The organism is Nocardioides kribbensis, assembly GCF_015070375.1.
Classification (GTDB): Bacteria; Actinomycetota; Actinomycetes; order Propionibacteriales; family Nocardioidaceae; genus Nocardioides; species Nocardioides kribbensis.
Genome location: NZ_JADCLL010000002.1, coordinates 344,357 through 400,889 on the forward strand (window position 1 = coordinate 344,357; position 56,533 = coordinate 400,889).

The 56,533-nt window shown below is 74.7% G+C and carries 51 protein-coding genes (2 of these 51 cut by a window edge); 31 read left to right on the top strand and 20 right to left on the bottom strand.

The features are described 5' to 3' along the window. From IR170_RS07230 to zwf, 9 genes are all read left to right on the top strand, one after another. Positions 1–587: the 3' portion of an enoyl-CoA hydratase-related protein gene (locus tag IR170_RS07230; RefSeq protein WP_193661822.1), read on the top strand. 205 nt of this gene lie to the left of the window's left edge; the window shows 587 of its 792 coding nt (coding positions 206–792); its start codon lies off the left edge, out of view; it ends in the stop codon at positions 585–587. A 107-nt stretch (positions 588–694) separates the two neighbouring features. Further along, positions 695–1,294, top strand: coding sequence for a SigE family RNA polymerase sigma factor (locus IR170_RS07235; protein WP_319804951.1), 600 nt, complete (start codon positions 695–697; stop codon positions 1,292–1,294). Further along, positions 1,291–2,580, top strand: coding sequence for a hypothetical protein (locus tag IR170_RS07240; RefSeq protein ID WP_193661824.1), 1,290 nt, complete (start codon positions 1,291–1,293; stop codon positions 2,578–2,580). Before IR170_RS07235 ends, IR170_RS07240 begins: the two co-directional genes overlap by 4 nt. A 224-nt stretch (positions 2,581–2,804) precedes the next feature. Continuing rightward, positions 2,805–5,006 carry a HelD family protein gene (locus tag IR170_RS07245; RefSeq protein ID WP_193661825.1) on the top strand — a complete coding sequence of 734 codons (2,202 nt, stop codon included), beginning with the start codon at positions 2,805–2,807 and terminating at the stop codon, positions 5,004–5,006. Positions 5,007–5,083: 77 nt separating this feature from the next. Next, complete coding sequence (locus IR170_RS07250) at positions 5,084–6,991, top strand: anthranilate synthase family protein (protein ID WP_193661826.1); 1,908 nt, start codon at positions 5,084–5,086, stop codon at positions 6,989–6,991. Between the two features lie 105 nt (positions 6,992–7,096). Further along, positions 7,097–7,789, top strand: a complete 693-nt coding sequence (locus IR170_RS07255; protein WP_193661827.1) for a peroxiredoxin-like family protein — start codon at positions 7,097–7,099, stop codon at positions 7,787–7,789. A 198-nt stretch (positions 7,790–7,987) separates the two neighbouring features. Further along, positions 7,988–8,560, top strand: coding sequence for an anthranilate synthase component II (locus IR170_RS07260; RefSeq protein ID WP_319804952.1), 573 nt, complete (start codon positions 7,988–7,990; stop codon positions 8,558–8,560). After that, a complete protein-coding gene (locus IR170_RS07265; RefSeq protein WP_319804953.1) occupies positions 8,557–9,984 on the top strand; it encodes an anthranilate synthase component I family protein in 1,428 nt (475 codons plus the stop codon). The genes IR170_RS07260 and IR170_RS07265 overlap by 4 nt, the downstream gene beginning before the upstream one ends. 32 nt (positions 9,985–10,016) lie before the next feature. Continuing rightward, positions 10,017–11,474 carry a glucose-6-phosphate dehydrogenase gene (gene zwf, locus IR170_RS07270; protein WP_193661828.1) on the top strand — a complete coding sequence of 486 codons (1,458 nt, stop codon included), beginning with the start codon at positions 10,017–10,019 and terminating at the stop codon, positions 11,472–11,474. An 83-nt stretch (positions 11,475–11,557) separates the two neighbouring features. Here zwf and IR170_RS07275 read toward each other — a convergent pair whose 3' ends face one another. Together IR170_RS07275 and IR170_RS07280 are read right to left on the bottom strand one after the other, a co-directional pair. Continuing rightward, positions 11,558–12,946, bottom strand: coding sequence for a sensor histidine kinase (locus tag IR170_RS07275; protein ID WP_193661829.1), 1,389 nt, complete (start codon positions 12,944–12,946; stop codon positions 11,558–11,560). Continuing rightward, a complete protein-coding gene (locus IR170_RS07280; RefSeq protein WP_056864988.1) occupies positions 12,943–13,656 on the bottom strand; it encodes a response regulator transcription factor in 714 nt (237 codons plus the stop codon). Before IR170_RS07280 ends, IR170_RS07275 begins: the two co-directional genes overlap by 4 nt. Positions 13,657–13,782: 126 nt before the next feature. On the opposite strand from IR170_RS07280, the gene IR170_RS07285 reads away from it, so the two are divergent. Continuing rightward, on the top strand, positions 13,783–16,284 hold the full coding sequence (locus IR170_RS07285; RefSeq protein ID WP_193661830.1) for a PQQ-dependent sugar dehydrogenase: 2,502 nt from the start codon (positions 13,783–13,785) through the stop codon (positions 16,282–16,284). Positions 16,285–16,356: 72 nt separating this feature from the next. Here IR170_RS07285 and IR170_RS07290 read toward each other — a convergent pair whose 3' ends face one another. From IR170_RS07290 to IR170_RS07305, 4 genes are all read right to left on the bottom strand, one after another. After that, entirely contained in the window at positions 16,357–17,244 is an 888-nt protein-coding gene (locus tag IR170_RS07290) for a fructosamine kinase family protein (RefSeq protein ID WP_193661831.1), read from the bottom strand. Further along, on the bottom strand, positions 17,241–17,780 hold the full coding sequence (locus IR170_RS07295; protein ID WP_228942644.1) for a low molecular weight protein-tyrosine-phosphatase: 540 nt from the start codon (positions 17,778–17,780) through the stop codon (positions 17,241–17,243). The genes IR170_RS07290 and IR170_RS07295 overlap by 4 nt, the downstream gene beginning before the upstream one ends. Further along, complete coding sequence (locus IR170_RS07300; RefSeq protein WP_193661832.1) at positions 17,777–18,172, bottom strand: phage holin family protein; 396 nt, start codon at positions 18,170–18,172, stop codon at positions 17,777–17,779. The genes IR170_RS07295 and IR170_RS07300 overlap by 4 nt, the downstream gene beginning before the upstream one ends. 100 nt (positions 18,173–18,272) lie before the next feature. Beyond that, positions 18,273–19,079 (bottom strand): GntR family transcriptional regulator, encoded by an 807-nt coding sequence (locus IR170_RS07305; RefSeq protein ID WP_193661833.1) that lies wholly within the window; start codon positions 19,077–19,079, stop codon positions 18,273–18,275. Positions 19,080–19,182: 103 nt separating this feature from the next. Here IR170_RS07305 and IR170_RS07310 point away from each other — a divergent pair, with 103 nt between their 5' ends. The 4 genes from IR170_RS07310 (at position 19,183) to IR170_RS07325 (ending at position 22,356) form a co-directional block, all read left to right on the top strand. Then, a complete protein-coding gene (locus IR170_RS07310) occupies positions 19,183–20,091 on the top strand; it encodes a dimethylarginine dimethylaminohydrolase family protein (protein WP_193661834.1) in 909 nt (302 codons plus the stop codon). Positions 20,092–20,191: 100 nt separating this feature from the next. Further along, the gene (locus IR170_RS07315; RefSeq protein WP_156697951.1) at positions 20,192–20,764 is read left to right on the top strand and encodes a VanZ family protein; all 573 of its coding nucleotides are present in this window, start codon (positions 20,192–20,194) and stop codon (positions 20,762–20,764) included. Between the two features lie 9 nt (positions 20,765–20,773). Beyond that, positions 20,774–21,847, top strand: a complete 1,074-nt coding sequence (hisC, locus tag IR170_RS07320) for a histidinol-phosphate transaminase (protein WP_193661835.1) — start codon at positions 20,774–20,776, stop codon at positions 21,845–21,847. Between the two features lie 38 nt (positions 21,848–21,885). Then, positions 21,886–22,356 (top strand): acyl-CoA thioesterase, encoded by a 471-nt coding sequence (locus IR170_RS07325; RefSeq protein WP_056864981.1) that lies wholly within the window; start codon positions 21,886–21,888, stop codon positions 22,354–22,356. Between the two features lie 176 nt (positions 22,357–22,532). Here the strand turns inward: IR170_RS07325 and IR170_RS07330 are convergent, their stop codons facing one another. Continuing rightward, on the bottom strand, positions 22,533–24,344 hold the full coding sequence (locus IR170_RS07330) for a sensor histidine kinase (protein WP_193661836.1): 1,812 nt from the start codon (positions 24,342–24,344) through the stop codon (positions 22,533–22,535). Positions 24,345–24,499: 155 nt separating this feature from the next. Between IR170_RS07330 and IR170_RS07335 the strand changes: the two genes are divergently transcribed. Then, the gene (locus IR170_RS07335; protein WP_193661837.1) at positions 24,500–25,471 is read left to right on the top strand and encodes a glutathione S-transferase C-terminal domain-containing protein; all 972 of its coding nucleotides are present in this window, start codon (positions 24,500–24,502) and stop codon (positions 25,469–25,471) included. A 69-nt stretch (positions 25,472–25,540) separates the two neighbouring features. On the opposite strand, the gene IR170_RS07340 is transcribed toward IR170_RS07335, so the two are convergent. Then, positions 25,541–25,981 carry a DivIVA domain-containing protein gene (locus IR170_RS07340; protein ID WP_193661838.1) on the bottom strand — a complete coding sequence of 147 codons (441 nt, stop codon included), beginning with the start codon at positions 25,979–25,981 and terminating at the stop codon, positions 25,541–25,543. Between the two features lie 61 nt (positions 25,982–26,042). Here IR170_RS07340 and IR170_RS07345 point away from each other — a divergent pair, with 61 nt between their 5' ends. Further along, entirely contained in the window at positions 26,043–27,005 is a 963-nt protein-coding gene (locus tag IR170_RS07345) for a cation diffusion facilitator family transporter (RefSeq protein ID WP_319804954.1), read from the top strand. Between the two features lie 106 nt (positions 27,006–27,111). Here IR170_RS07345 and IR170_RS07350 read toward each other — a convergent pair whose 3' ends face one another. After that, complete coding sequence (locus IR170_RS07350) at positions 27,112–27,324, bottom strand: hypervirulence associated TUDOR domain-containing protein (RefSeq protein WP_193661840.1); 213 nt, start codon at positions 27,322–27,324, stop codon at positions 27,112–27,114. Further along, entirely contained in the window at positions 27,321–27,809 is a 489-nt protein-coding gene (locus IR170_RS07355) for an SRPBCC family protein (protein ID WP_193661841.1), read from the bottom strand. The genes IR170_RS07350 and IR170_RS07355 overlap by 4 nt, the downstream gene beginning before the upstream one ends. A 203-nt stretch (positions 27,810–28,012) precedes the next feature. On the opposite strand from IR170_RS07355, the gene pdhA reads away from it, so the two are divergent. Genes pdhA through IR170_RS07370 form a run of 3 tightly spaced genes read left to right on the top strand, consistent with a single transcriptional unit; the run spans position 28,013 to position 31,658 of the window. Next, positions 28,013–29,140, top strand: coding sequence for a pyruvate dehydrogenase (acetyl-transferring) E1 component subunit alpha (gene pdhA, locus IR170_RS07360; protein WP_056865274.1), 1,128 nt, complete (start codon positions 28,013–28,015; stop codon positions 29,138–29,140). Then, positions 29,137–30,120 carry an alpha-ketoacid dehydrogenase subunit beta gene (locus IR170_RS07365; protein WP_193661842.1) on the top strand — a complete coding sequence of 328 codons (984 nt, stop codon included), beginning with the start codon at positions 29,137–29,139 and terminating at the stop codon, positions 30,118–30,120. Before pdhA ends, IR170_RS07365 begins: the two co-directional genes overlap by 4 nt. Continuing rightward, entirely contained in the window at positions 30,120–31,658 is a 1,539-nt protein-coding gene (locus tag IR170_RS07370) for a dihydrolipoamide acetyltransferase family protein (protein ID WP_193661843.1), read from the top strand. Before IR170_RS07365 ends, IR170_RS07370 begins: the two co-directional genes overlap by 1 nt. A 102-nt stretch (positions 31,659–31,760) precedes the next feature. On the opposite strand, the gene IR170_RS07375 is transcribed toward IR170_RS07370, so the two are convergent. Together IR170_RS07375 and IR170_RS07380 are read right to left on the bottom strand one after the other, a co-directional pair. Beyond that, positions 31,761–32,744: an NAD-dependent epimerase/dehydratase family protein gene (locus IR170_RS07375; protein WP_193661844.1), complete on the bottom strand. Its 984-nt coding sequence runs from the start codon at positions 32,742–32,744 to the stop codon at positions 31,761–31,763. Positions 32,745–32,946: 202 nt separating this feature from the next. Continuing rightward, on the bottom strand, positions 32,947–33,537 hold the full coding sequence (locus tag IR170_RS07380; RefSeq protein WP_193661845.1) for an RNA polymerase sigma factor: 591 nt from the start codon (positions 33,535–33,537) through the stop codon (positions 32,947–32,949). A 69-nt stretch (positions 33,538–33,606) separates the two neighbouring features. Between IR170_RS07380 and IR170_RS19385 the strand changes: the two genes are divergently transcribed. Further along, positions 33,607–35,265: a serine/threonine-protein kinase gene (locus IR170_RS19385; protein ID WP_227488877.1), complete on the top strand. Its 1,659-nt coding sequence runs from the start codon at positions 33,607–33,609 to the stop codon at positions 35,263–35,265. A gap of 112 nt (positions 35,266–35,377) precedes the next feature. Here IR170_RS19385 and IR170_RS07390 read toward each other — a convergent pair whose 3' ends face one another. After that, positions 35,378–36,022 (bottom strand): hypothetical protein, encoded by a 645-nt coding sequence (locus IR170_RS07390; RefSeq protein ID WP_193661846.1) that lies wholly within the window; start codon positions 36,020–36,022, stop codon positions 35,378–35,380. A 339-nt stretch (positions 36,023–36,361) separates the two neighbouring features. Here IR170_RS07390 and IR170_RS07395 point away from each other — a divergent pair, with 339 nt between their 5' ends. After that, on the top strand, positions 36,362–37,894 hold the full coding sequence (locus tag IR170_RS07395) for an amidohydrolase (RefSeq protein ID WP_193661847.1): 1,533 nt from the start codon (positions 36,362–36,364) through the stop codon (positions 37,892–37,894). Positions 37,895–38,022: 128 nt separating this feature from the next. Here the strand turns inward: IR170_RS07395 and IR170_RS07400 are convergent, their stop codons facing one another. Continuing rightward, positions 38,023–39,030, bottom strand: coding sequence for an SGNH/GDSL hydrolase family protein (locus IR170_RS07400; RefSeq protein ID WP_193661848.1), 1,008 nt, complete (start codon positions 39,028–39,030; stop codon positions 38,023–38,025). Between the two features lie 82 nt (positions 39,031–39,112). On the opposite strand from IR170_RS07400, the gene IR170_RS07405 reads away from it, so the two are divergent. Continuing rightward, on the top strand, positions 39,113–40,267 hold the full coding sequence (locus tag IR170_RS07405; protein ID WP_193661849.1) for a cation diffusion facilitator family transporter: 1,155 nt from the start codon (positions 39,113–39,115) through the stop codon (positions 40,265–40,267). 215 nt (positions 40,268–40,482) lie between these two features. On the opposite strand, the gene IR170_RS07410 is transcribed toward IR170_RS07405, so the two are convergent. From IR170_RS07410 to IR170_RS07425, 4 genes are all read right to left on the bottom strand, one after another. Then, positions 40,483–41,115, bottom strand: coding sequence for a fasciclin domain-containing protein (locus IR170_RS07410; protein WP_193661850.1), 633 nt, complete (start codon positions 41,113–41,115; stop codon positions 40,483–40,485). Positions 41,116–41,223: 108 nt separating this feature from the next. After that, a complete protein-coding gene (locus IR170_RS07415) occupies positions 41,224–42,204 on the bottom strand; it encodes an anti-sigma factor domain-containing protein (RefSeq protein ID WP_193661851.1) in 981 nt (326 codons plus the stop codon). Continuing rightward, positions 42,201–42,758 carry an RNA polymerase sigma factor gene (locus IR170_RS07420; RefSeq protein ID WP_193661852.1) on the bottom strand — a complete coding sequence of 186 codons (558 nt, stop codon included), beginning with the start codon at positions 42,756–42,758 and terminating at the stop codon, positions 42,201–42,203. The genes IR170_RS07415 and IR170_RS07420 overlap by 4 nt, the downstream gene beginning before the upstream one ends. 218 nt (positions 42,759–42,976) lie before the next feature. Beyond that, complete coding sequence (locus tag IR170_RS07425; protein ID WP_193661853.1) at positions 42,977–44,158, bottom strand: PucR family transcriptional regulator; 1,182 nt, start codon at positions 44,156–44,158, stop codon at positions 42,977–42,979. A gap of 136 nt (positions 44,159–44,294) precedes the next feature. Here IR170_RS07425 and IR170_RS07430 point away from each other — a divergent pair, with 136 nt between their 5' ends. The 3 genes from IR170_RS07430 to IR170_RS07440 all read left to right on the top strand — a co-directional run bounded on the left by IR170_RS07430 (position 44,295) and on the right by IR170_RS07440 (position 47,313). After that, positions 44,295–45,500 carry a ferredoxin reductase gene (locus IR170_RS07430; RefSeq protein ID WP_193661854.1) on the top strand — a complete coding sequence of 402 codons (1,206 nt, stop codon included), beginning with the start codon at positions 44,295–44,297 and terminating at the stop codon, positions 45,498–45,500. Between the two features lie 75 nt (positions 45,501–45,575). Next, a complete protein-coding gene (locus tag IR170_RS07435; protein ID WP_193661855.1) occupies positions 45,576–46,817 on the top strand; it encodes a fatty acid desaturase family protein in 1,242 nt (413 codons plus the stop codon). A gap of 151 nt (positions 46,818–46,968) precedes the next feature. Further along, the gene (locus IR170_RS07440) at positions 46,969–47,313 is read left to right on the top strand and encodes a PH domain-containing protein (RefSeq protein ID WP_193661856.1); all 345 of its coding nucleotides are present in this window, start codon (positions 46,969–46,971) and stop codon (positions 47,311–47,313) included. Positions 47,314–47,412: 99 nt separating this feature from the next. Here IR170_RS07440 and IR170_RS07445 read toward each other — a convergent pair whose 3' ends face one another. Further along, positions 47,413–48,945: an MmgE/PrpD family protein gene (locus tag IR170_RS07445; protein ID WP_193661857.1), complete on the bottom strand. Its 1,533-nt coding sequence runs from the start codon at positions 48,943–48,945 to the stop codon at positions 47,413–47,415. Between the two features lie 124 nt (positions 48,946–49,069). Between IR170_RS07445 and IR170_RS07450 the strand changes: the two genes are divergently transcribed. From IR170_RS07450 to IR170_RS07465, 4 genes are read left to right on the top strand one after another with little or no spacing between them, the layout of a single operon-like run. After that, positions 49,070–50,332 (top strand): CaiB/BaiF CoA transferase family protein, encoded by a 1,263-nt coding sequence (locus IR170_RS07450; protein WP_425572635.1) that lies wholly within the window; start codon positions 49,070–49,072, stop codon positions 50,330–50,332. Then, complete coding sequence (locus tag IR170_RS07455; RefSeq protein ID WP_319804955.1) at positions 50,329–51,273, top strand: cyclase family protein; 945 nt, start codon at positions 50,329–50,331, stop codon at positions 51,271–51,273. The genes IR170_RS07450 and IR170_RS07455 overlap by 4 nt, the downstream gene beginning before the upstream one ends. Next, a complete protein-coding gene (locus IR170_RS07460) occupies positions 51,270–52,709 on the top strand; it encodes an MmgE/PrpD family protein (protein ID WP_193661858.1) in 1,440 nt (479 codons plus the stop codon). Before IR170_RS07455 ends, IR170_RS07460 begins: the two co-directional genes overlap by 4 nt. An 11-nt stretch (positions 52,710–52,720) precedes the next feature. Beyond that, the gene (locus IR170_RS07465; RefSeq protein ID WP_193661859.1) at positions 52,721–54,214 is read left to right on the top strand and encodes a dihydroorotase; all 1,494 of its coding nucleotides are present in this window, start codon (positions 52,721–52,723) and stop codon (positions 54,212–54,214) included. A gap of 141 nt (positions 54,215–54,355) precedes the next feature. On the opposite strand, the gene IR170_RS07470 is transcribed toward IR170_RS07465, so the two are convergent. Then, positions 54,356–54,784, bottom strand: a complete 429-nt coding sequence (locus IR170_RS07470; RefSeq protein WP_193661860.1) for a hypothetical protein — start codon at positions 54,782–54,784, stop codon at positions 54,356–54,358. Between the two features lie 781 nt (positions 54,785–55,565). Between IR170_RS07470 and IR170_RS07475 the strand changes: the two genes are divergently transcribed. Together IR170_RS07475 and IR170_RS07480 are read left to right on the top strand one after the other, a co-directional pair. Further along, complete coding sequence (locus IR170_RS07475) at positions 55,566–55,943, top strand: DUF898 family protein (RefSeq protein WP_193661861.1); 378 nt, start codon at positions 55,566–55,568, stop codon at positions 55,941–55,943. A 123-nt stretch (positions 55,944–56,066) separates the two neighbouring features. After that, positions 56,067–56,533 carry the 5' portion of a hypothetical protein gene (locus IR170_RS07480; RefSeq protein WP_193661862.1) on the top strand. 148 nt of this gene lie beyond the right edge of the window, so 467 of the gene's 615 nt are visible here — the first part of the coding sequence; the start codon lies at positions 56,067–56,069; its stop codon lies beyond the right edge, outside the window.

Here is a 56,533-nt window from a genome sequence, read left to right on the forward strand (position 1 = left end):
GGGTCTTCTGCTCCGGCGCCGACCTGTCGGAGGCGGCGTCGGGATCGATGGAGGAGGGCGCACGCACCATCGTCGAGCTGCAGCGCCGGATCCTGGCCCACCCGACCCCGGTCGTGGTGCGCGCCCAGGGCCCGGTGCGCGCCGGCGGCACCGGCATCGTGGCCGCCGCCGACGTCGCGGTCTGCGCCCGGGAGGCGACCTTCGCCCTCACCGAGGTCAAGCTCGGGCTGGCCCCCGCCGCGATCTCCCTGACCGTGCTGCCCCGGATGACCTCGCGCTCCGCAGCGCTGGCGGCGCTGGGCGGCGAGGTCTTCGACGCGGAGGCGGCCGAGGCGTCGGGCCTGGTGACCCGGGTGGTGGCGGCCGAGGAGCTCGACGCCGCCGTGGCCGAGGTCTGCGCCTCCTTCGCCAGTGGGTCGGCCCAGGGCCTGCGGGAGACCAAGCGCCTGCTCAACCGCACCCTGCTGGCCGACGTGGAGGCCCGCGGCGACGACCTCGCCGCCCTCTCGGCCTCCCTCTTCGGCTCCGAGGAGGCCAAGGCGGCGATGACCGCCTTCCTCTCCCGCGGCCGGAAGCAGCGGGGGTAGGAAGCGGTCAGCGGTCGGGGGCAACCCCGACGGCGGGTCAGGTGGTCGAGAGGGACATGACAGCACTGGCCCGGACGCGGGAGACCGCGCCGACCTCGGGAGGACCGGTGGGAGCACCGCCACGCGTCGACTTCGACGAGTTCGTCGTCGCGCGCTCCAGCAGCCTGCTGCGCACCGCGTTCCTCCTCACCCACGACCACGCCCTGGCCGAGGACCTCCTGCAGACCGCGCTCACCAAGGCCTACCTCGCCTGGTCGCGCATCGAGGACAGCCCCGAGGCCTACGTGCGCCGCATCCTGGTCACGACCTACGCCACCTGGTGGCGGCGCCGGTGGAACGGCGAGGCCCCCACCGAGGTGCTGCCCGAGCGGTCGCGCGACGGTGCCCTCCTCGACGCCCACGAAGACGTCCACGCCGACGCCGACGCGCGTCACGACCTGTGGACCGCGATGGAGCGGCTCCCGCGACGGCAGCGGGCCGTGGTGGTGCTGCGCTGGTTCGAGGACCTGTCGGAGGCGGAGACCGCACGCGTGCTCGGCTGCTCGGTCGGCACCGTCAAGAGCCAGGCCAGCAAGGCCTTCGCCAAGCTGCGCATCGACCCCGCCCTCGCCACCCACCGCGGCGCACCTCCCCGGCCTCCGGGACCCGCTGCCGGACGTCCTGCAAGCCACCCCGCCAGCCACCCCGCCGAGGGAGACCCGTCATGAGCAGCCTCGACGACCTGCGCACCACCCTGGTCGAGCACGCCGACGCGGTCGAGGACCGTGGGGCCCTCGTCCGGTCGGTCGCCGTGCGCGAGCGGGCGCGGGGCGTGCGCCGCCGTCGCCGGGGTCTCGTCGCCGCGGTGGCCGCCCTCGTGCTGGTCGGCGGCGTCGCGGTGACCACCGACGTGGTGCGAGGCCCGTCGGGCCCCGAGCCCGCCGCCGCTCCCACGGTGGCCGGCCGCGAGGTGCCCGGCAGCGTCTCGGTGCTCGGCCACGGCTACGACCTCGCCGACACCGCGCAGGCGGCGGGCGACAGTGACGCGCTGCGGATCCGGGTGCCGCGCGACGACGTCGACCGCGTCGTCTCCCTGGTGGCCAGCGGGCTGGGGGGTGGCGCGGCCACCCTCCTGCGTGACGGCGACCCCGTGGCGCGCTCCCTGGGCGACGGCGGGGTCGAGGCGCCCGTGCGGGTCTACGCCGGCTCGACGCTCGTCGTGCGACTCGGTGGCGCCGCACCCGCCGCGCGCGTGGGCCTCGCCACCTACGCCGAGACGGGCAGCCGGCCCGCCGGTGCGGGCGAGGGCGAGGCCTTCTTCCCCGCCCGCCGCGAGGGCGACGTCCTCCTCGGCGCGGTCTTCTCCGCCGGCCGGGACCCCGGGGTCCGCCTGTCCTACCGCCCGAGCGGGCGTCCGGCGGAGCTGTGGGTGTCCTGCGCCACCGACCAGCGGGGCCTGTGGCTGCAGCTCGAGGTCGACGGTCGGCCGGCCGTCGCGACCACCTGCGCCCCCGGCTCCGACGGGACCCCGCGGTTCCTCTCGGAGTCGGGTGGCGCCCCGGGGCGCGACCACGAGGCCGAGCTCTTCGTGACCCGCGGCGCCGACGGACCGAGGGTCGCCCCTGGTGACGGCACCCGGCTGGGGCTCGCGGCCTACGACGCCGAGGCGCCGGCGGCGGTCGTGCGGGGCTGGGAGGTGGCTCGGACGGTGGAGGTGGAGGGCCGGGAATGGACCTCCACCGACCCGGCGTCGCTGGGGCGCCTCGATGCCGACGGCCGGCTGGTGCTGGACCTCACCGCGGCCGAGGACGACGTCGCGGTGGGGTTCGTGCTGCCGCGCGGCCCGCGGACCCCCCGGGCGACCGGGAGTCTCTCGGGCCGGCTCGACTCGCTGGGGTCCTTCCGGAACGACACGGGGTCGTCGATGACCGGCGAGGTGCTGCTCCCGCGCGGGGAGGTCTGGACCCTCGACCCCGACGGTGGCGTCGTGCTCACGTGGTCGCCCCTGTCCTGAGCCGGCCCCCGCCCCGCCGCCTGCTCCCGGCCCGCACCCGGTCCCGGCCGTCCCGCTCCCGACCCGGCCCCGCCGGGGCTGCGGGCACGGCAGCGCCGGCCCGACGGCAGGATGTGGCGCACGTCCCGGGCCGAACGACGGTCCGCCGGTGCCGCAGGGGCCCGCCGACGGGTAAAGTCAGGTGCTTGCCACCAGGGGGTGGCACGGGCAGGTCGAGGAGTGCAGTGAGTCAGGACGTGGACGCGCAGGCCGAGCAGCAGGTCGCAGCCGAGCAGGCGTTCGTCGACAGGGTCTACCTCCAGCTGGCCGAGTCGGCGCGCAGCGCGCGCGAGCTGGCCCGTGAGGGCCACGACCGCGGTCGGCTGGGTCACGAGGGCGGGCTGGTCGAGCGCGACGCGATGGTCTTCCAGGCCGCCAAGCGCATCGCCCAGCTCGACGCCGCCCACGAGGGCGTCGTCTTCGGTCGTCTCGACATGGACCCCGACCTCGACCCCGCTCCGCGCTACGTCGGTCGCATCGGCCTGCGCGACGCCGAGCGCGACTCGCTGCTCATCGACTGGCGCGCGCCCGCGGCCGCGGTGTTCTACCAGGCCACGGCGGCCGAGCCGCACCAGGTGATCCGCCGCCGCGTGCTGCGCTGCGCGGGGCCGCGGGTGACCGGCGTCGAGGACGAGCTGCTCGACGCCCAGCGGCTCGAGGAGACCGGCGCCGACCTGCCGATCATCGGCGAGGGCGCCCTGATGGCCCAGCTCTCCCGCGCCCGCGACCGCACCATGCACTCCATCGTCGCCACCATCCAGGCCGAGCAGGACAAGGCGATCCGTGCGCCCGGCAAGGGCGTCGTCGCGATCTCCGGCGGCCCCGGCGTGGGCAAGACGGTGGTGGCGCTGCACCGCGCGGCGTACCTGCTCTACAACGACCGGCGGCGCTACGAGTCCGGCGGCGTGCTCATCGTCGGGCCGAGCGGCGTCTTCATGCGCTACATCGAGCGGGTGCTGCCCAGCCTCGGCGAGACCGCCGTGGCGCTGCGCTCGCTCGGCGAGGTCGTCGACGGCGTCAAGGCCGGCCGCCACGACGAGCCGGCCGTGGCCGACGTCAAGGGCTCCGCGCGCATGGCCGAGCTGCTGCGCCGCGTCGCGCGCCAGCAGACGCCGGGCGGCCCCGACTCCTTCCGCACCTTCTACCGCGACGACGTGCTGGTGCTCGACCGAGGTCTGCTGGGGCGCATCCGCCGCCAGCTGATGTCGCAGGGGCGGCGCAACCGCCAGCTGCCGCGCGTGGCCAACGCGCTGCTCGACGCGCTGTGGCGCCAGGTGCGCGGCGAGCGCGGGCGCGAGCGTGGCCGCGAGGCCTTCAACGACGACCTGCTCTCCGACCGCTCCTTCCTCGACTTCGCCGCGGCCTGGTGGCCCCCGCTCGACGCCCGCGAGGTGCTCGGGTGGCTGCGCGACCCCGACCTGCTGGCGCGGGTCGGCGAGGGCGTGGTCAGCGCCGAGGACCAGCAGCTGCTGCTGAAGTCGTGGGGTGGCGAGGAGGCCCTCAGCGTGCAGGACGTCCCGCTGCTCGACGAGCTGCGCTACGCCCTCGGCGACGTGCCGGCGCGCACCGACGACGAGCGCGACCTCGACGACACCGGCCTGCTCGAGGGCGGGCGCGACATGCAGGAGCTCTTCACCGCCGCCGACCGTGAGTTCGCCCCCTCGGGGCGCTCGTGGTCGGCGCCGACCCACCGCATCGAGGACGACCCCTTCGCCCACGTGCTGGTCGACGAGGCCCAGGACCTCACGCCCATGCAGTGGCGCATGGTGGGCCGCCGGGGACGCACGGCCTCGTGGACGATCGTGGGCGACCCCGCCCAGTCGTCGTGGCCGGTGCCCGAGGAGTCGGCCGCCGCGCGCGCCGAGGCGCTCGAGGGCAAGGCGGTCCACGAGTTCCACCTCTCCACCAACTACCGCAACTCCTCGGAGATCTACGCCTTCGCCGCGGCGTACGCCGAGCGGGTCGGCCTCGACGCCGACCTGCCCACCGCCGTGCGCTCCACCGGCGAGGAGCCGCAGGTCCTGCCCGGTGAGCCCGACCTGGAGGAGGCCACCCGCGCGGCGGTCGCGGAGATCGCCGGCCGCGTCGGCGGCACGGTGGGCATCGTGGTGCCGGCCGCCCGGCGCAGCGAGGTCAACGGCTGGCTGGCCTCGTGGCCCGAGCGCGCCGAGGACGCCCCCGGCGCCCGCGCCGCGGTCGGGTCGAGCGCCTCGCCCTCGGGGGAGGACCGCGTGGTGGTGCTCACCGGCCTCGACACCAAGGGGCTGGAGTTCGACGGCATCGTGGTCGTGCGCCCGCAGGAGATCGAGGACGAGTCGGCCACGGGGCGCGCGACGCTCTACGTCGTCCTGACCCGCGCCACGCAGCTGCTCACCACCGTCGGCTGACCCGGGCCGGGTGGCCCGGCATCCACCGCCGGGCCACCCGGCCGGGGGCGGGCGGCGGCCCCACTAGGCTCCTCGCCATGAGCACCCCCTCCGCCGCCCGGGCCGCGATCGACGCGCTCCAGGAGCACGAGGCGTGGGCGATCATCCGGCGCTCCACACGGGCGGGCGACCGCGACACGGTCGGCCTGGTGGGCGGTCGGCGCAGCGTGGTCGAGTCGCTGCTCGACGTACCCCTGGAGGAGGGCGTGCCGACCGAGGGCCACATCGCCGACCGGCTGCTGGCCGTGCCCTTCCGCCAGGTCGCCGAGCGCGGCTTCGAGGCCCACGACGACGCCACCCCGCTGGTGGTCGTCGACGTGGAGACCGAGCAGGAGTTCTCGGTGGCCGAGGTGGTCGAGGCCATCGACGACACCGGCGTGGAGTTCACCGACCGTGGCGGCTTCGAGACCGACGACGAGACCTACGGCCGCCTGGTCGAGACCATCATCGACGAGGAGATCGGCCAGGGCGAGGGCGCCAACCTCGTCATCGGGCGCCACTACCGCGCGCAGGTCGCCGACTGGAGCGCCGCGACCGCGCTCACGGTGTTCAAGCGGCTGCTCGAGCGCGAGCGCGGCGCCTACTGGACCTACGTCTTCTTCACCGGCGACCGCTACCTCATCGGCGCCAGCCCCGAGCGCCACGTGAGCATCCACGGCGGCGACGTGCGGATGAACCCCATCAGCGGCACCTTCCGCATCCCGGCCGGCGGTGACACCAAGCAGCAGCTCCTCGACTTCCTCGCCGACGAGAAGGAGGTCTACGAGCTCTTCATGGTCGTCGACGAGGAGCTGAAGATGATGTGCGACCTGTGCACCGAGGGCGGGCAGGTGCTGGGGCCCTTCCTCAAGCCGATGAGCCGCCTGGTGCACACCGAGTACCTCCTCGCCGGGCGCACCACCAAGGACCCGCGCGAGGTCCTGCGCGACACGATGTACGCCGCCACCGTCACCGGGTCGCCGGTGGAGAACGCGTGCCGGCTGATCAAGAAGTACGAGACCGAGGGCCGGGGCTACTACGGCGCCGCCCTGGCGGTGCTGGGCCGCGACGCGGTCGGCGGGCCGGTCGTCGACAGCCCCATCGTCATCCGCAGCGCCGACGTCGGCCTCGACGGCTCGCTCAAGGTCACCGCCGGGGCGACGCTGGTGCGCGACTCCGACCCGGCGTACGAGGTGGCCGAGACCCACGCCAAGGCCGGCGGCATCCTCAGCGCCTTCGGGCTGGTGCCCGCGGCGCCGGTGCCGACGACCAACGTCGCGGAGCTGGTCAACGACGAGGACGTGCTGCTCGCGCTCAACGCCCGCAACCAGCGGCTCTCGCGCTTCTGGCTCACCGACCAGGGCGGCTCGCCGCCCGACCCGCGGCTGCGCGGCCTGAGCGCGGTCGTGCTCGACGGCGAGGACGACTTCGTCAACATGCTGCGCCACGTGCTGCGCGTGCTCGGCATGACCAGCGAGGTCGTGCGCCACGAGGACTACCGCCCCGGCGTGCTCGACGGCTACGACCTCGTGATCGTCGGGCCCGGGCCCGGCGACCCCCGCGACGACACCGACCCCAAGATGGCCAACCTGCGCGCCGCGGTCGCCGAGCTGCTGGCCGCCGAGCGGCCCTTCCTGTCGGTGTGCCTGGGCCACCAGGCGCTCTGCCACACCCTCGGGCTCGACCTGGCCTTCAAGGACATCGTCTTCCAGGGCACGCAGTCGCCGGTCTCGATCGCGGGCCGCACCGAGCGGGTCGGCTTCTACAACACCTTCGTGGGCCGGGTCGGCGAGGCCGGGCTGCCCGCGGGGGTCAGCGTCGAGACCGACGAGGCCAGCGGCGACGTGCACCTGCTGCGCGGGCCGCACTACCGGGGCATCCAGTTCCACGCCGAGTCGATCCTCACCGAGCACGGCTACGACCTGCTGCACGAGCTGGTCGTCGAGCTGCTGCTGGACGATGCTTAGGCAACTAAGTTGAGTTGGTTGGTACAGTTTAGGGTCCAGCCCCGAACCGCTCGCGCCCGCCCGCGAGCACGTCCGCGGGGCCTCGTCCCAGAACGGAGCGCCGACATGACCTCGACCACCACCGACCAGGCAGCCACGGGGCCGGAGGACGGCTCCGGCGACCTCGCCGGCCGCCTGGCCGCGACCGTCGCCCACGTGCGCGGCATCGCCCCGCCCGACCTCTTCGACGTCTTCGCCGCCGAGCAGCGACGGCTGGCCGACGCCCCCGAGCCGCCGGCCCAGATCCGCGTCGGCGACCGGCTGCCGCAGTCGCACCTCACCGACCACGCCGGCCGCCCGGTGGCCGTGCCCGGCGACGGCCCGGTCGTGCTGGTCTTCTACCGCGGCGCCTGGTGCCCCTACTGCGACGTCGCGCTGCGCGCCTACCAGCGCGAGCTGCTCCCCGAGCTGACCGAGCGCGGGGTGCGGCTCGTCGCGATCAGCCCGCAGGGCCCCGACGGTTCGCTGAGCGCCGCCGAGGCGGCCGCGCTGACCTTCCCGGTGCTCAGCGACGTCGGCAACGGCTACGCGCGCATGCTCGGTCTCACCTTCGACCTCGATCCCGAGGTGCAGGAGGCCCAGCTGGCCTTCGGCAACGACTTCACGACCATCAACGCCGACGGCGACTGGACCCTGCCCCGACCGACCGTGGTCGTCGCCGACGCCCACGGCGTCGTGCGCTTCGTCGACGTGCGGCCCGACTACACCGAGCGCACCGAGCCCGCGGAGGTGCTCGCCGCGGTGCGCGCCCTGGGCTGAGGCGCGCCGTCCCTCCCGGCCCGTCTCCGTCCGGGCGGGCCGGGGAGGGGCGGGCCGATCGGGCCGGGTCGGGGAGGGGTGGATCGGGTCGGGCCCGGCCGGGCCGGGGAGGGTCTGCGAGGGCCGCCGAGAGCGGCGAGGGGCGCCGGCGGGCCGCCGCCCGGGCCGGCTGCGACTCGATGACCTAGGTTGGCGGCCGTGGCCGAGGTGGACGTCGTCGTGGTCGACCACCACGACTCCTACACGTGGAACCTCGTGCACCTCGTCGCCGCCGTCACCGGCGCGCTGCCGCGGGTGGTGCAGCACGACGAGGTCTCCGCCGCCGACGTGCTCGCCCACAGCCACGTCGTCCTCTCGCCGGGCCCCGGCCACCCCGCGGTCGCCTCGGACTTCGCGGTGGGTCGCGAGGTGCTGCTGGCGGCCAGCCGCCCGGTGCTCGGGGTGTGCCTGGGCATGCAGGGGCTGGTCGCGGCGTACGGCGGGCGCGTCGAGCGGGTCGCGCCCGGCCACGGCGTGCTCGCCCGGGTGGCCCACGACGGCAGCGGCGTGCTCGCCGGGCTGCCCTCGCCCTTCGCCGCGGTGCGCTACCACTCGCTGGCCGCCGTGGAGCTGCCCGCCTGCCTGCGCGCCACCGCCGTCGACGAGGAGTCGGGCCTGGTGATGGCCGTCGAGCACCGCGACCTGCCGCTCGCGGGCGTGCAGTTCCACCCCGAGTCGGTGCTCTCCGAGCACGGTGAGGCGATCGTCGCGACGTTCCTGGGGCTGGCGTGAGCAGCCCGAGCGGCCCGAGCGGCTCGAGCGGGGCGCGCGCGGGCGACCCGGCGGCCTACTTCGCCGACGTCGCGGCCACCCACCCGCGCTGCTTCTGGCTCGACGGCGGCGGCGCGCGCGCGTGGTCGGGGCGCCGGTCGCTGGTGGGCTGGCTGGAGCCGGGCGACGTGTCGCTGTCCTACTCCGCGGCCCGCCGCGAGGTGGTGCGCCACGTCGACGGCCGCGCCGAGGTGGTCGGCGACGACGTCTTCGTCGTGCTCGAGGCCGAGCTCGCCGCCGCCCGCGCCGCCGGCCGCGCCGACCAGTGGTTCGGCTACCTGGGCTACGCCAGCCGCCCCGACCTCCCCGCGCGCCCGTCGACCGACGTGCCCGACGCGGTGCTGATGCGCCCGAGCCACCTGCGCCTCTTCGACCACCCCGACCCCGCCGCCGTACCGACCGCCGCCACCCCAGCCGCCGTACCGACCGCCTCCGCGCCGGCCCCATCCGCCCCACCCGTCACACCTGTCGGCCCGGACCCGCACCTGTCGGCCGACGCGTGGGCCGACAGGTGCGGGTTTCGCCAGCCGGCCGGTGAAACCCGCGGCGGCCCCACCCCGGCCTACCGCGCGGCCTTCGACCGCGTGCAGGAGCACCTGCACGCGGGCGACACCTACGAGGTCAACCTCACCCACCGCCTCGAGGCGGCCAGCGACCTCGACCCGGCGGCGGCCTACCTGCGGCTGCGGGCGCTCAACCCGGCGCCGTACGCCGGCTTCTGCCAGCACGACGTCGACGGGGCGCGGGGCTGGCTGCTGAGCAGCAGCCCGGAGCGCTACGCGGTGGTGCGCGCCGACGGGGTGATCGAGACCAAGCCGATCAAGGGCACGACGCCGCGCTCGCCCGACCCGGCCGAGGACGAGCGGCTGCGCGCGCAGCTGGCCACCGAGCCGCGCTTCCGCGCCGAGAACCTCATGGTCACCGACCTGCTGCGCAACGACCTGTCGATGGTCTGCGAGCCCGGCACGGTGGAGGTGCCGCAGCTGATGGCGGTGGAGTCCTACGCCTCGGTGCACCAGCTCGTCACCACGGTGCGGGGGCGGCTGCGCCAGGGCGTCGGCACCGTGGAGGCGCTGCGGGCGCTCTTCCCGGCGGGCTCGATGACCGGGGCGCCCAAGCTGCGCACGATGCAGGTGGTCGAGGAGGTCGAGGCCACCGCGCGCGGCGCCTACGCCGGGGCCTTCGGCTGGGTCGCGGCCGACGGCCGGGCCGACCTCGGCGTGGTCATCCGCTCCCTGACGACCACCGGCGACGGCCGCTACCGCCTCGGCACCGGGGGCGGGGTGACGGTGCACTCCGACGTCGACTCGGAGTGGGCGGAGACGCAGGTCAAGGCCGAGCGCTTGCTCAGGGTGCTGGGGCAGGAGTTCGATGGGGTGTCATGACCGCGAAACACCCGCTCGATAGCCTCGACCGCATGGAGAAGCCGCACGTCGTCGTGCTGTTCGGGGCGACCGGTGACCTCGCCCGCCGCAAGCTGCTGCCCGGTCTGCTGCGCCTCTTCGAGGCCGGCCTGCTGCGCGACGCGAAGATCGTCGGCACGTCGCTGGAGGACATCGGCACCGAGCAGTTCGCGAAGATCGCCCGCGACGGCTGCGAGGAGTTCGGGAAGGGCGACATCGACGACGCCCGCTGGGCCCCCTTCGGCGCCATGCTCAGCTACGTGCCGCAGTCGGCGGGGCCGCACGCGCTGGCCCAGGAGGTCGAGCGCGTCGAGGCCGAGCTGCCCGGCGAGACCGCCGACAAGCGGCGCCTGCACTACCTCTCGGTGCCGCCGAAGGCCGCCCTCGACGTCATCCACCAGCTCCAGGACGCCGGCCTGGTCGAGCGCTCGCGGATCATCATGGAGAAGCCCTTCGGCACCGACCTGGAGTCGGCGCAGCGGCTCAACCACGAGGTGCACCAGGTCTTCGACGAGAGCCAGGTCTTCCGCATCGACCACTTCCTGGGCAAGGAGGCCGCGCAGAACATCCTGGCCTTCCGCTTCGCCAACGGCCTCTTCGAGCCGATCTGGAACCGCAACTTCATCGACCACGTGCAGATCGACGTGCCCGAGACCCTCGGCCTGGAGGGGCGTACGAAGTTCTACGAGACCACCGGCGCCTACCGCGACATGGTCGTCACCCACCTCATGCAGGTGCTGGCCTTCATGGCCATGGAGCCGCCGACCTCGCTGGCGCCCGGCCCGATCAGCGACGAGAAGCTCAAGGTCTTCCGCTCGATGCGCCCCATCGAGCCGCAGAACGTCGTGCGCGGCCAGTACGCCGGCTACCGCGGCAAGGACGTCGTCGCCGACGACTCCGACACCGAGACCTTCGTGGCGCTCAAGGTCGAGATCGACAACTGGCGCTGGGCCGGCGTGCCGTTCTTCCTGCGCACCGGCAAGAAGCTGGCCGAGGGGGCGCGGATCATCTCCATCGCCTTCAAGGAGCCCCCGCTGACGATGTTCCCGAAGGGCTCCAACGTCGGCACCCAGGGCCCCGACCACCTCACCTTCGACCTGGCCGACCAGTCGCGGATGTCGCTGTCGTTCTACGGCAAGCGCCCCGGCCCGGGCATGACGCTGGACAAGATGTCGATGCAGTTCGCCACCCACGACACCAGCGCCGCGGGCTCGGTGCTCGAGGCCTACGAGCGGCTGATCCACGACGCGATGCGCGGTGACCACACCCTCTTCACCACCGCCGCCGGCATCGAGGAGCTGTGGGCCAAGTCGATGCCGCTGCTCGACCACCCGGCGCCCGTGCGCAGCTACCAGCCGGGCTCGTGGGGCCCCAACGCCATCCACCAGCTCATCGCGCCCCACGCCTGGCGCCTGCCCTTCGAGCGCTCCTGGCGCGACACCTCCCACACCACGACGACGACCAACCCCTAGGGGCTCGGGCGCGCCCGGTCGGGCGTGCGCGGCCGGGGTCGCCGGGCCCGCTGCCCGCCGCGCGGGCCGCCCGGCGCCGAGGGTCAGGGCCGCCCGGGCAGCTGCAGCACGAGGCGGGCCCCGCCGTAGGGCGAGCGCTCGGCGCGCACCGAGCCGGAGTGGCGCTCGGCGGTCTGGTGCACGATCGACAGCCCGAGGCCCGAGCCGGGCATGGCGCGGGACTCCTCGGAGCGCCAGAAGCGCTCGAAGACCTTGGCCAGGTCGGCCTCGGGGATGCCGGGGCCCTCGTCGTCGACGACGAGCACGCCCTCGGCCAGGCTGACGTGGATGGTGCCTGCGGGCGGGCTCCACTTGGCGGCGTTGTCGAGCAGGTTGGTCATCGCCCGCTCGATCGCGCCCGACTCGCCCTCGACGGTCCAGGGGCTGGCGGCGACCTCGAACTCGATGCCGGGCGCGCGGCGGCGCACGCGGGCGAGGGCCTGCTCGAGGACCTCGGTGAGCTCGACGGGCTCCACGACGTGGGCCATCGGGTCGTCGCGGGCCAGCTCGACCAGGTCGCCGATGAGCGTGGTGAGCTCCTCGATCTGCGCGGCGACGTCGTCGAGCAGCTCGGCGCGGGCCTCGGGGGGCAGGAAGCCGCCGTCGGGGTCGGCGTCGGACTGGCCGAGCAGCTCGATGTTGGTGCGCAGCGAGGTCAGCGGGGTGCGCAGCTCGTGGCCGGCGTCGGCGACGAGGCGGCGCTGGCGGTCGCGGGAGGCCTCGAGGGCGACCAGCATCTGGTTGAACGACGTGGCCAGCCGGGCGATCTCGTCGTCGCCCTCGACGCGGATCGGGTCGAGCCGCTCGGTGCGCGCGATCTCCTCCACCGCGCCGGTGAGGCGCCGCACCGGGCGCAGGCCGCTGCGGGCCACCGCCATGCCCGCGACGGCGGCGGCGATGACGCCGGCCAGGCCGAAGAGCAGCGTGACCACGCCGAGCTTGCGCAGCACCTGCTCCTGCGGCTCCAGCGACTGCGCGAGCACGAGCGCCTGCCCGTCGGTCTGGGCGGGCACGGTGACGACGCGGTAGCGGATGTCGCCGGCTGTGATGGTGCGGATGGCGTAGTCGCTCGTGCCGTCGGCCACCGCGAACTCCGGCGCCCCCACGTTGAAGGGCGGCCCCTCGTCGACCGAGGTGGCCTCGCCGGAGTAGACGGAGATGAAGGCGATGCGAACGTCGGCGGCGCCCAGCGCCCAGGCCGGGAAGCGGCCCTCCACGGTGAGCCGCTGCAGCGCCGGGGAGTCGGCGGCGCCCTCGGCGCGCGAGAGCAGCGAGTCGTCGAGGGTGTCCTGGAGCTGGATGCGTGCGGTGGCGTAGGCGCCGAGGGCCACGAAGGCCACGGCCAGGCCCACCGCCATCGTGGTGAGCAGGGTGACCCGGGAGGCCAGCGAGCGGCGGTAGCGCCAGCGCGCGGGCGCCGGCGCCTCGGTCATGACTCCTTGAGGACGTAGCCGACGCCGCGCACGGTGTGCAGCAGGCGGGCCTCGCCCTCGGCCTCGGTCTTGCGGCGCAGGTAGCCGACGTAGACCTCGAGCGAGTTGGCGGTGGTCGGGAAGTCGTAGCCCCAGACCTCCTCGAGGATGAACGAGCGCTCCAGCACCCGGCGCGGGCGGCGCAGGAACATCTCCAGCAGGGTGAACTCGGTGCGGGTCAGCTCGATCTGGCGCCCGGCGCGCACGACCTCGCGGGTGGCGACGTTCATCGACAGGTCGGCGAAGGAGAGCACCTCGTCGTCGGCGTCGCCCTCGGGCGGCACGGCGCGGCGCAGCAGCGCCCGCAGCCGCGCCAGCAGCTCCTGGAGGGCGAAGGGCTTGGTGAGGTAGTCGTCGGCGCCCGCGTCGAGGCCCTCCACCCGGTCGCCGACGGCGTCGCGGGCGGTGAGCACGAGGATCGGCACGTCGTTGCCGGCCTGGCGCAGCGCCCGCGTCGTCTCGATGCCGTCGAGGCGGGGCATCATCACGTCCATCACCACGACGTCGGGCGAGGTCGCGCCGATGACCGCGAGCGCCTCGGCGCCGTCGGTGGCCACCGCCACGTCGTAGCCGTTGAACTGCAGCGACCGGCGCAGCGACTCGCGCACCGCGCGGTCGTCGTCGACGACCAGGGCGCGGGGCTTGGGGGCTGACGGGGCGGCGGCGTTCACGGCCCCATGCTGCCAGCAGCGCCTGAGCCCCCGCTGAGAGCGCGCCGCCCGTCGGCCGCGCGGCCCGCACGGAGCGGTCGGCGCGAGGGCGTCGCCAGGACGGCCGGGGTCCTTTACCCTGCCGCTGTGCCCGGCGTCATCGGCCGGGCCTTCCGGGGGGAATCTCAGATGTCGCACCGCTCCTGCACCGCGCGCCCGCGCACCCGCCTGCTCGCCGCGGCCCTGCTGCTGGTGACCGCGCTGCTTCCGGCCGTGGCCGGCGTCCCGGGCGCCGTCGCCCACGAGGGTCACGCGACGGCCGCTCCCGCCGCGGGCGCCCCGGGCGCTGCGGTGTCGGCCCCCGCGGCGGGGTCGCCCTTCGCGCCGGCGGCGGGCGCGGCGCAGCGGCGTACGACGGAGCAGCCTGCGGCACGTCGGGCGCCGCAGCTGCCCGACCGCTTCCGCGACACGGTGGTCATGTCGCGGCTCAACGAGCCCACGGCGATCGACTTCGCCGACGACGGCCGGGTCTTCGTGGCCGAGAAGCCCGGTGTGGTGAAGGTCTTCGACTCCCTCGACGACCCCACCGGGGAGGTCTTCGCCGACCTCAACGCCACCGTCATGAACTACTGGGACCGCGGCCTGCTCGGGATGACGCTGGCGCCCGACTTCCCCGAGGACCCCTCGGTCTACGTGCTCTACGCCTACGACCACCTGCCCGGAGATCCCGCGCCGGCGCCGCGGTGGGGCCGGCCGGGGGCCTACTACGACGAGTGCGCGGACCCCGTCGGCGTCGGCTGCACCGTCGGGGCCCGGGTCTCGCGGCTGACCGCCGAGGGCGACCGGATGGTCGGCGAGGAGGAGGTGCTCGTCGAGGACGGCTGCCTGCAGTACCCCAGCCACGCCACCGGCTCGGTGGCCTTCGGCCCTGACGGCTACCTCTACGCCAGCATCGGCGAGGGCGCCAGCTTCACCTTCGACGACTACGGCCAGGGCGGCGGCAACCCGTGCCGCGACCCGTTCGACCCCGACCACCCCCGCGAGGCCCAGGGCGGCTCGCTGCGCAGCCAGGACATCCGCACCTACGGCGACCCCCTCGGCCTCGACGGCACCGTGGTGCGCCTCGACCCGACCACCGGCCTGGGCGCCCCCGACAACGCCCTGGTCGACTCCGGCGACGCCAACGCCGCGCGCATGGTCGCCCACGGGCTGCGCAACCCCTTCCGCTTCACCTTCCGCCCCGGCACCGACGAGGTCTGGGTCGGCGACGTGGGCGGCTCGCGCTTCGAGGAGATCAACCGGATCGCCGACCCGACCGCGGGCGTGCGCAACTTCGGCTGGCCCTGCTACGAGGGCGCTGAGCGCAACCCCGCCTTCGACGTGCTCGACGTGCGGATGTGCGAGGACCTGTACGCCGACGCCGGCACCCCGCTCGCGGCGGCCGAGCCGTTCTTCCGCTACGCGACCCGCGGGCAGCACGTCGCCGAGGGCGAGGCCTGCCCCACGGGCTCGGCGTCGGTCTCGGGGCTCGACTTCGTGGCCCAGGACAGCGACTACCCCGCCTGGCTGCGCGGGGCGCTGGTCTTCTCCGACTACTCCCGCCGCTGCATCTGGGCGATGCCCGCGGGCGCGGACGGCCTGCCCGACCCCGACCGGGTCGTGCCGCTGGTGGAGGGCGCGGCCAGCCCGATCGGACTGGTGACCGGGCCCGGGGGCGACCTGTTCTACCTCGACCTCGGCATCGACGACCTCGGCTACCCCACCGCCTCGGGCGGCGCGGTGCACCGCGTCAGCCACCACCCCGGCAACCAGCCGCCCGTCGCCGACCTGCGCGCCGACCGCACCTGGGGGCCGCTCCCGCTGACCACGGTGCTCGACGCGACCGGCTCCACCGACGCCGACGGCGACGCCCTGACCTACGCGTGGGACCTCGACGCCGACGGCGACTACGACGACGCCACCGGGCCGCGGGTCGAGCAGACCTGGACCGAGGCGCGCAACGCCCCCGTCGCGGTGCGGGTCGCCGACGCCGGTGCCGCGGACCGCGCGGCCCTCACCCTCTTCCCCGGCGACACCCCGCCCGAGGTGACGCTCGCGGAGCCGACCGCCGACCTGCGCTGGTCGGTGGGCCAGCAGATCACGGTCTCGGCGAGCGCCACCGACGCCGAGGACGGCGAGGTCGACCCCGGGGCCTGGCAGATCGGGCTGAGCATCAAGCACTGTCCCTCGATCTGCCACACCCACCCCGTGGAGGTCGTCAGGTACACCTCGACCACGACCTTCACCGCCCCGGACCACGAGTACCCCTCCTCGCTGGCGGTCACCGTCGCCGCCACCGACTCCCGCGGGCTCACCACCACCCGGGAGCTCACGCTGGAGCCCGACCCGCAGCGGGTCCGCTTCGGCTCCAACGTGCGCGGCGCCTCGCTGTCGGTCGCGGGCGAGCGCGTCCGCGCCGGGCGGGTGCGCACCTTCATCACCGGCTCCACGGTCACGCTCGCCGCGCCGCGGGTGCAGCGCGTCGACGGACGGCGCTGGGTCTTCCGGCGCTGGTCCGACGGCTCCGCGCGGGTGCACGCCCTCGTCGTGCCCGACCGCGGCGACCGTACGCCGACGCTGCGCGCGCTCTACCGCCGCGCCCGCGGCTGACCTCGGCGCAGCGGCGGCCCGACGGCGGTCCGCCGGTGGTCCGCCGGCGGCGCGACGGTGGTGAGGAGCCCCTCAGGCGTAGCGGCCGGCGACCTCGGCGGCGCGGGCGCCGTAGCCCCCGCCGAAGAGGCAGGCGTGCACGAGCAGCGGGAAGAGCTGGTGCAGCCCCACCCGGTCCTGCCAGCCGTCGGCGAGCGGCGCGACCTCGTCGTAGGCGTCGAGCGCGCGCGGCAGGTGGGGCAGCCCGAAGAGCGCCAGCATGGCCAGGTCGGCCTCGCGGTGGCCGCCGTGGGCGGCGGGGTCGACGAGGTAGGAGCGGCCGTCGGCGCCCCACAGCACGTTGCCGTTCCACAGGTCGCCGTGCAGGCGGGCGGGCGGCTCCTCGGGCACGAGGCCGGTCAGGCGGGGCACGACGGCCTCGACGCGGGCGGCCTGCGCGGCGGTGACGGCGCCGCGGTCGCGGGCGAGCTTGAGGTAGGGCAGCACCCGGCGCACGGCGTAGAACTCCGCCCACGACGGCGCCGGCCGGTTGGGCAGCGGCAGTCGGCCGATGAAGCCGTCGCGCTCGCCGCCGTGGGTCGGTGCTCCGGCCGCGTGGGTGCGGGCGAGCGCGCGACCGAAGTCGGCGGCGCCGTCGGCGGTGGCCTTGCCGGGCTCGATCCAGCGCAGGATGACGCAGTCGTGGTCGGCGGCCAGCAGGTCGGGCACGGCGACGCCGCCCTGGGTGCCCTGGGTGCCCTGGGCGCCGGCGGCCTCGGCCAGCCAGCGCAGCCCGGCGGCCTCGGCCTCGAAGAAGCCGTCGGGGGCGTGGGGGAGGGTCTTCATCAGCGCGACCGAGCCGTCGGAGAGCCGCAGCCGGGTCGCGGTGGAGATGTCGCCGCCGGCGACCGGGGAGGTCGCGGCGACCGCCGCGCCGAGGAGCTCCTCGGCACGTCGGGCCAGCAGGGGCTGGCGGGTCATCGCGGCCCCGGGGCGAGCGCGGGGTCGCGCTGCAGGGCCGCCACCAGGGCGACCGACGTGCGCTCCACCATGGCGAGCACCTCCTCGAAGCCGGCGTCCCCACCGTAGTACGGGTCGGGCACCTCCCGGTCGGGGCCGTCGTCGCCGACCGGCACGGGGTCGAAGTCGCGGTAGAGCCGGACCCGCTCGGAGCGGCCGCCGATGTCGGCGAGGTTCTGGGAGTCCATGGCCAGGACGAGGTCGTGGCGCTCCAGCCAGCCCGCGTCGAACTGCCGGGCGCGGTGCGGGCTGGGGTCGTAACCCTCGGCGAGCAGGCTCGAGGCGGCGCGCAGGTCCATGGGCTGGCCGACGTGCCAGCCCCCGGTGCCGCTGCTGGCCACGGTGACGCGGGCGGCGAGCCCGGCGTCGTCGACGCGCTGGGCGAGCACGACGTCGGCCATGGGCGAGCGGCAGATGTTGCCCAGGCAGACCAGGGCGACGGAGTACGCGCCCGGGGTGCGGGCGGGCGGCAGGGCCGGAGGCAGGGCGGGGCTCACCGGCGCTCCTCCGCGCCCAGGACGCCGTCGACGATCCAGGTGGTGACCGTGATGACGATCGCGCCGAGCACGGCGGGCCAGAAGCCGGTGACCCGGAAGCCGATGTCGAGCTGCTCGGCCACCCAGCCGGTGAGCAGGAGCATCGCGGCGTTGATGACCAGCAGGAAGAGCCCGAGCGTGAGGATGATGAAGGGGATCGAGAGCACCTGCAGCACCGGCTTCACGAACGACGACACCACGCCCAGGATCAGCGCCACCAGCAGCAGCGGGAGGATCTTCTCCTCCACCTCGGCCATGCCCGAGCGCGGCCCGGTGAAGCGGATGCCGTCGACGAGCCACGCGGCGGCGGCGAGCGAGACGGCGTGGGTGACCAGCCAGAGGAGGAAGCGCACGCCGGCCAGTCTGACAGGCCGCCGGGGCCGTGGGGCGTGGCCGTGGCCGGGGTCTCTCGCGGGCTCGCCTGCGGGGCCGCCCGCCGTGGCCGGTGCCCGGCTAGAGGTCGAGGGCCTCGACGATGGCGACCTCGGCGTCGGCCAGGTGGCGCACCAGGAAGGCGTGGGCCTCCTCGACCCGGTCGCGCTCCAGCAGCATGAGCAGGGCGGCGTGGGAGTCGGCCTGGTCGTGGGCGTTGCGCTTGATGCGGTCGACCTGGGCCAGCGCCAGCTTGAGCTCGATGACGAGGTTCTCGGCCATCGCCACCAGCCGCGGCGACCCGGTGAGCCCCACGAGAGCGACGTGGAAGGCCAGGTGGCGCTCGTTGAGCTCCTGGTAGGACCCGCCCTCGCGCACCGCGGTGGTGTAGCGGACCAGGGTGGTGCGCACCGCGTCGCGCAGGGCGTCGCCGGCCTCGCCCCAGCGGCGTACGCCGGCGCCCTCCAGCACCAGCCGGGCCCGGCACACGTCGCGCACGGAGGTGACGTCGGGCCGCGCGACGCTGACACCGCGGTGGGGCTCGCGGGTGGCCAGCCCCTCGGCCACGAGCACGGTGAGCGCCTCGCGGACCGTGGGGCGCGAGACCCCGAGCGACTCGGCGAGCGCGACCTCGCGCAGCGCCGTGCCCGACTCCAGCTCGCCGTCGAAGACCGCGCGGCGCAGCTCCTCGGCGACCCGGTCGACGGTGGAGGAGTGCTCCAGGCGCAGCGTCGCGAAGCGCTGGGCGGGAGCCGGGGCCGGTGGCAGGTCGGCCCCTCGCTCGGCCCCGTGGTCCGCGGAGCGGTGGTCCGGGTGCCCCGGGTGGGGGGTCGACGGTCCGCCGGGCGCACCGTCGGCGGCGCGCAGCGGTCGGGGGCCCTCGGACATGGGCCCCATCGTGCCGCAGGTGGCGTGTCGGTGGCGCCTCCGGTCCGGCGTGCCGCACACTCATCCTGTCAGGTTGTCTGACAATCTCAGTGACGGAGGTCGCATGGACACCACCCCGCCCGGTCCCCGCCCGCTCGCCTGGGGTCGCCACTACGTCGCCGTCGAGCCGACCCACTTCCGCGTCGACTACGCCATCAACCCCTTCATGGACCCCGCCGACCAGCCCGACCCGCAGCTGGCCCTGCGGCAGTGGCACGCGCTCGTGCGCACCCTGGAGCGCCTCGGCGCCCGGGTCGACGTGGTGCCCCAGCGCGCCGACGCCCCCGACATGGTCTTCGCGATGAACCTGGGCCTCGTCGTCGAGCGCCCCGACGGGCGGCGCCACGTCGTGCTCTCCCACATGCGCCACCCCGAGCGCCGCATGGAGACCGCGTCCGCGCAACGGTGGTTCGAGGACCGGGGCGCCACGACCTCCTCCGTCGGGCGCGACGGCGTGGGCGCCCACCTCGAGGCCGGCGACGCCTTCGCCTTCGGTGGCGAGCTGGTCGTGGGGCACGGCCCCCGCACCGACGAGCTGGCCCTCAAGCACCTGGCCACCGACCTCGGCGTGACGGTGCGGGGGCTGCGCACGACCCACCCGGGGATGTACCACCTCGACCTGGCCTTCTGCCCCCTCGACGCCCGTCGCGCGATCGTCTGCCCGGCCGCCCTCGACGCCGAGTCGGCCGCGCTCCTGCTCGACCTGGTGCCCGAGCCGCTGGTGGTGAGCGAGGAGGAGGCGCTGACGACCTTCTGCGCCAACTCCGTGGTCGTGGGGCGCACCGTGGTGATGCCGGCCTGCCCCGAGCGGGTGCGGGCACGGCTGGAGGCGTCGGGCTTCGACGTGGTCGTGGTCGACGTCTCGCAGTTCCACAAGGCCGGCGGCTCGGTGCGCTGCCTCACCAACCCCGTCGACGTGCGCCTGGGGCGCGACCTCGCGCCGGCGCCGGCCGGGGGCGCCGAGCAGCGCTGAGCCCTCCCGGGGCGCACCATGGAGCGGCCCGGGAGCGGCCCCGGGGGAGCGCCGGGGTGCGCACCGGTGTGACCCGGCCCGCGTCGGTAGCCTCGGGCGGGTGTTCCCGGTCGGAGGAGTCGACGTCATGCTCGCGGGCGCCGCGGTCACCGGCGTGCTCTGCGTGCTGCTGGCGCTCGCCCTGCGCCGCCGCGGCGCGCTGCACGCCTGGTCGGTCGCCGGGCTGGTCTGGTCGCTGGCGGTCATCGCCTGCGTCACCCTCATCCCCGCCAACGGCGCGCCCGGGGTGGTGCCGGTGGAGAGCCGGCTGGCCACCTGCTCCTTCGACATCGGCGGCCCGGCCCCCGACGGCTTCTGGATCTTCGAGAGCGGCCAGCGCCTGCTCAACACCGTGCTCTTCGTGCCCTCGGGCGCCTTGCTGGTGCTGGTGGCGGCGCGCTGGCGCGCGGGCTGGCTGCTGGTGCCGCTGGGGCTGGCGCTCCTGGCCGGCTACAGCGCGGCCATCGAGAAGGTCCAGCTCGAGCTGGCGCGCCTCGACCGGGCCTGCGACGTCACCGACATCCTCGACAACGTCACCGGCGCGGCGCTCGGTGTCGGGGCCGGGCTGCTGCTCGCCGTCGTGCTGCGGCCCTGGCGCGCCCGTGGGTCGCAGCGCGGGCCCGTGCCTCACTAGCCTGCACCCATGAGCACCCCCCGGCCACGGGCCACCGTCACCCAGATCCCGGCGTACGTGCCCGGCAAGCCGCCGGTGCCCCGCGACGACCTGGTGACCTACAAGCTCTCCTCCAACGAGAACCCCTTCCCGCCGCTGCCCGGGGTGATCGAGGCGGCCCACGCCGCGGTCGACCTGGCCAACCGCTACCCCGACATGGGCAACAGCGCCCTCTACGCCGGGCTGTCGGAGAAGCTCGGCGTGCCGGTCGGCGACCTGGCCGCCGGCACGGGCTCGGTGGCGCTGATCTACCAGCTTCTCCAGGCCTTCTGCGACCCCGGCGACGAGGTGGTGCACGCCTGGCGCTCCTTCGAGGCCTACCCGATCGCGATCACCTCCGCCGCCGCGACCTCGGTGCCCGTGCCGCTGACCGCCGACGCCGAGCACGACCTCGACGCGATGGCCGCCGCCGTCACCGACCGCACCAAGGTCGTCATCGTCTGCACCCCCAACAACCCCACCGGCCCCTCGGTGACCCAGACCGCGCTCGACGCCTTCCTCGCCCAGGTGCCGTCGCACGTCGTGGTCGTCGTCGACGAGGCCTACCTGGAGTTCGTGCGGATGCCCGACGCCGTCGACGGTCTCGCGACCTACCGCGCCCACCCCAACGTCGTGCTCTTCCGCACCTTCTCCAAGGCCTACGGCCTCGCCGGCTTCCGGGTCGGCTACGCCGTGGCGCAGGCCGAGGTCGCCGCGGCGCTGCGGGCGGTCTCCCTGCCCTTCGGCGTCTCCTCGGTCGCCCAGGCCGCCGCCCTGGCCTCCCTCGACGCCGAGGAGGCGCTGCTCGAGCGGGTCGCCGACCTCGTGGCCGAGCGTGACCGCGTGGGCGCCGCGCTGCGGGCGGCGGGCTGGTCGATCCCCGACTCCCAGGGCAACTTCGTGTGGTTCCCCCTCGGCGAGCGCACCGCCGACTTCGCGGCCGCCTGCGACGCCGCCGGCATCGTCGTGCGCCCCTTCGCCGGCGCGGGCGCCCGGGTCTCGATCGGCGAGGTCGAGGGCAACGACCGGCTGCTGGAGGTGGCCGCGGCCTTCCGGCGCGGGTGAGCCCCGAGGGCCCGGCGCGCGGATGGGAGGATCGCGTCATGGGCGAGGTGTTCGACGGCGAGATCCAGGCGCGCTACCGCGACGTCAACACGGGCGGGCACGTCGACAACGTCGAGGCGATCCGGGTGCTCGACGAGGCGCGCACGCAGTTCTTCCGCTTCGCCCCGCTGGGCCTGCCCGCGGGCGTCGGTCTGCTGGCCCGGGTGCCGGGCGGGGTCTCGGAGCTGATGGGCTCCCAGCGCGTCGACTACCACGCGGAGATGCGCTTCGCGCCGTACCAGCCGTTCCTGGTGCGCATCTGGCTGGCCCACGTGGGCCGCTCGTCGTTCACGATCTCCTCCGAGGTGCGGGTCGAGCGCGACCACCCGCCGGCCGTGGTCGCCGAGAGCTCGCTGGTCTTCTGGGACCACGCCGCCCAGGCCTCGTGGCCGATCTCGCCCGAGGTGCGCGCCGACCTCGACCGCTTCCGCGGCGACCGGGTCGCCCTGCGCGAGCGCCCCGGCCCCTGACCGACCTGCGCCCGCCCCGGGCCAGCGGCGGCCGGCTGCGCGTCTTACTGACCGTTGAGACCTCTACCTGACAGTCGTGACGGTCAGGTAGAGGTCTCAATGGTCAGTAAGACGCAGGCGGCGGGGGCGGCGGGGGCGGCGAGCGCCGGCGGCGGGCAGGGCGGCCCCGCGGTCGCTCAGTCGCAGCCCGGGAGGACGACGGTGACGGTGGTGCCGCGGCCGAGGGCGGAGTCGACCTCGACGCGCCCGCCGTGGCGCTGGGCGATGCCGGCGACGATGCTCAGCCCGAGGCCGGTGCCCGGGCGGCGCAGGGCGGCGGGGTCGGAGGAGCGCACGAAGGGCTCGAAGAGGCCGGCCTGGTCCTCGGGGGAGATGCCGATGCCGTCGTCGGCCACGACGAGCGCGACCTCGCTGCCGCGGCGCTCGGCGGAGACGACCACGCGCCCGCCGGCGTCGGTGTACTTCAGCGCGTTGGTCAGCACGTTGTCGAGCAGCCGCTCCACCTCCACGGGGTCGCCGGTCGTCGCGGCCTGCGGGTCGCCGGGGCCGACCTCCAGGGCGACCCCGGCGACGCCGGCGGTGGCCTGGTAGAGCCCGACCACGTCGCGCACGAGCGCCCCGAGGTCGACCCGGGTGCGCAGGCTGGCGCGCTGACGGTCGTCGGCCTGGGCCAGCCGGAGCAGGTCGTCGACGACGCCGCGCATCTTGGCCACGCCGCGCCCGATCGAGGCCTCGAAGGTCGCCGCCGGCTCGGGATGGCCGAGCATGCCGAGCAGCTCGAGGTTGCCCGAGACCACGGTGAGGGGCCCGCGCAGCTCGTGGGTGAGGGTGGCGATGAGCTGCGCGCGCCGCTCGTCGACCTCCTGCAGCTCGCGCAGCAGCGCCCGCTCGCGCTGGCGCACCTGGGCGACCGCGAGGGCCGTGCCGAGGTCGCCGCCGACCACGAGGGCGGCCTGCTGGTCCACCGGTGACCACGACCCCGCGCCCGGCGCGCGGGAGAGCACGCAGATCCCGGCGTACGTCGTGCCGCGCAGCACGGGCACGGCGAGGGCGCTGCCCATCGAGGTGGCCTGCAGCAGTCGCTGGCCGTGCGCGTCGAGGCCGGGGTGCGCGGCGAGGGCGCGGGTGGGCTCGCCCGCGCGCAGCACCAGGGCGCGCGGGGGGCCGACGAGCTCGGGGCCCAGTGCTCGCGCGATCACCCGCAGCGAGCGGGGGGCGCGCAGCGGCTCCCCGTCGCGGGAGTGGATCGGCACGGCCACGGCCGGGTCGAGCAGCTGCACGCAGGCCGCGTCGGCGGCGAAGCCCTCCACGAGCAGCGGAAGGGCGGCCTCGAGCAGCTCCTCAGGGGTCTGGTGCTCGGGGGCGAGCGTGGAGCGCACCAGGTGGTGGGTGGCCTGGGCGCGTGCGGCGCGCTGGCCGACCTCCTCGCGGTCGCGGGCGCTGAGCAGCGCCTGCTCGACGTGGGCGGCGTAGCGCTCCAGCAGGTCGCGGCGCACCCCGTCGGGGCGGCGGCCGTCGAGGGGACCGTCGAGGGAGAGCACGCCCACGACCTGGCCCGCGGCGTCGGTGAGCAGCGCGAGGAGCACGTCCCACGGGTCCCACCTCTCCTGCGGATCGGTGTCGTCGCCCGCCACGGGGGTCTCGATGCGCACCCAGGTGCCGTCGAGGTGCCCGTCGTGGTGCTCGGCGCGCAGGAAGCGGAAGCGGCCCCAGGACTCGGCCGCGGCGACGACGGGCTCGAGGATCGCCACGGAGTCGGTGGCCAGCACGGCCTCGCGGTGCTGCTCGGGCCCGGCGTAGGCCACGGTGACCAGGTCGTCGTCGACGACCACCGAGAGGGTCGCCACGTCGAAGCCGACCATCAGCGCCACCGACTCCACCAGCAGCTGCAGCGCCGCGCGCGAGGACGCGTCGGACCAGTCGTCCAGGTCCGGGTGGTGGGTGCGCGCGGGGACGCACGACGGGCCCTCCGCGGGCTGAGTCGCCATGATCCCCCCGATCGACAGCGCAGGGGCACACTCAACACCTCCGGGCCGGTGGTTGTCACTGGTCTCGACCAGCGGGCGGTCGCCTCCCCCGGCCGGGCCGCGATGTGTGCGGGTGGGTGAGCCGGGGCGCGCGGCGGGCGCCTAGCGTCGCGGGCATGAGCGACGACCAGACCCCGACGTACGTCGAGAAGGGCAAGGAGTTCCAGCGCGACACGACCTACGTGTCCGACCGGATCACCCGCGACGCCCGCACCCCCGAGCACGGCCCCACCGACGGGCGGATGTGGCCGGTGGAGGCCGGCCGCTACCGCCTGGTCGCCGCCAAGGCCTGCCCCTGGGCCAACCGCGCCATCATCGTGCGGGGCCTGCTGGGCCTCGAGGACGTCGTCTCCCTCGGGATGCCCGGCCCCACCCACGACGCCCGCAGCTGGACCTTCGACCTCGACCCCGGCGGCAAGGACCCCGTGCTGGGCATCGAGCGGCTCCAGGAGGCCTACCTCGCGCGCTTCCCCGACTACGAGCGCGGGATCACCGTGCCCGCGATGGTGGAGGAGTCCAGCGGCGAGCTGGTCACCAACGACTTCCCGTGGATCACCCACGACCTCTTCCACGAGTGGCGCGACTTCCACCGCGCCGACGCCCCCGACCTGTGGCCCGCCGAGGTCCGCGAGGAGATGGAGGAGGTCATGCAGCGCGTCTTCACCGAGGTCAACAACGGCGTCTACCGCTGCGGCTTCGCCGGCTCCCAGGAGGCCTACGACGAGGCCTACCAGCGGCTGTGGACCGCCCTGGACTGGCTCGAGGAGCGGCTCACCGACCGCCGCTACCTCATGGGGTCGGCCATCACCGAGGCCGACGTGCGGCTCTTCACCACCCTGGCCCGCTTCGACGCGGTCTACCACGGCCACTTCAAGTGCAACCGCAACAAGCTCACCGAGATGCCGGCGCTGTGGGGCTACGCCCGCGACCTCTTCCAGACCCCGGGCTTCGGCGAGACCATCGACTTCGACCAGATCAAGGCGCACTACTACGTCGTCCACACCGACATCAACCCGTCGGGGATCGTGCCCGCCGGGCCCGACCCGGCCGTCTGGCACACCCCCCACGGACGCGAGTCCCTGCGCTGATCCTCGGGCTCGTCCCCGGGCTGGTGCCCGGTCGGTGCCGGTCGGTGCCGGTCGGGCGGGTCGGCGCGCCTAGCGGTGGAACAGCCGGGCCAGCAGGCCCTTCTGCTCCTGCACGATCGAGACGGTGCCGGCCGGCGCGCCGTGGCCCGGGCCCCCTGCGGGGCGCGGGTCGTCGGCATCGCGCCGGACGCGCGGGGTGCCGCCGCTGCGCACCACGACCTCGTCGAGGAGCGCGTCGACGTCCGCGGTCTCGTAGCCCTCGCGCAGCCTGACCGTGGCGAAGCGGGCGGCGGTGGCCGGGGCGACCGGGTCGCCGCCCGAGCGCAGGGTCTGCACCAGGTCGGCGAGGAAGTCGTCGACCTGGCCCATGTCGTAGCCGCTGCGCAGCCGCACGGGGGTGAAGCGGGAGGTCTCGACCAGCCGCGCCAGCTCGGCGGGCTCGGCGGGACTCCCAGGACTGGCGGGCTCGGGCGGGGGAGTGCCGGGAGGGGGGTCGGCGGGGGTGGCCATGGCCGCTCCTACCCCGGGCGCCGTCGCGCCACGCCTGCCCGGGCCACCTAGGCTGGCGCGCGTGGGAGTCGGACACGGGCACGGACACGGGCACGCGGGCCGGCAGGCGGGCGGCCACCCGGGCGGCCACGCCGCGGGTCGCGCGGCCGACCGGCGGCGGCTGCGGGTGGTGCTGGCGGTCACCGCGAGCGTCATGGTGCTCGAGGTCGTGGGCGCCGTGGTCACCGGCTCCCTGGCGCTGCTCGCCGACGCGGGCCACATGGCCACCGACGCCGGCGCCGTCGTGCTCGCGCTCGGGGCGTCGTACGTCGCCGGGCTCCGCCCGGGCCCCCGCTCCACCTTCGGCCTGCACCGCGCGGAGATCCTCGCCGCGCTGCTCAACGCGCTGGTGCTGCTGGTGGTCTGCGGCTACCTCGCCTGGGCCGGCCTGAGCCGGCTCGCCGACCCCCAGGAGGTGGAGGCGGGGCCGATGATCGCCTTCGCCACGGTCGGCCTGCTCGCCAACGCCGTGTCGATGCTGGTGCTCAGCCGCTCGGAGTCGGGCTCGCTCAACCTGCGCGGCGCCGCCAACGAGGTCTTCGCCGACCTGCTCGGCTCGGTGCTGGCCATCGCCGCCGGCGTCGTCGTGCTCGCCACGGGCTGGCTGCAGGCCGACCCGCTGGCCTCGCTGCTGATCGCGGTGATGATCCTGCCGCGCGCCCTCGTGCTGGCCCGCGACGCCGTCGCGGTGCTGCTGGAGGTGGCCCCCGCCGGCCTCGACCTGGGCGAGGTCAGCCGCCACATCGAGGACGTGCCCGGCGTCGTCGACGTGCACGACCTCCACGCCTGGACCATCACCAGCGGCCTGCCGAGCCTCTCGGCCCACGTGACGGTCACCGACGCGGCGCTGGCCGAGCGCGGCGTCGGGGCCGTGCTCGACGACCTGTGCCACTGCGTCGCGGAGCACTTCGACGTGCGCCACGCGACCTTCCAGGTCGAGCCGGTCTCCCACGGCGCCCACGAGGACCTCGGCGAGCTCCACTGACGCCTCCACCGCGGCCTCCACCGCGGCCTCCACCGAGGCGCCCGCCCGCGGCCCGGCGACCGCGCCGCCGCGCCCCGTCCCGAGACGACCGGGCCCGCGCCGCGACTCAGGCCCGGTCGACCTCGGAGCGCAGCTTCAGCACGACGGTGCCGTCCTCCTGCTCGATGACGTAGGCCGGGTCGTCGTCGCTGCCGTGGCGGGTGATCGTCGAGCCCTCGGTGGTGCGCTCGACGGTGTCGTGATGGACCTCGGTGACGGTGCCGCTCGCGGTGCCGTTGCCCCACGACCAGCTGACCTCGGTGCCCTTGCGGATGCTCATGTCGTCTCCTTCCGGGCCGCCTGCTCGGCGGCCGCGCTCAGCTTGACCAGGGTCTTCTCGATGCCGCGCTGGATCTTCGCGGCCACGCCGGCGCGGTGGTAGGCGGCCTGCACGAGGCCGGGGTAGCGGCTGATGTCCCACGTCTCGGTGACCCGCGTGCGGGCCGTGCCGCCGGTGGCGTCGGCGGGCAGCTCCTCCAGCTCGTAGCGCCACCGGTGCAGCCCGACGTGGCGCCAGGCGATCAGCCGGTCGGGCTCGAGCTCGACGACCTTGTTGCGGATCTTGTACGGCGCGCCGATGCGCATGTCCATGCCGAAGGTCGAGCCCAGCTCCAGCCGCGGGGGCCCGCTGGTCGAGCCCCTCACGGTGCCGGAGCCGTCGATCAGCGGGTGCTGCCGGGGGTCGGCCAGGATGTCGAAGACGACGGCGGGCGGGGCGTCGACGACGGCCGAGGCGGTCACGACGGGGCGGGCGGAGGAGGCCATGCGCCGAGGCTACGGCGGGTGATTGGCGGCCATCTCACCCGCGCAGGTACGTTGTCCCCGACCACGATGTGTCCGGGGTCACAGGTGCACCACCCCGCGCCTGGCGGCCCGCTCGGACACGCCGTACGGCCTCGGAGACCCCGTCGGGCCGGTGAGAGCGAAGGAGTGCGCACGTGTCCCCTGACTCGACGTTCGGCCCCGACCTGGTGGAGGTCTTCGGACCCTCCCAGAGCGACGGCGGCCCCGAGCTGGTCCAGCTGCTGACCCCGGAGGGCGAGCGCGTCCACCACCCGGAGTTCGACATGGACTTCAGCGCCGAGCAGCTGCGCGGGTTCTACCGCGACATGGTGCTCACCCGGCGCATCGACACCGAGGCCACGGCGCTGCAGCGCCACGGCGAGCTCGGCATCTGGGCCCAGCTGCTGGGCCAGGAGGCCGCGCAGATCGGCGCCGGCCGCGCGCTGCGCACCCAGGACCACGTCTTCCCGACCTACCGCGAGCACGGCGTCGCGTGGTGCAAGGGCGTGGACCCCCTCAAGCTGCTCGGGCTCTTCCGCGGCGTCGACCACGGCGCGTGGGACCCCGAGGAGAACCACTTCGGGCTCTACACCATCGTCATCGGCGCGCAGACCCTCCACGCCACCGGCTACGCCATGGGCATGCAGCGCGACGGCGTCGTCGGCACCGGCGACCCCGAGCGCGACGCCGCGGTGATCGCCCACTTCGGCGACGGCGCCTCCTCGCAGGGCGACGTCAACGAGGCCTTCATCTTCGCCGCCTCCTACAACGCCCCCGTGGTGTTCTTCTGCCAGAACAACCAGTGGGCCATCTCGGAGCCGATCGAGCGCCAGACCCGCATCCCGCTCTACCAGCGCGCCCTGGGCTTCGGCTTCCCCGGCGTGCGCGTCGACGGCAACGACGTGCTGGCCACCTACGCCGTCACCCAGGCCGCCCTGCAGCGCGCCCGCGACGGGCAGGGCCCGACCTTCGTGGAGGCCTACACCTACCGGATGGGCGCCCACACCACCACCGACGACCCGACCCGCTACCGCCTCTCCGACGACGTGGAGAGCTGGAAGCTCAAGGACCCGATCGCCCGCGTCGAGGTCTACCTGCGCCGCAACGGCCTGGTCGACGACGCCTTCATCGCCGGGGTCAAGGACGAGGCCGACGACCTGGGCGCGCGCCTGCGCGAGGGCTGCAAGGCGATGCCCGACCCGCAGCCGCTCGACATGTTCGACCACGTCTACGCAGAGATGACCGACGAGCTCGCCGCCCAGCGCGACGGCTTCGCGGCCTACCTCGAGTCCTTCGAAGGAGCCGACCGATGAGCACCCAGAAGGTCACGCTGGCCAAGTCGCTCAACATGGGGCTGCGCCGCGCGATGGAGGACGACCCCAAGGTCCTGCTCATGGGCGAGGACGTCGGCAAGCTCGGCGGCGTCTTCCGCATCACCGACGGCCTGCAGAAGGACTTCGGCGAGGACCGCGTCATCGACTCCCCGCTCGCGGAGTCGGGCATCGTCGGCACCGCGGTCGGCATGGCGCTGCGCGGCTACCGCCCGGTGGTGGAGATCCAGTTCGACGGGTTCGTCTACCCCGCCTACGACCAGATCGTGTGCCAGGTGGCCAAGATGAGCTACCGCTCCAAGGGCCGCTCCAGGATGCCGATGGTCATCCGGATCCCCTACGGCGGCGGCATCGGCGCCGTGGAGCACCACAGCGAGTCGCCCGAGGCGCAGTTCGCCCACACCCCCGGGCTCAAGGTCGTCACCTGCTCCAACCCCGTCGACGGCTATTGGATGATCCAGCAGGCCATCGCCTGCGACGACCCGGTGATCTTCCTGGAGCCCAAGCGGCAGTACCACGCCGACAAGGCCGACCTCGACACCACCGCCACCCCCGCGCCGCTGTTCACCTCGCGGGTGGTGCGGCGCGGCACCGACGTGACGCTGCTGGCCTACGGGCCGATGGTCAAGACGGCGATGAAGGCCGCCGAGGCCGCCGCCACCGAGGGCCGCTCGCTCGAGGTGATCGACCTGCGCACGCTCTCGCCCCTCGACATGGCCCCGGTGCTGGAGTCGGTGCGGCGTACGGGCCGGGCCGTCGTGGCCCACGAGGCCCACGTCAACCTCGGCCTGGGCGCGGAGCTGTCGGCCCGCATCACCGAGCAGTGCTTCTACTCCCTGGAGGCCCCGGTGCTGCGGGTGGGCGGCTTCGACACCCCCTACCCCGCCTCCCGGATCGAGGAGGACTTCCTCCCCGACCTCGACCGGGTCCTCGACGCCGTCGACCGCAGCATGGAGTTCTGATGACGACCACCCAGGCCCCCACCCAGGAGTTCCTCCTCCCCGACGTCGGCGAGGGCCTCACCGAGGCCGAGATCGTCGAGTGGAAGGTCGCCGTCGGCGACGTCATCGCGATCAACGACATCATCGTGGAGATCGAGACGGCCAAGTCGCTGGTCGAGCTGCCCTCGCCCTACGCCGGCACCGTGCTCGCGCTGATGGTCGACGCCGGCGTCACCGTCGACGTCGGCACCCCGATCATCCGCGTGGGCGACCCCGCGTCGACCGGCCCGTCGACCGGCGAGCCCGCGCCGGGGCCGGCCGCCGCCGCGCCCCAGCCGGAGATGGCCATCGACCTGTCCAACCCCGCCGCCTCCGGGGGTGGGGAGGGAGAGAGCCTCGTCGGGCGCAACAAGGCCGAGCGCGGCCCTGTGCGCCGCGCCCGCAAGGGGTCGGCCTCGCCCTCGACCGAGGCCGGCGCCAACACCCAGATGCAGCTCCAGGGCGCCTTCGCGCCGGGCGGTGCGGAGTCAGACGAGGTCGTGGCCTCCGACGAGCCGGTCGTGCCCGCCACCCCGGCCCCGCCGGTGCCCGAGCCGGTCGACGCGCTCGTGCCGGCCCGGGCCACCGACCCCGCCGCCGTACGCGCCCTGGCCAAGCCGCCGGTGCGCAAGCTGGCCAAGGACCTCGGGGTCGACCTCGCCGCCTGCCGTGCCTCCGGGCCCGGCGGCACCGTCACCCGCGACGACGTCCACGCCGCCGCCGGCCGGGGGGCCGCTCCCGAGCCGGTGCCGGCCACGTCGCCGGCCTCGACGTCCGCCTCGACGCCCCGGCCGGCCGCGGCCGGCGGCGCCCGCGAGACCCGCGAGCCGGTCAAGGGCGTGCGCAAGATGATGGCCGGCGCGATGGTCGGCTCGGCGTTCTCTGCGCCCCACGTCACCGAGTGGGTCACCGTCGACGTCACCCGCACCATGGAGCTGGTCGAGCGGCTCAAGGACCACCGCGACCTGCGCGGGCTCAAGGTCTCGCCGCTGCTGGTGCTCGCCCGCGCCTGCGTGCTCGCGATGCGCCGCACGCCGGTCATCAACTCCACGTGGGACGAGGCCGCCCAGGAGGTCGTGCTCAAGCACTACGTCAACCTCGGCATCGCCGCCGCCACCCCCCGCGGCCTGGTGGTGCCCAACGTGAAGGACGCCCACGACCTGGCGCTGCCCGAGCTCGCCGCGGCGCTGGGCGAGCTCACCGCCACCGCGCGCGAGGGCCGCACCCAGCCGGCGGAGATGGCGGGCGGCACGTTCACGATCACCAACGTCGGCGTCTTCGGCGTCGACGCCGGCACCCCGATCATCAACCCCGGCGAGTCGGCGATCCTCTGCTTCGGCGCGGTCACCAAGAAGCCGTGGGTAGTCACCCGCGACGGGGTCGACGAGATCGTCGTGCGGCAGGTGACGACGCTGGCGCTGTCCTTCGACCACCGCCACGTCGACGGCCAGGCCGGCTCGCAGTTCCTCGCCGACGTCGCCTCCATCCTCGAGGACCCCGCCTCGGCGCTGCTGTTCTGAGGTCGCCCGCTCCCGGGTGGGACGTCATGCGTGGGGTGGAGGCGCATCCACGTCGCGCATGACGTCCGCCTGCGGGCCGCGGGCGATCCGCGGGGCGGAGCCTCACCCCGCGGCGAGCACCACGGCCTCGGCCTCGCGCGTCAGGCCGGTGGTGGGGGCGCCGGGGGTCGCGCGCAGCCAGGCCAGCGTGTCGCGCGCCGAGTCGGCCACCGGCCGCACGACGAGCCCCGCGGCCAGGCTGGGGGTGGCGTCGTGGGCCAGCATCCCGTCGTAGGCCGGGCGCGGCAGCCACAGCGGCAGCGAGTCGGGGCCCGACCACGGCTGCACGCCGGCCGCCTCGAGCCGGTCGGAGGCGACCCACCGCAGCCGCGGGGTGACGCCGACGCCGGCGGCCACCTCGGCCAGCAGCTCGCCGGCGGTGGTGGTGGGGCCGACCGCGTCGTAGGCGCCGGTGAGGCGGCGCTCGGCCGCGGTGACGACCCACGTGGCGAGGTCGCGGGCGTCGAGCACCTGCACGACGTCGCGGGGCGAGCCGCCGGCCAGCACGGGCTCGCCGTCGCCGGCCTCCGCGAGCCGCGCCGGCCAGTAGGTGAAGCGGCCCGAGGGGTCGCCGGGCCCGATCAGCAGCCCGGGTCGCAGCACGAGGCTGCGCGCGGCGCCGGCGAGCACGATCTCCTCGCAGGCGACCTTCATGGCGCCGTAGGCGTCGGGGTCGGTGGTGGGGTCGACGTCGGCGTGCTGGGCCGGGCGCAGCGCCCCGCGGGAGGGGGTCTGGCCGGGGGTGGCGTCGTCGGAGTAGACGTTGACGGTGGAGACGAAGACGTGGTGGGCCTCGGGCCAGGTGGTCACCGAGCGGCGTACCCAGGAGGGCGTGCGGGCCACGTCGACCACGACGTCCCACCGCTGCGAGGCCAGCGCCGGCGGCACGACGCGCGTCGAGCGGTCCCACGCGACGTGCTCGGCGCCCTCCGGCACGGTGCCGCTGCGACCGCGCGAGGCGCAGGTGACCTCGTGGCCCCGCTCGAGCGCCTCCTGGGCGACCGCGCGCGAGAGGAAGACCGAGCCGCCGAGCACGAGGATGCGCATGGGGTGAGCCTGTCAGGCGCGGCCAACGAGCACGAGGGCTGCGCTGCCCCGGTCGACCACCGGGTCGCCCGCGCCGGGCGCAGCCGCGCACCATCCGCCCCGTCCGTCACACCGGTCGGCCCGGACCCGCACGTGTCGGCCGACGCGCGGGCCGACAGGTGCGGGTTTCGCCAGCCGGCTGGTGAAACCCGCAGCCGCGCCCTCAGGCCTCGCCGCTGAGCATCGGCCGCGCCAGCTTGCGGCCGTGGTGGATCTGGGCCTTGACGGTGCCGAGCGGCAGGGAGAGCAGGCGGGCGATCTCGTCGTAGGGCAGGCCGTAGACGTCGCGGAGCAGGAGCGGCTCGACGTACTGCGGGTGCTCGCGCTCGAGGGTCTCCATCGCCTCGAGCAGGTCGAGGCGGGTGCCGGCGATGACGCTGGTGGTGCGCGGGTCGGGACGGTCGGCGAGCGGACCGCCGGCCTGCGGGTCGGCGGCGACAGCCTGGTTCTTCATCCGGCGGTAGGTGCTGCGGGCGCTGTTGACGGCCACCACGTGCATCCACGTGGTGAAGCGGCCGCGCCCGCCCCAGGAGCCGATCTTGGCGGCGATGTTGATCAGCGCCTCCTGGCAGGCGTCCTCGGCGTCGGAGGAAAAGGGCAGGACCCCGCGGCAGACGTTGAGCGCGCGGGGGCGCACCGCCGCGAGCAGGTCCTCCAGGGCGTCGCGGTCGCCGTCCTGGGCGCGCCGGGCGAGGTCGTCGATGTCGTCGGGGGTCAGCGCCCCCGGGGTGTCGGTGCTGTGCGTGCCGGGCATGTCCGACCTCCTTCCCCTCGTGGTGGCGCCCCAACCGGACCAGACCGCTCCTATCATGCTCGCGTGTCCATGCCCTCGCGTCTCGGTCGTTACGCCGTGCGTCGACGCGTCGGCTCGGGCGGCTTCGCGACGGTGTGGCTGGCCTACGACGAGCAGCTCGACTCCCCGGTGGCGGTCAAGGTGCTGGCCGACAACTGGACCGAGGACCTCCAGGTGCGCCGCCGCTTCCTCGAGGAGGGCCGCTACCTGCGCCGCGTCGACTCCCCGCACGTCGTGCGCGTCTACGACGCCGGCGAGCTCGACGACGGCCGCCCCTACCTCGTCATGTCGTACGCCGACCAGGGCACCCTCGCCGACCGCCTCGAGGTGGAGGGCCTCACCGCCCGCCAGGCGCTGGAGGTCGTCCGCCAGGTCGGTCTCGGGCTCCAGGCGCTGCACGACCTCGACATCCTCCACCGCGACGTGAAGCCCGCCAACGTCCTCTTCCGCACCACCCGCGGCGGCCACGCCGGGCCGGGCGTGGCGACCTCACCGGCCCCACCCGTCACACCGGTCGGCCCGGACCCGCACCTGTCGGCCGACGAGTGGGCCGACAGGTGCGGGTTTCACCAGCCGGCCGGTGAAACCCGCGACCCCGCCGACGCCACCGCCGCGACCGGCGACGTGCAGGCGCTGCTGGGCGACCTGGGGCTGGGCAAGGCCCTCGACGTGTCGAGCCGGCTGACGATGGTGGCCGGCACACCGTCCTACGTCGCACCCGAGCAGGCCCGCGCGGAGGCGCCCGACGCCCGCGCCGACCAGTACTCCCTGGGCGCGCTGGCCTACCTGCTGCTCACCGGCCGCCCCGCCCACGCCCACACCAGCCTGCAGGCGGCGGCCCACCCCGACGACCCGGCGCCGCTGTCCACCGACGAGCGGCCCTTCCCGCCCGAGGTCGACGCCGTGGTGCGCCGCGCGCTCGCGGTCGACCGCGACGAGCGCTGGCCCGACGTCACGGCCTTCGTGGCCGCGCTGTCGGCGGCGCTCGACCCGCTGGTGGGCCGGCAGGGGTCGACGGGCTCGATCTCGCGGCCGTGGCTGCCCCTCGACCCCGAGCTGACCCAGCCCGGCGCGCGGCCCTCGGTGCACCAGCCGTCGGGTGAGCTGCCCGAGCCCTCCCCGCCCGCCCGGACCGCCCGGCCCACGCGCCGCCGCCGGGTCGCGGGTGCGCTCGTCGGCGCCGTCGCGGGCGTGCTGGCCCTCGGCGCCGGCGCCCTCGCGGGCTACGCCTGGGTCGACGGCCGGGCCCCCGAGCGGCTCACCGTCAGCGACGCCACCGGTCGTCTGGCCGTCGAGGTGCCGGCCGGCTGGGACGCCGCCGAGGCCGACGAGCCGTGGGCCGGCCCGGCGGGCGACGCGTCGTACGACGCCCTCTCCGTCGGCACCGACGCCTCCTGGACCGACCCCGACAGCGACGGGGAGGGGGTCTTCCTCGGCCTGATGGCCGGCGACGCCCTGCCGACCCTCATGCCCGGCCACGCGGAGTGCGAGAGCCCGCAGGAGCCGGTCACCAGCACCGTCGACGGCCGCCCCACCCGCACCGTCGTGCACACCGGCTGCCCCGGCGGGGTCACCGTGGAGCGCGTCGTGCGCGTCGCGGTCAACCGGCTGCTGTGGGTGCAGGTGCGCAGCGACACCACCGCCGAGGCCTACCGCGTGCTCGACAGCGTCCGCACCTACGGGCTCTGACCCGCGGCCCCGCCGCGCCCGGGTCGGGCCGGCCCGCGCCCGCGCCCGAGCCCGCGCGTGAGGGCGGGGGGGCTGTGGCGGTGGCGCGCGGGGACGACGGCGAGGGCGGGTCTCAGGCGCGCGCGCCGGCGGTGACCTTCTCCAGCAGCGCGCTGAGCCCGTCGCGGTCCGACTCGCGACCGATGACAGCGATGGAGGCGTAGGCCGTGGGGTCGGCGGGGCCGGTGCCGATGAAGCGCTCGTAGCTGACGCGCTTGTAGCCGCCCTCGACGTAGGTGGAGACGAAGGTGTCGCGCGAGCGGTACTCCACGTCGAGGTCCTCCACCGCGGTCGCGCTCTCCAGGGCCGCGATCCGTGAGGTGAGGGCGCTCTCGATGCTCTGGTAGTCGTTGCCGATCAGGCGCACCCGCAGGAAGTAGGTGTACTTCACGTCGTCGGGCGGCCCGGGGAACCAGCGCCACTCGCCGGCCGCGGAGTCGCTGCGCACCCAGCCGTCGGGGATCGGCACCGACAGCGTGAAGGGGGCGGTGCCGACGACGACGCGCGTGGTGGGCAGGCCCCGCACCAGCGCGGGGTAGTCGGGGTCGGGGGAGATCTCGACCGGTGGGTCGGTGGGCACGGCCGGGGAGGCGGCGGCCACCGGCACGGGCGGGCCGAAGGCTGCGGGGGCGTCGCTGCGGGACCCGGCGACCAGGCCGCCGGCGAGCGCGCCGACGACGGCCAGCGCCATCGCGACGAGCGCACCCCGGAGACCCATGGCGACACCGTAACCGCCCCGCGGCCCCCGGCGCCGTGAGGGTCTTTACCCGGCGGGTGCGGGTGGCCGGTCCCCTCCGGCCCCGGTCCGGGCCACCCCGGGACCGCCCCGGGACCGCCCCGGGACGCGCCGTACGGCGGGCCTGCGGCTCCGACCGGCGGTGACCACCGCCACAGGCCCGCAGCACCTCGGCGGTCGCAGCGCAGCCCCTGCACCGAGCGGGGGCCGCGCCCGCGCGGTGCACCGCCGAGCCGCCCCGGCCCACCGCGACGGAGCCGTCCGTCCACGCCTCGTCGCCGGTTCGGCGATGGGCGCATGACCTCCCTACGGTTGGCGCCCATGAGCAGCCTCCTCGTGCGCAACGCCCGGATCGTGCCCGTCCGCGCGGCCGACCGCGGCACCGACCGGGCCCCCGACGCCCCCGTCGACGTGCTCGTCGAGCACGGCCGGGTCACGGCGGTCGGGCCGCGGCTGAGCGCGCCGACCACGGCGTACGACGAGCACCGCGAGGTCGACGCCGCGGGGCGCTGGGTGGCGCCGGGCCTGTGGGACCAGCACGTCCACCTGGCCCAGTGGACCCTCACCTCGGCGCGGCTCGACCTCACCGAGGCGCGCTCGCCGGAGCAGGCGACGGCGCTGGTGGCCGAGCGGGTGCGAGAGTACCCCGAGCTGCCCGTCATCGGCTGGGGCCACCGCTCGGCCGGCTGGGACCGCGAGGTCACCGTCTCCGAGCTCGACGCCGTCACCGGCGACACCCCGGTGGTGCTGATCTCCGGCGACGCCCACCACGCCTGGCTCAACACCACCGCGCTGCTGCACCTCGCGCTGCCGGTGCGCGACTCGGTGGTGCGCGAGGCGGAGTGGTTCCGCGCCTACGCGCGCCTGTCCTCGCTCATCGGCGACGACGGCACCTCGCCCGAGGCCTACCGCCGCACCCTCGACCACGCCGCCGCGCTGGGCATCGTCGGACTGGTCGACTACGAGTTCTCCGGCGGCGCCGCGGAGTGGGCCGAGCGCTGGTCGCACGGCTGCGACCTGCTGCGGCTGCGCATGTCGACCTACGCCGAGGGCCTCGACGACGTCATCGCCATGGGCCTGCGCACCGGCGACCCGCTGCCCGGCTGCGACGACCGCGCCACGATGGGGCCGCTCAAGATCATCAGCGACGGCTCCCTCAACACCCGCACCGCGTGGTGCTGCGAGCCCTACGGCGACGCCCACCGGCTGGAGTACCCCGCCGGGCAGCCCAACCTGTCGGGCGAGGAGCTGCGCGAGCTGCTGGCCCGCGCCCACGCCCACGGCCTCGAGGTCGCCACCCACGCCATCGGCGACGCCGCCTGCGCCGAGGCGCTCGAGGCCTACGCCGTGACCGGCGCCCGCGGCTCGATCGAGCACGCGCAGATGGTCAACCGCGCCGACGTGCGCCGCATGGCCGAGCTCGGCATCCGCGCCAGCGTGCAGCCGGCCCACCTGCTCGACGACCGCGACCTGACCGAGAAGATCTGGGGCGAGCGCTCCGCGCGCTGCTTCGCCTACCGCTGGATGCTCGACGACGGCGTCGAGCTGGCCCTCGGCTCCGACGCCCCGGTCTCGCCGCTGGACCCGTGGCTGGCCATGGCCGCCGCGGTGCACCGCAGCGCCGACGAGCGGGAGGCGTGGCACGGCGAGCAGGCGCTGACCCCGCAGGAGGTGCTCGCGGCCTCCGTCGACGGCCAGCCCACCGTCGGCGCCGGCTCCCGCGGCGACCTGGTGCTGCTCGACCGCGACCCGCTGGCCCCCAGCGACTCGCCCGCCGCGGCCGCGGCCCTGCTGCGCACCATGCCCGTCGCCGCGACGTACGTCGCCGGCCGCGAGGTCCACTCGACCCTCTGACCCGGCCGACCCCGGGTCCGGACCGGCCGGCGGCGACACGTGTTACTGACCGTTGCGACCTCTACCCGACCGACACGACAGTCAGGTAGAGGTCGCAACGGTCAGTAAGTGGCGATCGGGGCCGCGGCTCAGTCCTGACCCAGCACGGCCAGCACCTCGGCGGCGACGGCCTCCTGCTCGGCGGCGAGCGGGTGGTAGGCGAGTGCCTGGTCCTCGAGCGTGGTGCGCCCGTTGATCCACGGGTCCTCGGCGCACAGGTCGTGGCCCTCGGTGGCGGCGAAGGCGTCGACGAAGTCGACCCCGGCGTCCTTCGCGGCGCCCTCGACGGCGGCGTCGAGGCGCTCGTTGAGGTCGCGGGCGTAGGGGTAGTCGCCGACCGCGAGGTCGATGCGGTCGGGGCAGGTGCCCTCGGCGGGCAGGATCTGGGGGTAGCCGACGGCCAGCACCCGGGCGTCGGGCGAGCGGTCGAGGACGCCGGTGAGCGCGGCGGCGAGCTGGCCGCGGATCTGGCGGAAGACGTTGTCCTTGACCAGGTCGGCGTCCTCGCAGGGCGAGCCCTCGGGGTCCTCGGCGGCGAGCTGGCCGCAGCGGCCGATGAGGGTGGCGAAGAGGTTGAAGTCGTTGCCGCCCATGCCGAGGGTCACCAGGTCGGTGTCCTCGGTGAGCGCGTCGAACTGCGCCGGGCGCGCCTGGCCGTCGAAGGTCTCCTGCACGCCGACCAGCGACGTGGTGGTGGCGCCGGAGCAGCTAACGTCGGTGAGCGCGGTGCCGTCGATGGCGGCGGCGACGAGGCTGGGGTAGTTGCCCGTGGAGCGCAGGCAGCCGTCCTGCGGGTCGGTCTCGGGCACGAGCGGCGCCGCGGTGTAGGAGTCGCCGAGGGCGACGTAGCGCGGGAAGTCGCCGCTGCCCTCGCCCGCGTCGGCGGTGGACCCGGGGCTGGTCGAGGAGCTGGTCGAGGGGGCGCTGGAGGACTCGGACGAGGGCGCCGCGGTGTCGTCGGGCTCGTCGCCGCCCGAGGAGCTGCAGCCGGTGACGAGCAGCGCACCGGCGGCCAGCGCGGCCGCGAGACGCAGCGTCGCGGGGCGGGCGGGGGCCGCGGCGCGGCGGGACGGGCGGGCCGAGGGGCGAGCGGTCATGGCGTCGACGGTACGGGCCCGCCGGGTCGCCCCACCCCACCCGGGGGTGTCGCGCTCAGGACGGCAGGAGTACGACGGAGTCATGAGCGACACCCGCGGCGGCCCCGAGCCGGTCGCCCACCGAGCCCGTCCCGCCGACCCGGCCGACCCGGCCGACCCGGCCGACACCGCCGACCCGGCCGACCCGGCCGGTCCTGCCCGGGCCCGCGGCCCGGCCCGCAGCGGCATCGGCCCCGAGGGGTCCGGCGCGGACGGGGAGCACGACGGGTCCGACGAGGGGTCCGGCGAGGGGTCGGGCGAGGGGGAGGGCAGCGGCGGCGAGTCGCTGCTCACCGTCGTGGTCGCGCTCGTGGCCAACGCGCTGCTGGCGCTGGCCAAGTCGGTGGCGGCGGTGGTGACCGGCTCGGCGGCGATGGTGGCGGAGGCGGCGCACTCGTGGGCCGACACCGGCAACGAGGTCTTCCTGCTGGTGGCCGAGCGCTCGGGAGGCCGGCCCCGCGACGCCGAGCACCCGCGCGGCTACGGGCGCGCGACGTACGTCTGGTCGCTGGTGGCGGCCTTCGGGCTGTTCTCGGCGGGCGCGGTGGTGTCGGTCTGGCACGGCGTGACCCAGCTGGGCAGCACGGAGGAGGAGGCGTCGTTCGTCGTCAACTACGTCGTGCTCGGGGTGGCGCTGGTGCTGGAGGGCACGTCGTTCGTGCAGGCCTCGCGCCAGGTGGGCGGCGACGCCCGGCGCTGGGGCGTGCACCCGCTGCGCTACGTCGCCGAGACCTCCAACCCGACGCTGCGCGCGGTCTTCTTCGAGGACGCCTCGGCGCTGGTCGGCATCGTGCTGGCCGCCGCGGGCATCGGCCTGCACCAGCTCACCGGCGACCCGGTGTGGGACGCGCTGGCCTCGATCGCCATCGGCGTGCTGCTCGCGGTGGTCGCGGTCTTCCTGATGCGGCGCAACATGGCCTACCTCCTCGGCGAGGGCCTCGGCCCCCAGCTGCAGGCCCGGGTGCTGCGCAGCCTGCTGGCCCACCCCCAGATCGAGCGGATCACCTACCTCCACGTCGAGTACGTCGGCCCGCAGCGGCTCTTCGTGGTCGCCGCCGTCGACCTGGTCGGCGACGACGCGGAGTCGGCGCTCGCGGTGCGCCTGCGCGGCCTGGAGGCCGACGTCGAGCAGGACCCGATGATCGAGGACGCCGTGCTCACCCTCGCCCTGCCCGCCGAGGCCTCCCTGGCGCCCTGAGCCCCGGCGGCCTCAGCCCCGCAACCCCGCGGTCCGCGGCCCGCGGCCCGCGTCCTACTGACCGTTGCTACCTCTACCCGACAGTCATGACGGTCAGGCAGAGGGCTCAACGATCAGTAGGACGCCGCCGGCGTACGACGACCGTCCGCCCCGGCGCAGCGGCACCGGGGCGGACGGTCGTGGGTGCGGGCGGGCGCCCGCGGCTCAGCGGCGGATCAGAGGTCGATCGGGCGCAGGACGCGGTCGATGGCGTGGGCGACCTGCTTGTTGCCGCGGTTGACGTCGAGGGCGATGACGCGGGGGTCGCGGGCGTTGGTGTCCTGGTCCTCCAGGCGCACCTCGCCGCCCTTGACCCGCACGGTCCAGGTGGCGCCGAGCGCGGTGGTGGTGGGCTCGCCCTTGGAGGCGACGACCTTCTCCGAGACCAGCGTCTTGCCGGCGACCACGTGGTAGAGCAGGACGGCCTCGAGGGTGTCCACGTCGACCGCGGCGGCGACCTGGCGGAAGGTCTGGCGCTCGTTGCCGGGGCGCTCGCCGGTCAGCTTGAGCACGAGGTTGCGGAAGGCGGCGTCGGTGGGCAGGAAGGCGGTGGCGCGCTCCTCGCCCTGGGTGAGCAGGCCGACGGGGCTCTCCGGCTTGGCCTTGAGCACGGCGAGCACGGCGCGCTCGAGGACGTCGAAGTCCTGCGACTTGTGGTCGAAGCGGTTGCCGTCGGCGGCCAGCACCTCGGCGAGGCTGGTGTCGCCCTGCGGCTTGGCCGACGGGGCGGCGGAGGCCGGGGCCAGGGCGCCGGCGGCGAGGGTCGCGGCAGCGGCGGTGGCGGCGAGGGCGGAGGTGATCTTCTTCATGGGGTTTCTCTCCTGTGTGGGTGTTTCTCTGGTGGGTCGGTCCGAGTGGTGGTCTGGGGTGGTGGCCGGGTGGGCCGGTTGGGGCCCGCTGGAGCCGGTCGGCGGTGCTCAGGCCCGGGTCGGGCCGGCGTAGGCGCCGCGCAGCGCGGAGGTGACGGAGTGGGCGGGGTCGCCGTCGTCGGGCTCGAGGCTGACGTCGACGGCGGCGTAGGCCGAGACCAGCCCGGCGGGCAGCTCGACGACCGCGGAGCCGTCGGGGCCGAGGGTGCCGAGCGGGAGCATCTTGTTGGTCGCGGGGTCGAGCAGCCACGCCTCGTAGAACTCCCCGCGCCGGGGCTCGGGCAGTCCGGAGGCGGTGATGGTGACGCGGGTGCCTCCGGGCACGTCGACCAGCTCCACCGCCCCGGCGGAGTCGCGGAAGCGGCGCTCGAGCGGGGCCAGGTCGGCTCCGACCGGTCGCGGCTCCGGACCGGTGCTCGGCCCGGTCGGCCCGCCGTCAGGACTGCCGGTGGGGCTGGCTGAGGGGGTCTGCGGTGCGCCGCCCGCGGCGGGGAGGGAGCCGGTGGCGTCGGGTCCGGAGCCGGCGAGGGCCCAGCCCCCGGCGGCCCCCACGCCGGCCGCGACGACGGCGACCGCCGCGGCCAGCGCGAGCAGGGGCCGACGACCGCGGGGTCGCGACGACACCACGAGCGGGGGTGGCTCGGGCATCGAGGCGGTGCCACCCGCGGTCGCCGGCGTCCGGGGGGCCGGCCTGCCGCCCCGTGGTGGGCGGCCGGCGGGGCCGGCCGCGCCGGGGGTGCCCCCGGCAGCTCGTCCACCGACCGCGCCGGCGCCACCGGCACCGCCGGCGGTGCCCGGCCGGGCGGTGAGGGTGCGGGCGGCCCGGGTCAGCAGGGCGTGGCCGACGGCCTGCTCGGCCAGCTCGGCGCGGCACTGCGGGCAGCCGGCCAGGTGGTCGCCGACGGCGAGCACGTGGGCGTTGTCGAGCTCCGCGCGCAGCAGCGCCTGGAGGTCGGGGTGGTCCTGCCCGTCCGGAGGCGGGCCGGGGGTGCCGGGTCGTCCGGGGAGGTCGGGGCGGCGGGGGGTCATTGGTCGGCTCCGTCCGGGTCGTCGGTGCGCACGAGGTCGGCGAGGCGGCGCGAGGCGCGGGCGGCCCGGGCCTTGACGGTGCCCAGGGGCAGGTCGAGGTGGTCGGCGATCTCGCGCTGGGTGAGGCCCTCGAAGTAGGCGAGCTCGAGCACCTCGCGGTCGCGCTCGCCCAGTCGCGCCAGCGCGGCGTGCACGTCGGCGGCCTCGGCGTACCGCTCCGCGGTCTCGCGGCCGTCCTCGCCCACGAGGTCGCGGGCGTCCTCGACGGGCACGACGTCGTGGCGGCGGGTGCGCAGGGTGTCGACGGCGCGGCGGTGGGCGATCGTGAAGAGCCACGAGCTGAGCCGCATGGTGGGCTCGTAGCGGTCGGCCTGGCGCCACACGTCCATGAGCGTGCGCTGCAGGACGTCCTCGGCGTCGTCGCCGACGAAGCGGCGCAGGTAGGCCAGCAGGCTGGGGCCGTAGGCGGAGTAGACCTCCTCGAGGGCGGTCTCCTCGCGGCGTGCGAGACGCGCGCCGACCGGCTCCTCCTCGAGCGCTCCGATGACCTCCATGCCTGTGCTTCGCCCGCCGGGGCCCCCACGGTTGCACCTGGCCCGGGATACCCCCTAAAAGGATGAGGAGGGTCTCACCCCCGCGGTCGGGCCGGCCGCGGAGACGGCCCCTGCTCCTCGTGTTACCGACCGTTGCGACCTCTACCTGACAGTCATGACGGTCAGGTAGAGGTCGCAACGGTCAGTAGGACGCGCCCCGCCCGCTCCCCGCCCGCGCCTCAGCCCAGCGCGACGGTGAGGGCGAGCACGAAGTCGGGGTCCTCCAGACGCTCGCCGTAGACCTCGCGCAGCTGGCCCATGCGGTAGCGCACGGTCTGCGGGTGCACGAAGAGCGCCTCGGCGACGTCCTCGCGCCGGCCCTGGTGCAGCAGCCAGGAGCGCAGCGTCTCGACCAGCTTCTCGGCGGTGGCCGGGCGCAGGTCGCCCAGCGGCGCGAGCACCTGGGCGCGCAGGTCCGCGCGGGCCGCGGCGTCGGCGCTGAGCACGAGGGCGGTGAGGTGGGCCTCGGTGTCGAGCGCCAGGCCCAGGTCGCGGGCGCGCACGGCGCGGTCGTAGGAGGCGCGCACCTCCAGCCACGGCCGCGCCGGGCCCGCCAGCGCGCCGCGGTCGCCGAGCACGCGCAGAAGCGCCGCGCGGCGGTGGTCGTGGGCGTCGGGCACGAGCACGAGCGACTCGCGGTCGGCGCCGGGCCGCGCGGGCGGCTCGGGCACGACCAGGGTGCTGGCGGACACCGCCGAGAGCACGGGCCGCAGCTGGGAGTCGGGCACCAGGACGGCGGTCAGCGTGGTGGGCGGCTCCCACTCGGCGCGCTGGGCGGCGTCGAGCACGGTCTCGACGGGGGTGTCGTCGTCGAGCAGGTGCTGGGCCAGCCGCTCCAGCAGCCGCTGCCGGGCGCGCCCGGCGGTGGTGACCTCGTCGGCGTGGCCGGCCACGCTGGCCGCGGAGAGCTCGTCGATGTAGGCGAAGACCAGCTCGGCGAAGGAGGCCACCGTCTCGGCCGGCATGCCGCTGCGCACGGCGGTGGCCGACATCTCGCGCCACGAGACGCGGGCCCCGATCCGGTAGGCCGCGAGCAGCGCGTCGGTCGAGCGGCCGCTGCGGGCCTCGCCGCGGCCCAGCTGGTAGGCGCCCTCGACCGACGGCGCGGCGGGGGTGCGGGGGTCGACGCCGCGCCGGCCGCTGGCCAGCGACAGGAAGCCGCCGAGGGCCAGCTGCACCGCGGTGCGGATGTTCTCGCCCATGGGGCCGCTGAGCGCGCCCTCGTAGCCGGGCACGTCGGCGATGATGGCGTCGACGACGCGGTCGGCCACGACCGCCAGCTCCGAGCGCATCTCGCTCACGGCACGCGCCGGCAGCTGGAGCCCGTGGCCCGCCGTACGACGGGTGATGCGGCGCACCATCCGACCCTCCCGTCCGACCGCAACCCCGACATGGACGCGGTCGCCGTCACAAGTTGTCACTTGCGAACAAAACAGCCCGATGACTTCACATCACCGGCACAGGACTTTAACGGCCTGGCGTAGGACAGTGGAACCCATGAGCGCCACTGTGTCCACCACCGCCGAGACGACGACCGAGGCCACCGCCCCGGCCGCCGCCGCGACGACGGCGAGCGCCGCCACCACCGCGCCGACCGGCCCGCGCCCGACCACCGGGCGTCCCTCGCTGCGCCAGCGCCTGCGCCGCGTCGCCGAGGCCGCGGTCACGCCGCTGGAGCTCGACGACGTCCTCGACGTCTTCCACCCGCTGCGCAAGGGCGCCGACCTGCGCGCCAAGGTCGTCGCGGTGCAGCCCGAGACCGCGCAGTCGGCCACCATCGTGCTCAAGCCCGGCCGCGACTGGGCCGGCCACGTGCCGGGGCAGTACCTCCGCGTGGGCGTCGACGTCGACGGCGTGCGCCTGTGGCGCACCTACTCGCTGACCCACGGCCCCCGCGTCGACGGCTGCATCTCGATCACCGTCAAGGCGATCCCCGACGGCGTGGTCTCCAACCACCTCGTGCACCACCTCACGCCCGGCCAGATGATCCACCTCGGCCAGGCCGACGGCGACTTCGTGCTGCCCGACCCGCTGCCGACCAAGCTGCTCATGGTCACCGCGGGCTCCGGCATCACCCCGGTCATCGGCATGCTGCGCAACATGTTCTCCCGCGCCACCCCGGTGCGCGCCGACATCGTGCTGCTGCACTCGGCGCTCTCGCGCTCGGAGGTCATCTTCGGCGACGAGCTGCGCCAGTACGCCGCGGAGGGCCGGCTGCGCCTCGTGGAGCTGCACACCGACCGCGACGGCATGCTCGACGTCGCCGACCCCGCCACGGGGCTGGCCGCGCTGGTGCCCGACCTGGCCGAGCGCACGACGTACGCCTGCGGCCCGGTCGGCCTGCTCGACGCCCTCGAGGCCCACCACGGCGAGGCCGGTCTGCCGCTGCACATCGAGCGCTTCCGCACCGCGGTCGTGGCCACCGGCGAGGGCGGCACGCTGAGCTTCACCGGCCCCACCGGCGGCGGCACGGTCGTCGAGGCCGACGGCGCCACCACCATCCTCGACGCCGCCGAGTCGGCGGGCGTGCTGATGCCCAGCGGCTGCCGCATGGGCGTCTGCTTCGGCTGCGTCCTGCCGCTGCGCGAGGGCGCCGTGCGCGACCTGCGCAACGGCGAGCTGACCGTGGCCCAGCCCGGCGACGGCGTCAACATCCAGACCTGCATCAGCGCGGCCGCCGGGCCGTGCGAGATCACCCACTGAGTCGCTCGCCGACTCACCGCGACACCCCCTGACCTGCACCTGATCCACCCGCTCGTCCCACCGAAGGAGCGCACCATGACCGTCATCACCAAGCAGCCCGTCAACCCGACCGCCCACCTCACCCCCGAGGACATCGAGGCCATCGGCGTGGAGCTCGACGCGATCCGTCAGAGCGTGCTCGACGACCGCGGCGCCAGCGACGCGGCCTACATCCGCAAGGTCGTCGACGTGCAGCGCAAGCTCGAGCTGGGCTCGCGCGCGGTGCTGCTGGCCTCGGTCTTCCCGCCGGCCTGGGTCGCCGGCACCGTGGGTCTGTCGATCGCCAAGATCCTGGAGAACATGGAGATCGGCCACAACGTCATGCACGGCCAGTGGGACTGGATGCGCGACCCGAAGATCCACTCCACCACCTGGGAGTGGGACAACGCCTCGACCGCCGAGGGCTGGAAGCACTCGCACAACGAGATCCACCACACCTACACCAACATCGTGGGCAAGGACAACGACCTCGGCTACGGCATCATGCGCGTCGACGAGGACCAGCGCTGGATCCCGATGTACCTCGCGCAGCCGCTGTGGAACTTCATCAACGCCTGCTTCTTCGAGTACGGCATCGCCGCCTACGACCTCGAGCTCGGCAAGAACCTGTCGATCCCGAAGGACAAGCGCAGCGAGACCTTCAAGAAGAACGCCGCCAACACCCTGCGCAAGATCCGCAAGCAGGCCACCAAGGACTACGTGGTCAACCCGGCCCTGGCCCTGCCGACCGGCTCCTTCCTGCCGACCCTGGCCGCCAACTTCACCGCCAACCTCGTGCGCAACGTCTGGTCGCACTCGGTGATCATGTGCGGCCACTTCCCCGAGGGTGTCGAGACCTTCGAGAAGAAGTCGATCCCCGAGAACGAGACCCGCGGCGAGTGGTACCTGCGCCAGATGCTCGGCTCGGCCAACATCTCCGGCTCCAAGGCGATGCACCTGATGACCGGCAACCTGTCGCACCAGATCGAGCACCACCTCTTCCCCGACCTCCCCTCGAACCGCTACGCCGAGGTCGCGCCGAAGGTGAAGGCGCTCTTCGACAAGTACGAGCTGAACTACCACGAGGCCTCGCTGCCGGCCCAGGTCTACTCGGCCTGGCACAAGGTCGTGCGTCTCTCGCTGCCCAACGGCTTCCTCGAGACCACCACGGTCAAGAACGCCCCCGAGCAGCTCAAGACCCTGTGGGCCATGACCACCAAGGGCCCCAAGGTCCGCCGCGCCGCCCAGGCCCGCCTCACCCAGCAGGCCCGCCGCAAGCAGATGACGCAGGCCGCCTGAGCGACGCTCGCCCCGGTGGTCGGGAGCGAGCGCCGGCGAGCGTCCCGACACCACCGCACCAGCCGAGGACCCATCTCACCCCGTCGGGTGAGATGGGTCTTTAGCTTTCCTGGGCACGGTGGGGGCCTCCTTCGACCCCAGGGAGCCACCGATGTCACGCGCGAGCCGCCAGATCACCGAGAACGCCCAGGAGCACCTCGAGCCCGGCGAGCACGTGCAGGGGGCCTTCGCCGGGCAGACCATGGTCCGACTCGAGGCCGCCGACCGCTACCGCACCATCGTGGCGACCGACCGACGGTTGCTGATCTTCGACTCCGGCACGCTATCGCAGACCTCGTGCACCACGCTCATGGCCGAGCTGCCGCGCGAGACCGCCGTCGGGCCCCCGAACGGGCTGCTGTGGCACCGCCTCGACCTGATCGGTGAGGTGCTCCACGTCCACCGGCGCTACTTCTCCGAGGTCGTGGCCATCGACGCCGCGGCGTCGACCACCTGAGGCGCGCGGCCCCGCGTCTTACCGATCGTTGCGACCACTACCTGACCGTCGTGACGCCCGTCCAGAGGTCGCAACGGTCAGTAGGACGCTGCGGCGCGCTCACCCCAGCGGGAGGGCCGCCCAGGCGGTGACGACGTCGTCGGCGTCGACGAGCCGGTCGACGGCGGCGCGCAGGGGAGCGCCGACGCCGGGGCCGAGCAGACCGTCGAGCTTGGCCATCAGGGCAGCGTCGTCGAGCGGGAAGTGGCGGGCGTCGCCGATGGGGTCGGGCTGGGCCAGGGCGAGGGTGCGGCCGTCGCGCAGCGCGACCTCGACCTCGCAGACCCGGCGGGCGGGCAGCCACCGGTCGAGGTCGGCGGAGACCTCGACGTGCACGCGGTCGCTGAAGGCCTCGGCCGCGGCGAAGGCGGGGGTGCCGGGCTCCATCGTCGCGGGCGTCACGGCCCCGCTGACCGCCGCGGTGGCCACGGCGAAGGGCAGCGAGAACATCGCGGCCAGCCGGTTGGCCGGGTGGCGCTGGAGCAGAGGAGCGGCCAGCGAGTGGATCACGACGCGTACGCCGAGCACGTCGTCCGCGTCCCAGCCGCGCGGCGCGCCCGCGCCGCCCGCGGGGCCCGCGCCTGCGGCCGAGCCGGCCGGTGGAGCCCCGCCGGCGGCGGCCCCCGGCGCCGAGCCCCCGCCCGCGGCGGCACGCAGCGCGAGCACGAGGTCGATCGCGGCGTGGGTGTAGGAGCAGGCGGCGTGCTGCTTGAGGTAGCCCTCGGCGGCCAGCCACCGCGGGGCCGCCCCGTCCCCCGACCCGTCGCCCATCCGGTCGTCTGACCGACCGTCCGCTCGGCCGTCCGCCCCGCGGTCGAGCCCGTCGAGCAGCAGGTCGGGCTCGAGTCCGCCGAGCAGGGCGAAGGCGGCCGCGGCGCCGCCGCGGTTGGCGACCAGCCCGGCCCGGGCGAGGTGGGCGGCCGACAGGCCGGCGAGGGCGGCCTGCCCGGCCCACAGGTTGCGGGTGACGTCGCCGGCCAGCACGGCCGACCACGGGGCGACGCCCATCAGCCCGGTGGCGGCGTCGACGGCGGCGGCGACCTGCGCGGTCGTGGCGCCGAGGATGCGGGCGGCGGCGTAGGCCGCGCCGGTGGCGCCCCAGTGGCCGTGGGTGTGCCAGGCGGGGTCACGGCGCACGGCGTGGCCGAAGCGCGCGGCGACCTCGTAGCCCCCGGCGACCGCGGCGAGGAAGTCGCGCCCGCCCACGGGTCGACCGGCCTGCTGCGCGGCGGCGAGCGCGGCGGGCACGACGTGGACGGCCGGGTGGCCGGCGGCGTGCTTGTTGCCCTCGTCGAGCTCCTGGGAGCAGGCGGCGGCCGCGGTGAGCAGCGCCGCGGTCTCCGGGGTGGTGCGCGCGTCGCTGCCCAGCAGCGGGTGCGGGCCCGGCGCCAGCGGCCATGCCGCGAGCAGGGCGCGCAGCTCCGGGGTGCGCAGCCCCGCGGCCGCCACGCCCACCAGGTCGGTGAGCACCACGGGCAGTCGCGCCGCGACCGGGGCGGGCAGGTCGTCGTACGCGACGGTGACCGCGGCGACGAGATCGGCGATGGCGTCGCGGGTGCGTTCCGCCAGTAGGAACGGCTCCGGATCGATCATGCGCCCACCGTAGCCCGCGCTTCGGCTGGCAGGGCGGTAGAAAGCAGCCCCTTCACGGATCGGACCGTTCCGGTTAGAGTGACGTCTCGATCCCGAACGTTTCTTCCAGCGAAACGGATGCTGCGTGTCTGACTCCCACCCCCGCCCCGACGGCGCACCCGCCGTCGACACCGCGGTCGACACTGCCGTCGACGCCACCGACGGACCGCTCGCCGGCCTGCGCGTGCTCGACGTGTCGACGATCCTGGCCGGGCCGCTGTGCTGCCAGATCCTCGGCGACTACGGCGCCGAGGTGATCAAGGTCGAGCACCCCCGCGGCGGCGACAACATGCGCGGCCACGGGCGCAGCAAGGACGGCGTGCCGCTGTGGTGGAAGGAGATCAGCCGCAACAAGCGCACCGTCGCGGTCGACCTCAAGGCCCCCGGCGGCGCCGAGGTGCTGCGCCGGCTGGCCGCGAGCGCCGACGTGCTGGTCGAGAACTTCCGCCCCGGCACCCTCGAGCGCTGGGGCCTGGGCCCCGAGGTGCTCCACGCCGACAACCCCGGCCTGGTCCTCGCGCGGCTCACCGGCTTCGGGCAGAGCGGGCCCTACAGCAGCCGCGCCGGCTTCGGCACCCTGGCCGAGGCGATGAGCGGCTTCGCGGCCGCCACCGGCGAGGCCGACGGCCCGCCCACGCTGCCCGCCTTCGGCCTGGCCGACTCCATCTGCGGCATCGCCGCCTCCTCGGCGGTGCTCATGGCGCTGCGCCACCGCGACCGCACCGGCGAGGGCCAGGTCGTCGACCTCAGCATCCTCGAGCCGATCATGGCCGCGGTCGGCCCGGGCCCGACGGTCTACCAGCAGACCGGCGAGATCGCCCAGCGCCACGGCAACCGCTCCACCAACAACGCCCCCCGCAACACCTACCGCACCTCCGACGACCGCTGGGTCGCGATCTCCACCAGCGCCCAGCGCATCGCCGAGCGGGTCATGGAGCTGGTGGGCCACCCCGAGGTCATCGCCGAGCCGTGGTTCGCCACCGGCGGCGGGCGCGCGGAGCACGTCGACCTGCTCGACGAGCACGTCGGCTCCTGGATCGCCGCGCGCGACCGCGAGACCGTGCTGGCCGCCTTCACCGAGGCCGGCGCCGCGATCGCGCCGGTCTACGACTCCCGCGACCTCACCGAGGACCCCCACGTGCGCGAGACCGGGATGCTGCTCGAGGTCGACGACCCCGACCTCGGCCCCCTGCTCCAGCACAACGTCATGTGGCGCATGAGCGCCACCCCCGGGCGCATCCGCTTCACCGGCCGCGCCCTGGGCCACGACACCGACGCCGTGCTCGGCGAGCTCGGCTACGACGCCGAGGCCATCACCCGACTCAAGGAAGAGGAGGCCGTCCGGTGAGCGACACCCCGACGACCACCCCGCACGCCCCCGCCGACCCCACCGCTGCCAGCACCCCGGCCACGCCGGTCGCCACGCCGGTCGCAGCGCCGGTCGCCGGCGCCGACGACCTGCTCCGCGCCGTGCAGGCCGGGGTCGAGACGATCGACCTGGGCCGCCAGCTGCGCGTGGGCATGCCGCAGTCGCCCAACCACCCGCAGTTCTGGCACACCCTGCCGCGCCGCCACGGCGACATGGTGCGCTCCGACGGCAGCAGCGCCGCCAACGACATGATCACCACCGGCACCCACGTCGGCACCCACATCGACGCGCTGGCCCACGTCTCCTTCGACGGCAAGCTCCACGGCGGCGCCGACGCGGCCGCGGCCTGCATCGGCGGCAAGTACGAGGAGCACGGCGTGCACACCATCGCGCCGATGCTGCGCCGCGGCGTGCTCCTCGACGTCGCGGGCCACCTCGGCCTCACCCACTGCGAGGGCGGCTACGAGATCACCGTCGCCGACCTCGAGGCCACCGCCGAGCGCGCCAGCGTCACCGTCGGCGCGGGCGACGTCGTGCTGATCCGCAGCGGCTGGGGCGCGCGCTTCGCCGAGGGCGCGGCGTACGTCGGGGGCGCCTCGGGCGTGCCGGGGGTCGGGGAGGCCGGCGCCGTGTGGCTGGCCGAGCGCGGAGTGCACGCCGCGGGCGCCGACACCATCGCCTTCGAGCGGCTCGCGCCGGGCGGCGGCCACGCGCTGCTGCCGGCCCACCGGGTGCTGCTGGTCGAGGCGGGCATCTACATCGTCGAGGCGCTCGACCTCGAGGCCCTGGCCGCGGCCGGGTGGGCGGAGTTCACGTTCGTCCTCGTGCCGATGAACATCTTCGGCGCCACCGGCTCCCCGGTGCGCCCCCTCGCGCTGCGCTCGACCCAGCCCCAGAGCCAGAGCGGAGCCGCCTCGTGAGCGACGCGACCCTGGCCCAGCAGCTCGGCGCCTTCGCCGAGGCCACGACCTTCGACGCCCTGCCCGAGGCCGTGGTCGACAGCGTGCGCAAGCGCGTGCTCGACACCGTCGGCATCGCGGTGGCCGCGGCCCCGCTGGAGACCAGCCGCGCGGCCCGCGCCTGGGCGCGCAGCCAGGGCGGCCACGCCGCGGCCTCGGCCGTGGGCGTGCCCGAGGGGCTGCCGGCCGGGCTGGCGGCGTTCGTCAACGGCGTGCTCGCCCACTCCCTCGACTACGACGACACCCACCTGCCCTCGGTGCTGCACCCCAGCGCCACCGTCGTGCCGGTCGCGCTGGCCGCCGCCGAGCGCGCGGGTGCGAGCGGGCAGGAGCTGGTGCGCGCGATCGCGCTGGGCCTGGAGACCTGCGTGCGCCTGGGCATGGCCGGCTACGACGAGGCGGCGAAGAACTCGACCTTCTTCGAGCACGGCCAGCACGCCACCTCCATCTGCGGCGCGATGGGCGGCGCGGTCGCCGCGACCGTCCTGGCCGGAGGCAAGGCCGACGCGGTGGTCGACAGCCTCGGGGTCGCGGCCTCCATGGCCTCGGGCATCATCGAGGCCAACCGCACCGGCGGCACGGTCAAGCGGCTGCACTGCGGCTGGGCCGCCCACGCCGCGGTCTCGGCCGCCGAGCTGGTCTCCTTCGGCCTCACCGGCCCGCCGACGGTGCTGGAGGGCCGCTTCGGCTTCTACCAGGCCTGGCTGCACGGGCGCTTCGACGCCGCCGCGGTCGTCGACGGCCTGGGGGAGACGTGGGCGGTGCCCGACATCTTCTTCAAGCCCTACCCCGCCAACCACTTCACCCACGCCGCGGTCGACGCCGCCGGGCGGCTGCGCGTCCGCGGCGTACGCCCTGACGACGTGGAGCGGCTGGTGCTCGGGGTGCCGGCGCCCAACCTGCGCACGATCGGGGAGCCGATCGAGGTCAAGCGCACCCCGGAGACGGGCTACATGGCGCAGTTCTCCGGACCGTACGCCGTGGCCGTCGGCCTGCTCGGCGGCGCCGGGCTCGGCGCCGGCGTGGAGGACTACACCGACGAGCTGGCCCGCGACCCGCAGCGGCGCGCCCTGATGGCCAAGGTCGACGTGGCGCCCGACCAGCGCTGCACCGACATCTTCCCCACGCAGTTCCCCGCCGTGCTGACCGCCCACCTGGTCGACGGCCGCAAGCTGGTGGAGGAGGTCCTGACCACCCGCGGGGGGCCGCAGCGACCGCTGTCCTTCGAGGAGCTGGCCGCGAAGTTCCGCGCCAACGCCGGCCGCACGCTGGCCGACGACCAGGTCGACGCACTCGCCGAGGCGTGCGCCGCGCTGGAGACCTGCACCGACATCGGCGCGGTGCTCGCGCCGCTGACCTCGGTGGACCCCATGACCACGACCGACAGCACGAAGTGAAGGGTGACCTCATGAGCGACTACGACCTGGTGATCACGAACGCGCGCGTGGTGCGCCCCGGCCACGCCGAGCCCGAGCGGCTCGACGTCGCGGTGAAGGACGGCGTCTTCGCCGCCGTCGAGGCCGGCCTCGACACGACCGGCGCCGAGGTGCTCGACGCGGGCGGCAAGCTGCTCTTCCCCGGCGTCGTCGACGTCCACCAGCACTGGGGCATCTACAACGAGCTGGGCGAGGACGCCGAGAGCGAGAGCCGCGCGTCCGCGCAGGGCGGCGTGACCTCCGGCATCACCTACATCCGCACGGGCGCTTACTACATGAACCGCTCGGGCCCCTACCGCGAGGTCTTCCCCGATGTCCTGGCCGCCACCGACGGCCGGGCCTACGTCGACTACGCCTTCCACGTGGCGCCGATCCTCGAGGAGCACATCGAGGAGATCCCGATGATGATCGAGGACTTCGGGGTGCCGTCGTTCAAGATCTTCATGTTCTACGGCAGCCACGGCCTGCACGGCCGCTCGGCCGACCAGGGCTCGTTCCTCATGCTGCCCGAGGACCAGTCCTACGACCTGGCCCACTTCGAGTTCGTGATGCGCGGCATCCAGCAGGCCCGCAACGACGAGCGCTTCGCCCAGGACCGCGACGCCATCTCGCTCTCGCTGCACTGCGAGACCGCCGAGATCATGCGGGCCTACACCAAGCTGGTGGAGAAGGACGGCACGCTCACCGGCCTGGAGGCCTACAGCGCCTCGCGCCCGCCGCACTCCGAGGGCCTGGCGATCACCATCGCCTCCTACCTCGCCCACGAGACCGAGCTGCCCAACATCAACCTGCTCCACCTCACCTCGCGCAAGGCGATCGAGGCGGCGATGATGATGCAGTCGACCTTCCCCCACATCGACTTCCGCCGCGAGGTCACCGTCGGCCACCTCGTCGCCGACTTCAACACCGCCAACCTGGGCGGCAAGGTCAACCCGCCGCTGCGCTCGCCCGAGGACGTCGACTCGCTGTGGGAGCACCTGCTCGCGGGCCACTTCTCCTGGGTCACCTCCGACCACGCCTGCTGCAAGGAGGAGACGAAGTTCGGCGACCCGAAGGATGACGTGTTCCTGGCCAAGTCGGGCTTCGGCGGCACGGAGTACCTCCTGCCCGCCCTGCTCACCGAGGGCCGCCGCCGGGGCCTGTCCTACGGCGCCGTCGCCGAGCTCACCGCCCGCAACCCCGCCGAGCGCTTCGGCCTGAAGCAGAAGGGCGACCTGGCCGTCGGCAAGGACGCCGACTTCTGCCTCGTCGACGACGACGTCACCTACGAGGTGCACGCCGCCGACTCCCTCTCCACCCAGGAGTACACCCCCTTCGAGGGCTTCGAGCTCACCGCCCGCGTCACCGACACCTACCTGCGAGGCTCCGCCGTGCTCCAGGACGGCGACGTCGTCGGCACCCCCCGCGGCCAGTTCGTCCGCCGCTCCGGGCGGCAGTCGATGGTCGAGCGGCTTCAGGCTCCCTGACTGTCCTCAATAGATTGCAGGCAGTCGATCGATGGGTGCCGGAAGCGAGAGAACCCTTTTCTCGAATGCGTTGGTTGCCTCACGAGATAGTGCCGTGTCTGGAAGCTGACACGGCACTATCGGCACACTCTGGCTGACTCGTCAGAGCGTCTTGACGTAAGCGCTGCAGGGGTCGATGCCGCTCTTGCACCTCAAGCGGTCGGATGCCCCCTCCACGGCCTTGCCGTAGTAGGCCTCCGTACCTTGGGGGTCCCAGCCAGAGATGAACTTCTGACTCCCAGCGGGATTGAACCTTGCCTTCGAGATGGCGCAGCGCTGCGCTTCGTAGCACGTTTTTTCGAAGACGTAATCTTTGCCGTCGATCTCGACCACTCCGGACACGGAGATCCCGTAGAAGACTCGATTACAGTTCACGGCCCAATCGAGCCGGATCTTCCCTCCGCTCTGCTTGATCACCGCGTTGTAGGTGTTGCAACTCAATAGCACGTCGCCCGCTCTCGCCTGTGCTGGAGGCGCAATTGACATCGCTGCGACAAGGGTGACGCAAATGGCGAGGAGAAGTTTTCTCATGGTTCCCCAATCTCGAGTGATAGTTCTCACCCACTTCCCCGAATGGTCCGAACCGAAACGCACTCATCGGTCTGCTACCGCCCTGCGGTCGCGTTTGACCCACGAAAGTCGCATCACTGGTCACCGGCAACGCATTGGTACATCAGCGGCCGTCGGGTGACTGCGAGGGCAGCAGCGCAACGGGACCTGCATCGGGGCCATTGAATGGACGGGAAATTGAGGGCCACAGCAGAACCAGCAAGCAAGCGACCTACTCTCCAAGAGCGGATGCGGTGCTTCCGAGGGGACCTCTCCAACCGTCAACGATGATCCCCCCGTGAAGCCCCTCGCCTGGTGGCTGGTCTCCGCCGCCCTCGTGCTCGTCGGCGTCGTCCTTCTCCTGACGACCCAGGTCGCCCCGCCCGGCTGCGGCTGGTTCGCATACACCCCGCTCAGCCCCCAGGCCGACTGGGCCATGGGCTGGAATGACACTGAAGCTGCCGACGGCGCCTACCTGTCCACCTGGCAGCTCGTCGGCCTTGGCCTGGCCACCTGGGGCTGGTCCTCCTCGCAGGCCGGGTCGGTCACCTCCGCGGCTGTCGGAGGGCCGAGCAGAGCGACGCATAGTCGCCGCCCGGCTGAGGTCGCAGAGAGTTTTGCGAATCCACCGCGCGGCCCCCGCGCGCTAAGTAAAGTCACCGCTCGCGGCGGGAGGCCGCGACAGTTCGTGCCTGGCAGGCGTCGTCCCGTGGGACGCGATCCCACCCCGCCGCCGGCACTTCACACAGGGGATGGCTTTCGCATGTCACGCAACTCTGGGCGTTTCCGCTTCGACGGGGGCGCGGCCACCTACCTGGGCACCGGCCTTCTCGGCGTGCTCATCACCGTCTGCACGTTGGGCATCTGCTACCCGTTCGCCTTGGTCCTCAAGGAGCGGTGGCGGGCCAAGCACTCCTACATCGACGACCGTCGGCTGGTCTTCACCGGCTCCGCCTGGGGTTTGTTCGGCAACTGGATCAAGTGGCTCCTGCTCATCGTGATCACCCTCGGCATCTACCTGCTCTGGGTCGCCCCTCGCATCACCCGATGGAAGTGGGAGCACACCGACTTCGACCCCGCGAGCCAGCCTCGCGGAGCCGCTGCTCAGACGGCGCCGCTCCAGACCGTCATGCGCCCCTGAGCCTGCGTCGTCGCGCTGCACACCCGCATCGAACGAGAGAACAACGTCATGACCGAGCCTCACGGTGTCCCGCTGACCCCCGACCCTGACTCCACGTCGCGTCGGTCTCGCAAGACGCTGTTCGTGTCGATCACAGCCGTGGTGGTGATCCTGCTGGCCGTCGCCCTCAGCACCGTGCTCGTGCTCAACCACCGCGCCGACGTGGCAGCGGCTGAGCGCCAGCAGGCCATCGAGCGGCAGGAGCAGAAGGCGGCTGCAGCACAGGCCGCGGCCGAGGCCGAGGCCGAGCGGGTCGCCGCGGAGGAGGCGGCGGCCGAGCTCGAGGAAGCGCGCGACGTCTACGAATCCTGCCGCTCTCAGCTGGGGCCCTTCCTCAATGCGCTCACCACCGTGGACGCACGGCTCGACGTCGGGCTCAGCCAGTCGGATCTGTCGAGCCTCGTCGGGCGCGCTTCAGTCGCCTACAACCGCATCGACATCGACGAGCTCGGCACCGGGCGGTGCCTGCGCGCGGGCGGCGGACTGGAGACAGCCTTCAACCAGTACGTGAGCACGGTGTCGACGTGGAACGACTGCATCTACGAGCTGTA

Bases quoted from the DNA above. Each gene is read 5' to 3' on its own strand.
- IR170_RS19385 (WP_227488877.1), top strand. From the start codon at position 33,607: ATGCCCTCGCGTCTCGGTCGTTACGCCGTGCGTCGACGCGTCGGCTCG.
- IR170_RS07470 (WP_193661860.1), bottom strand. From the start codon at position 54,784: ATGAGAAAACTTCTCCTCGCCATTTGCGTCACCCTTGTCGCAGCGATG.
- IR170_RS07250 (WP_193661826.1), top strand. From the start codon at position 5,084: ATGAGCACCCCCTCCGCCGCCCGGGCCGCGATCGACGCGCTCCAGGAG.
- IR170_RS07405 (WP_193661849.1), top strand. From the start codon at position 39,113: ATGAGCGACACCCGCGGCGGCCCCGAGCCGGTCGCCCACCGAGCCCGT.
- IR170_RS07440 (WP_193661856.1), top strand. From the start codon at position 46,969: ATGTCACGCGCGAGCCGCCAGATCACCGAGAACGCCCAGGAGCACCTC.
- IR170_RS07380 (WP_193661845.1), bottom strand. From the start codon at position 33,537: ATGCCCGGCACGCACAGCACCGACACCCCGGGGGCGCTGACCCCCGAC.
- hisC (WP_193661835.1), top strand. From the start codon at position 20,774: ATGAGCACCCCCCGGCCACGGGCCACCGTCACCCAGATCCCGGCGTAC.
- IR170_RS07305 (WP_193661833.1), bottom strand. From the start codon at position 19,079: ATGTCCGAGGGCCCCCGACCGCTGCGCGCCGCCGACGGTGCGCCCGGC.
- IR170_RS07325 (WP_056864981.1), top strand. From the start codon at position 21,886: ATGGGCGAGGTGTTCGACGGCGAGATCCAGGCGCGCTACCGCGACGTC.
- IR170_RS07415 (WP_193661851.1), bottom strand. From the start codon at position 42,204: ATGACCCCCCGCCGCCCCGACCTCCCCGGACGACCCGGCACCCCCGGC.
- IR170_RS07425 (WP_193661853.1), bottom strand. From the start codon at position 44,158: ATGGTGCGCCGCATCACCCGTCGTACGGCGGGCCACGGGCTCCAGCTG.
- IR170_RS07445 (WP_193661857.1), bottom strand. From the start codon at position 48,945: ATGATCGATCCGGAGCCGTTCCTACTGGCGGAACGCACCCGCGACGCC.
- IR170_RS07330 (WP_193661836.1), bottom strand. From the start codon at position 24,344: ATGGCGACTCAGCCCGCGGAGGGCCCGTCGTGCGTCCCCGCGCGCACC.
- IR170_RS07365 (WP_193661842.1), top strand. From the start codon at position 29,137: ATGAGCACCCAGAAGGTCACGCTGGCCAAGTCGCTCAACATGGGGCTG.
- IR170_RS07355 (WP_193661841.1), bottom strand. From the start codon at position 27,809: ATGGCCTCCTCCGCCCGCCCCGTCGTGACCGCCTCGGCCGTCGTCGAC.
- IR170_RS07420 (WP_193661852.1), bottom strand. From the start codon at position 42,758: ATGGAGGTCATCGGAGCGCTCGAGGAGGAGCCGGTCGGCGCGCGTCTC.
- IR170_RS07290 (WP_193661831.1), bottom strand. From the start codon at position 17,244: ATGACCCGCCAGCCCCTGCTGGCCCGACGTGCCGAGGAGCTCCTCGGC.
- IR170_RS07430 (WP_193661854.1), top strand. From the start codon at position 44,295: ATGAGCGCCACTGTGTCCACCACCGCCGAGACGACGACCGAGGCCACC.
- IR170_RS07310 (WP_193661834.1), top strand. From the start codon at position 19,183: ATGGACACCACCCCGCCCGGTCCCCGCCCGCTCGCCTGGGGTCGCCAC.
- zwf (WP_193661828.1), top strand. From the start codon at position 10,017: ATGGAGAAGCCGCACGTCGTCGTGCTGTTCGGGGCGACCGGTGACCTC.
- IR170_RS07350 (WP_193661840.1), bottom strand. From the start codon at position 27,324: ATGAGCATCCGCAAGGGCACCGAGGTCAGCTGGTCGTGGGGCAACGGC.
- IR170_RS07335 (WP_193661837.1), top strand. From the start codon at position 24,500: ATGAGCGACGACCAGACCCCGACGTACGTCGAGAAGGGCAAGGAGTTC.
- IR170_RS07400 (WP_193661848.1), bottom strand. From the start codon at position 39,030: ATGACCGCTCGCCCCTCGGCCCGCCCGTCCCGCCGCGCCGCGGCCCCC.
- IR170_RS07465 (WP_193661859.1), top strand. From the start codon at position 52,721: ATGAGCGACTACGACCTGGTGATCACGAACGCGCGCGTGGTGCGCCCC.
- IR170_RS07475 (WP_193661861.1), top strand. From the start codon at position 55,566: ATGTCACGCAACTCTGGGCGTTTCCGCTTCGACGGGGGCGCGGCCACC.
- IR170_RS07240 (WP_193661824.1), top strand. From the start codon at position 1,291: ATGAGCAGCCTCGACGACCTGCGCACCACCCTGGTCGAGCACGCCGAC.
- IR170_RS07390 (WP_193661846.1), bottom strand. From the start codon at position 36,022: ATGGGTCTCCGGGGTGCGCTCGTCGCGATGGCGCTGGCCGTCGTCGGC.
- IR170_RS07370 (WP_193661843.1), top strand. From the start codon at position 30,120: ATGACGACCACCCAGGCCCCCACCCAGGAGTTCCTCCTCCCCGACGTC.
- IR170_RS07275 (WP_193661829.1), bottom strand. From the start codon at position 12,946: ATGACCGAGGCGCCGGCGCCCGCGCGCTGGCGCTACCGCCGCTCGCTG.
- IR170_RS07410 (WP_193661850.1), bottom strand. From the start codon at position 41,115: ATGAAGAAGATCACCTCCGCCCTCGCCGCCACCGCCGCTGCCGCGACC.
- IR170_RS07340 (WP_193661838.1), bottom strand. From the start codon at position 25,981: ATGGCCACCCCCGCCGACCCCCCTCCCGGCACTCCCCCGCCCGAGCCC.
- IR170_RS07375 (WP_193661844.1), bottom strand. From the start codon at position 32,744: ATGCGCATCCTCGTGCTCGGCGGCTCGGTCTTCCTCTCGCGCGCGGTC.
- IR170_RS07435 (WP_193661855.1), top strand. From the start codon at position 45,576: ATGACCGTCATCACCAAGCAGCCCGTCAACCCGACCGCCCACCTCACC.
- IR170_RS07255 (WP_193661827.1), top strand. From the start codon at position 7,097: ATGACCTCGACCACCACCGACCAGGCAGCCACGGGGCCGGAGGACGGC.
- IR170_RS07395 (WP_193661847.1), top strand. From the start codon at position 36,362: ATGAGCAGCCTCCTCGTGCGCAACGCCCGGATCGTGCCCGTCCGCGCG.